50 protein-coding genes, 1 other RNA gene and 2 pseudogenes (1 of these 53 running past the window's edge) are annotated in these 57671 nt (G+C 71.6%); 41 read left to right on the top strand and 12 right to left on the bottom strand.

Annotation, left to right across the window (positions count from 1 at the left end; all coding sequences use genetic code 11):
• The 7 genes in view from FHG89_RS19230 to speB are tightly spaced (at most 37 nt apart) and all read left to right on the top strand, a layout consistent with a single transcriptional unit that may run on beyond the window.
• Positions 1–1045: the 3' portion of a polyamine ABC transporter substrate-binding protein gene (locus tag FHG89_RS19230; RefSeq protein WP_139585773.1), read on the top strand. It extends 140 nt beyond the left edge of the window; 1045 of the gene's 1185 nt are visible here — the last part of the coding sequence; the start codon falls outside the window, past its left edge; the stop codon is at positions 1043–1045.
• A 5-nt stretch (positions 1046–1050) separates the two neighbouring features.
• On the top strand, positions 1051–2202 hold the full coding sequence (locus FHG89_RS19225; RefSeq protein ID WP_139585772.1) for an ABC transporter ATP-binding protein: 1152 nt from the start codon (positions 1051–1053) through the stop codon (positions 2200–2202).
• Positions 2199–3107, top strand: coding sequence for an ABC transporter permease (locus FHG89_RS19220; protein WP_139585771.1), 909 nt, complete (start codon positions 2199–2201; stop codon positions 3105–3107). Before FHG89_RS19225 ends, FHG89_RS19220 begins: the two co-directional genes overlap by 4 nt.
• Positions 3104–3940: an ABC transporter permease gene (locus FHG89_RS19215; protein ID WP_244295624.1), complete on the top strand. Its 837-nt coding sequence runs from the start codon at positions 3104–3106 to the stop codon at positions 3938–3940. Before FHG89_RS19220 ends, FHG89_RS19215 begins: the two co-directional genes overlap by 4 nt.
• Before the next feature lie 37 nt (positions 3941–3977).
• On the top strand, positions 3978–5399 hold the full coding sequence (locus FHG89_RS19210; RefSeq protein WP_139585770.1) for an NAD(P)/FAD-dependent oxidoreductase: 1422 nt from the start codon (positions 3978–3980) through the stop codon (positions 5397–5399).
• Positions 5399–6601 carry a saccharopine dehydrogenase family protein gene (locus tag FHG89_RS19205; RefSeq protein ID WP_139585769.1) on the top strand — a complete coding sequence of 401 codons (1203 nt, stop codon included), beginning with the start codon at positions 5399–5401 and terminating at the stop codon, positions 6599–6601. The genes FHG89_RS19210 and FHG89_RS19205 overlap by 1 nt, the downstream gene beginning before the upstream one ends.
• Positions 6598–7611, top strand: a complete 1014-nt coding sequence (speB, locus tag FHG89_RS19200; protein WP_139585768.1) for an agmatinase — start codon at positions 6598–6600, stop codon at positions 7609–7611. Before FHG89_RS19205 ends, speB begins: the two co-directional genes overlap by 4 nt.
• A 176-nt stretch (positions 7612–7787) precedes the next feature.
• Here speB and FHG89_RS19195 read toward each other — a convergent pair whose 3' ends face one another.
• Genes FHG89_RS19195 through FHG89_RS19185 form a run of 3 tightly spaced genes read right to left on the bottom strand, consistent with a single transcriptional unit; the run spans position 7788 to position 10961 of the window.
• Positions 7788–8132, bottom strand: coding sequence for a DUF779 domain-containing protein (locus tag FHG89_RS19195; RefSeq protein ID WP_425280190.1), 345 nt, complete (start codon positions 8130–8132; stop codon positions 7788–7790).
• The gene (gene adh, locus FHG89_RS19190; protein WP_139585767.1) at positions 8132–9637 is read right to left on the bottom strand and encodes an aldehyde dehydrogenase; all 1506 of its coding nucleotides are present in this window, start codon (positions 9635–9637) and stop codon (positions 8132–8134) included. The genes FHG89_RS19195 and adh overlap by 1 nt, the downstream gene beginning before the upstream one ends.
• Before the next feature lie 46 nt (positions 9638–9683).
• Positions 9684–10961, bottom strand: coding sequence for a GAF domain-containing protein (locus FHG89_RS19185; RefSeq protein WP_139585766.1), 1278 nt, complete (start codon positions 10959–10961; stop codon positions 9684–9686).
• A gap of 174 nt (positions 10962–11135) precedes the next feature.
• Between FHG89_RS19185 and FHG89_RS19180 the strand changes: the two genes are divergently transcribed.
• A complete protein-coding gene (locus FHG89_RS19180; protein WP_139585765.1) occupies positions 11136–11813 on the top strand; it encodes an RlpA-like double-psi beta-barrel domain-containing protein in 678 nt (225 codons plus the stop codon).
• 48 nt (positions 11814–11861) lie between these two features.
• Here FHG89_RS19180 and gabT read toward each other — a convergent pair whose 3' ends face one another.
• Both gabT and FHG89_RS19170 read right to left on the bottom strand, forming a co-directional pair.
• The gene (gene gabT / locus FHG89_RS19175; protein WP_139585764.1) at positions 11862–13133 is read right to left on the bottom strand and encodes a 4-aminobutyrate--2-oxoglutarate transaminase; all 1272 of its coding nucleotides are present in this window, start codon (positions 13131–13133) and stop codon (positions 11862–11864) included.
• Between the two features lie 3 nt (positions 13134–13136).
• Positions 13137–14573, bottom strand: coding sequence for a gamma-aminobutyraldehyde dehydrogenase (locus FHG89_RS19170; protein ID WP_139585763.1), 1437 nt, complete (start codon positions 14571–14573; stop codon positions 13137–13139).
• A gap of 141 nt (positions 14574–14714) precedes the next feature.
• Here FHG89_RS19170 and FHG89_RS19165 point away from each other — a divergent pair, with 141 nt between their 5' ends.
• Positions 14715–16154 carry an aldehyde dehydrogenase family protein gene (locus FHG89_RS19165; RefSeq protein WP_139585762.1) on the top strand — a complete coding sequence of 480 codons (1440 nt, stop codon included), beginning with the start codon at positions 14715–14717 and terminating at the stop codon, positions 16152–16154.
• Here the strand turns inward: FHG89_RS19165 and FHG89_RS19160 are convergent.
• Positions 16151–17398 carry an SUKH-3 domain-containing protein gene (locus tag FHG89_RS19160; protein WP_139585761.1) on the bottom strand — a complete coding sequence of 416 codons (1248 nt, stop codon included), beginning with the start codon at positions 17396–17398 and terminating at the stop codon, positions 16151–16153. The genes FHG89_RS19165 and FHG89_RS19160 overlap by 4 nt on opposite strands.
• Before the next feature lie 78 nt (positions 17399–17476).
• On the opposite strand from FHG89_RS19160, the gene FHG89_RS19155 reads away from it, so the two are divergent.
• The 12 genes and pseudogenes from FHG89_RS19155 to ahcY all read left to right on the top strand — a co-directional run bounded on the left by FHG89_RS19155 (position 17477) and on the right by ahcY (position 31304).
• Complete coding sequence (locus FHG89_RS19155; protein WP_139585760.1) at positions 17477–17899, top strand: YbaB/EbfC family nucleoid-associated protein; 423 nt, start codon at positions 17477–17479, stop codon at positions 17897–17899.
• Positions 17896–18228, top strand: a complete 333-nt coding sequence (locus tag FHG89_RS19150) for a hypothetical protein (RefSeq protein ID WP_139585759.1) — start codon at positions 17896–17898, stop codon at positions 18226–18228. The genes FHG89_RS19155 and FHG89_RS19150 overlap by 4 nt, the downstream gene beginning before the upstream one ends.
• 16 nt (positions 18229–18244) lie before the next feature.
• Positions 18245–22186 carry a toxin glutamine deamidase domain-containing protein gene (locus FHG89_RS19145; RefSeq protein WP_139585758.1) on the top strand — a complete coding sequence of 1314 codons (3942 nt, stop codon included), beginning with the start codon at positions 18245–18247 and terminating at the stop codon, positions 22184–22186.
• Positions 22158–22445 (top strand): hypothetical protein, encoded by a 288-nt coding sequence (locus tag FHG89_RS19140; protein WP_139585757.1) that lies wholly within the window; start codon positions 22158–22160, stop codon positions 22443–22445. Before FHG89_RS19145 ends, FHG89_RS19140 begins: the two co-directional genes overlap by 29 nt.
• Positions 22446–22777: 332 nt before the next feature.
• Positions 22778–23176, top strand: a pseudogene (locus FHG89_RS19135) (endonuclease V); the annotation flags it as partial.
• 180 nt (positions 23177–23356) lie between these two features.
• Positions 23357–24403 carry a hypothetical protein gene (locus tag FHG89_RS19130; RefSeq protein ID WP_139585756.1) on the top strand — a complete coding sequence of 349 codons (1047 nt, stop codon included), beginning with the start codon at positions 23357–23359 and terminating at the stop codon, positions 24401–24403.
• 68 nt (positions 24404–24471) lie between these two features.
• Complete coding sequence (locus FHG89_RS19125; RefSeq protein WP_139585755.1) at positions 24472–25857, top strand: phosphomannomutase/phosphoglucomutase; 1386 nt, start codon at positions 24472–24474, stop codon at positions 25855–25857.
• Between the two features lie 61 nt (positions 25858–25918).
• Positions 25919–26104 carry a Trm112 family protein gene (locus FHG89_RS19120; protein ID WP_139585754.1) on the top strand — a complete coding sequence of 62 codons (186 nt, stop codon included), beginning with the start codon at positions 25919–25921 and terminating at the stop codon, positions 26102–26104.
• Complete coding sequence (locus tag FHG89_RS19115) at positions 26101–27297, top strand: SIS domain-containing protein (RefSeq protein ID WP_139585753.1); 1197 nt, start codon at positions 26101–26103, stop codon at positions 27295–27297. Before FHG89_RS19120 ends, FHG89_RS19115 begins: the two co-directional genes overlap by 4 nt.
• Before the next feature lie 67 nt (positions 27298–27364).
• A complete protein-coding gene (locus FHG89_RS19110) occupies positions 27365–28366 on the top strand; it encodes a cation diffusion facilitator family transporter (RefSeq protein WP_139585752.1) in 1002 nt (333 codons plus the stop codon).
• Positions 28367–28369: 3 nt separating this feature from the next.
• A complete protein-coding gene (manA, locus tag FHG89_RS19105) occupies positions 28370–29533 on the top strand; it encodes a mannose-6-phosphate isomerase, class I (RefSeq protein WP_139585751.1) in 1164 nt (387 codons plus the stop codon).
• 271 nt (positions 29534–29804) lie between these two features.
• Complete coding sequence (gene ahcY / locus FHG89_RS19100; protein WP_139585750.1) at positions 29805–31304, top strand: adenosylhomocysteinase; 1500 nt, start codon at positions 29805–29807, stop codon at positions 31302–31304.
• 58 nt (positions 31305–31362) lie between these two features.
• Here ahcY and FHG89_RS33030 read toward each other — a convergent pair whose 3' ends face one another.
• Complete coding sequence (locus FHG89_RS33030; RefSeq protein ID WP_167517466.1) at positions 31363–31512, bottom strand: hypothetical protein; 150 nt, start codon at positions 31510–31512, stop codon at positions 31363–31365.
• A 125-nt stretch (positions 31513–31637) separates the two neighbouring features.
• Between FHG89_RS33030 and efeU the strand changes: the two genes are divergently transcribed.
• The 8 genes from efeU (at position 31638) to hpf (ending at position 41000) form a co-directional block, all read left to right on the top strand.
• On the top strand, positions 31638–32537 hold the full coding sequence (efeU, locus tag FHG89_RS19095; RefSeq protein WP_244295622.1) for an iron uptake transporter permease EfeU: 900 nt from the start codon (positions 31638–31640) through the stop codon (positions 32535–32537).
• Positions 32538–32561: 24 nt separating this feature from the next.
• Positions 32562–33695 (top strand): iron uptake system protein EfeO, encoded by a 1134-nt coding sequence (gene efeO, locus FHG89_RS19085; protein WP_139585749.1) that lies wholly within the window; start codon positions 32562–32564, stop codon positions 33693–33695.
• A 25-nt stretch (positions 33696–33720) separates the two neighbouring features.
• Positions 33721–34998, top strand: coding sequence for an iron uptake transporter deferrochelatase/peroxidase subunit (gene efeB / locus FHG89_RS19080; protein ID WP_139585748.1), 1278 nt, complete (start codon positions 33721–33723; stop codon positions 34996–34998).
• A 143-nt stretch (positions 34999–35141) separates the two neighbouring features.
• Entirely contained in the window at positions 35142–35831 is a 690-nt protein-coding gene (gene mtrA / locus FHG89_RS19075) for an MtrAB system response regulator MtrA (RefSeq protein WP_007455837.1), read from the top strand.
• Between the two features lie 12 nt (positions 35832–35843).
• Complete coding sequence (gene mtrB / locus FHG89_RS19070; RefSeq protein ID WP_208761019.1) at positions 35844–37601, top strand: MtrAB system histidine kinase MtrB; 1758 nt, start codon at positions 35844–35846, stop codon at positions 37599–37601.
• Positions 37598–39406 (top strand): LpqB family beta-propeller domain-containing protein, encoded by a 1809-nt coding sequence (locus FHG89_RS19065; protein ID WP_139585746.1) that lies wholly within the window; start codon positions 37598–37600, stop codon positions 39404–39406. Before mtrB ends, FHG89_RS19065 begins: the two co-directional genes overlap by 4 nt.
• A 4-nt stretch (positions 39407–39410) precedes the next feature.
• A complete protein-coding gene (locus FHG89_RS19060; RefSeq protein ID WP_139585745.1) occupies positions 39411–40121 on the top strand; it encodes a ComF family protein in 711 nt (236 codons plus the stop codon).
• 243 nt (positions 40122–40364) lie between these two features.
• Positions 40365–41000, top strand: coding sequence for a ribosome hibernation-promoting factor, HPF/YfiA family (gene hpf / locus FHG89_RS19055; RefSeq protein WP_139585744.1), 636 nt, complete (start codon positions 40365–40367; stop codon positions 40998–41000).
• Here hpf and FHG89_RS19050 read toward each other — a convergent pair.
• Entirely contained in the window at positions 40981–42180 is a 1200-nt protein-coding gene (locus FHG89_RS19050; RefSeq protein ID WP_139585743.1) for a GNAT family N-acetyltransferase, read from the bottom strand. The genes hpf and FHG89_RS19050 overlap by 20 nt on opposite strands.
• Positions 42177–43328, bottom strand: coding sequence for a GNAT family N-acetyltransferase (locus FHG89_RS19045; protein WP_139585742.1), 1152 nt, complete (start codon positions 43326–43328; stop codon positions 42177–42179). Before FHG89_RS19045 ends, FHG89_RS19050 begins: the two co-directional genes overlap by 4 nt.
• A 168-nt stretch (positions 43329–43496) precedes the next feature.
• Here FHG89_RS19045 and secA point away from each other — a divergent pair, with 168 nt between their 5' ends.
• A complete protein-coding gene (gene secA / locus FHG89_RS19040) occupies positions 43497–46421 on the top strand; it encodes a preprotein translocase subunit SecA (protein WP_139585741.1) in 2925 nt (974 codons plus the stop codon).
• Positions 46422–46520: 99 nt separating this feature from the next.
• On the opposite strand, the gene FHG89_RS19035 is transcribed toward secA, so the two are convergent.
• Entirely contained in the window at positions 46521–47102 is a 582-nt protein-coding gene (locus FHG89_RS19035) for an Rv3235 family protein (protein WP_139585740.1), read from the bottom strand.
• Positions 47103–47213: 111 nt separating this feature from the next.
• Complete coding sequence (locus tag FHG89_RS19030; RefSeq protein WP_030490852.1) at positions 47214–47441, bottom strand: helix-turn-helix domain-containing protein; 228 nt, start codon at positions 47439–47441, stop codon at positions 47214–47216.
• Between the two features lie 214 nt (positions 47442–47655).
• On the opposite strand from FHG89_RS19030, the gene FHG89_RS19025 reads away from it, so the two are divergent.
• Entirely contained in the window at positions 47656–48165 is a 510-nt protein-coding gene (locus tag FHG89_RS19025) for a DUF6912 family protein (protein WP_139585739.1), read from the top strand.
• A gap of 11 nt (positions 48166–48176) precedes the next feature.
• Here the strand turns inward: FHG89_RS19025 and FHG89_RS19020 are convergent, their stop codons facing one another.
• Positions 48177–49211, bottom strand: a complete 1035-nt coding sequence (locus FHG89_RS19020) for a hypothetical protein (protein WP_139585738.1) — start codon at positions 49209–49211, stop codon at positions 48177–48179.
• A 351-nt stretch (positions 49212–49562) separates the two neighbouring features.
• On the opposite strand from FHG89_RS19020, the gene pruA reads away from it, so the two are divergent.
• The 10 genes and pseudogenes from pruA to FHG89_RS18970 all read left to right on the top strand — a co-directional run.
• On the top strand, positions 49563–51191 hold the full coding sequence (pruA, locus tag FHG89_RS19015; RefSeq protein WP_139585737.1) for an L-glutamate gamma-semialdehyde dehydrogenase: 1629 nt from the start codon (positions 49563–49565) through the stop codon (positions 51189–51191).
• 175 nt (positions 51192–51366) lie between these two features.
• Complete coding sequence (locus tag FHG89_RS19010; RefSeq protein ID WP_139585736.1) at positions 51367–51882, top strand: PadR family transcriptional regulator; 516 nt, start codon at positions 51367–51369, stop codon at positions 51880–51882.
• Between the two features lie 64 nt (positions 51883–51946).
• The gene (gene prfB / locus FHG89_RS19005) at positions 51947–53068 is read left to right on the top strand and encodes a peptide chain release factor 2 (protein WP_139585735.1); all 1122 of its coding nucleotides are present in this window, start codon (positions 51947–51949) and stop codon (positions 53066–53068) included.
• A gap of 118 nt (positions 53069–53186) precedes the next feature.
• Entirely contained in the window at positions 53187–53867 is a 681-nt protein-coding gene (gene ftsE, locus FHG89_RS19000; RefSeq protein ID WP_030331491.1) for a cell division ATP-binding protein FtsE, read from the top strand.
• 68 nt (positions 53868–53935) lie between these two features.
• Positions 53936–54811, top strand: coding sequence for a permease-like cell division protein FtsX (ftsX, locus tag FHG89_RS18995; protein WP_139585734.1), 876 nt, complete (start codon positions 53936–53938; stop codon positions 54809–54811).
• Positions 54812–55030: 219 nt separating this feature from the next.
• Positions 55031–55510 carry an SsrA-binding protein SmpB gene (gene smpB / locus FHG89_RS18990; protein ID WP_124775313.1) on the top strand — a complete coding sequence of 160 codons (480 nt, stop codon included), beginning with the start codon at positions 55031–55033 and terminating at the stop codon, positions 55508–55510.
• A 104-nt stretch (positions 55511–55614) separates the two neighbouring features.
• Positions 55615–55990: a transfer-messenger RNA gene (gene ssrA / locus FHG89_RS18985) on the top strand.
• Between the two features lie 70 nt (positions 55991–56060).
• A complete protein-coding gene (locus tag FHG89_RS18980; RefSeq protein WP_139585733.1) occupies positions 56061–56714 on the top strand; it encodes a hypothetical protein in 654 nt (217 codons plus the stop codon).
• 110 nt (positions 56715–56824) lie between these two features.
• On the top strand, positions 56825–57343 hold the full coding sequence (locus tag FHG89_RS18975) for a hypothetical protein (protein ID WP_139585732.1): 519 nt from the start codon (positions 56825–56827) through the stop codon (positions 57341–57343).
• A 45-nt stretch (positions 57344–57388) separates the two neighbouring features.
• Positions 57389–57671: pseudogene (locus tag FHG89_RS18970) on the top strand (hypothetical protein); the annotation flags it as partial.

Below are 57671 nucleotides of genomic sequence, written 5' to 3'. Positions count from 1 at the left end.
CGAAGACCTGTCCGGCACCGAGAAGAAGCTCGCCTTCTCCAACTGGCCGCAGTACATGGACGTCGACGAGAAGGACGAGTCCAAGCGGCCGAGCCTGGACGAGTTCATCACGAAGACCGGCATCCAGGTCACCTACACCGAGGACATCAACGACAACAACGAGTTCTTCGGCAAGGTGCAGAACCAGCTGGCCGCCTGCCAGAGCACCGACCGGGACATCGTCGTGCTGACCGACTGGATGGCCGCGCGGATGATCCGGCTCGGCTGGATCCAGAAGCTCGACCCGGCGAAGATCCCGAACGTGCAGGCCAACCTGCTCCCGTCGCTGCTCAACCGCTCCTTCGACCAGGAGAACCGGATCTCCATCCCGTGGCAGTCCGGCCTCGCCGGCCTGGCGTTCAACGGCAGCGTCACCAAGGAGCTGCGCACCGTCGACGAACTGCTCACCCGCCCCGACCTCAAGGGCAAGGTGACGGCGCTCAGCGAGATGCGCGACACGATGGGCCTGCTCCTCCAGTCCAACGGGCACGACCCCGCCAACTTCACCACCGCCCAGTACGACGACGCGCTCAACAAGCTCAAGAAGGCCGTCGACTCCGGGCAGATCCGCAAGTTCACCGGCAACGACTACGCACCCGACCTGGCCAAGGGCGACATCGCCGCGTGCATCGGCTGGTCCGGGGACGTCATCCAGCTCTCCAGTGAGAACGAGAAGGTGCAGTTCGTCGCCCCGGACTCGGGCGTGATGCTGTTCAGCGACAACATGATGGTCCCGAACAAGGCCACCCACAAGGGCAACGCCGAAGCGCTCATCAACTACTACTACGAGCCGGTGGCCGCGGCGAAGCTCGCCGCGTACGTCAACTACATCTGCCCGGTCAAGGGCGCCCAGGCCGAGATGGAGAAGATCGACCCGGAGCTGGCCGCCAACCCGCTGATCTTCCCCGACGACGCGCTGCTGGCGAAGTCCAAGGTCTTCATGGCCCTGGACGAAAAGCAGGAGAAGGAGTACGAGGGCAAGTTCCAGCAGGTCATCGGGGCGTGACGGGGATGGCGCGCGAGACACCCGCCGGCGATCTGCGCCTGGCCAACCTCACCAAGCGGTTCGGCATCTTCACCGCCGTCGATGACCTCAGCCTGACGATCCCGCAGGGCTCGTTCTTCGCGCTGCTCGGCGCGTCCGGCTGCGGCAAGACCACCACCCTGCGGATGATCGCCGGGCTGGAGGAGCCGACCAGTGGCCAGGTGCTGCTCGGCGACACCGACATCGCTCGGCTGCGGCCGTACAAGCGGCCGGTCAACACGGTCTTCCAGAGCTACGCGCTCTTTCCGCACCTCACCATCTTCGAGAACGTGGCCTTCGGGCTGCGCCGACGCGGCATCCGCTCGGTCGACGACGAGGTCACCCGGATGCTGTCGCTGGTGCAGCTCGACGGCTACGGCAACCGCCGGCCGGCGCAGCTCTCCGGCGGCCAGCAGCAACGCGTCGCCCTGGCCCGAGCGCTGATCAACCGACCGCAGGTGCTGCTGCTCGACGAGCCGCTGGGCGCGCTCGACCTGAAGCTGCGCCGGCAGATGCAGATCGAGCTGAAGCGCATCCAGACCGAGGTCGGCATCACCTTCGTGCACGTCACCCACGACCAGGAGGAGGCCATGACCATGGCCGACACCGTCGCGGTGATGAACGCCGGCCGGATCGAGCAGCAGGGCGCCCCGGCCGACCTCTACGAGTTCCCGGCCACCGCCTTCGTGGCGAACTTCCTCGGCCAGTCCAACCTGCTCGCTGGCGAGGCCGCCGGCACGAGCGGCGGCGAGGTGGCGGTGACGGCGCACGGCGCGCGCTTCTCGGTGCCCGCCGGCCGGTCGCGCGCCGACCGGGGCCCTGTCCACCTGGGGGTACGCCCGGAGAAGCTGCATCTGGTCGGCTCCGCCGACCAGGTCCCCCAAGGACACCAACTGGTCACCGGGTTGGTCACCGACGCCTCCTACGTGGGGGTCAGCACGCAGTACCTGCTGCGCACCGGCTGGGGCACCGAGCTGTCGGTCTTCGCGGCGAACAACGGCGCGGAGGCGCGGGTGCCGGTGGGCAGCGAGGCAGTGGCGTACTGGGATCCGCGCCACGCGTTCCTGCTGCCCCGCGACGCCGCCGACACCGACCGGACCACGCCGGTGCTCGACGAGCCGGTGGGCGCGTCGTCATGACCCTCCTGGCCCCCACCGGATCGGGGCACCCGCCACCCGCGCCACCGGCAGCCCGGTCCGGTCGGCGCCGACTCCTGCCGTACCTGTTGCTGCTGCCCGGTGCGGCCTGGCTGCTCATCTTCTTCGGTGTGCCGCTGCTGCAACTCGCCGCGGCGAGCCTCTACGACCCCAGCGGCTCGCTCTCCACCGGGTACGCGATGACGTGGGCGTTCGGCAACTACCCGGACGTCGTGCAGGCGTACTGGCCGCAGTTGCTGCGCTCGTTCGGCTACGCCGGGCTGGCCCTGGTGCTGGCGTTGCTGCTGGGCTACCCGCTCGCGTACGCCATCGCGCAGAAGGCCGGCCGGTGGAAGAACCTGCTGCTGGTGTGCGTGGTCGCGCCGATGTTCACCAGCTTCCTGGTCCGCACGCTGGCCTGGAAGACGATCCTGTCGGACAACGGCGCGCTCGTTGGCCTGCTGCGCGACGTGCACCTGCTCGCCCCGGACGGCCGGCTGCTGGCCACGCCGTTCGCGGTGGTGCTCGGCCTGACGTACAACTTCCTGCCGTTCCTGGTGCTGCCGCTGTACGCGAGCCTGGAGCGGCTGGACCCCCGGCTGCTGGAGGCGGCCACCGACCTGTACGCGAGCCCGGCGCAGGCGTTCCGGCGGGTGACGCTGCCGCTGTCCATGCCCGGTCTGGTCGCCGGCACGCTGCTGTTCTTCATCCCCGCCAGCGGCGACTACATCAACGCCGAACTCCTCGGCACCCCGAACGAATACATGATCGGCAACGTCATCGACTCGGCGTTCCTGGTCCGACTGGACTACCCGCAGGGCGCCGCGCTGTCGTTCCTGCTGATGGCGGCGATCCTCGCGGTGGTCTTCGGCTATCTGCGCAGGGCTGGCACGGAGGAGGTGCTGTGAGGATTTCCCGCTGGCTGGCGGACCGCTGGGTGATGATCGTGGCGCTGCTGGTGCTCGGCTACCTGGCGCTGCCGATCCTGGTGGTGGCGGGCCTGTCGTTCAACCGGCCGTCGAGCCGGCTGTCGTACGACTTCAACGAGTTCACGCTGGACAACTGGCGGCAGCCGTGTGCCACCTCGGACATGTGCGACGCGGTGGTCCGCAGCGTGCAGATCGGCTTCATCGCCACCGTGGTCGCCACGGTGCTCGGCACCCTGATGGCGTTCGCGCTGGTGCGGCACCGCTTCCGCGGCAGGTCCGGCATCAACGTGCTGATCTTCCTGCCGATGGCCACCCCCGAGCTGGTGATGGGCACGTCGCTGCTGGCCCTCTTCGTCTCCGCCGGGGTGCCGCAGGGCTTCTGGACGATCGTCATCGCGCACGTGATGTTCTGCGTGTCGTTCGTGGTGGTCACCGTCAAGGCGCGGCTCGCCGGGATGGACCGGCGGCTGGAGGAGGCCGCCATGGACCTCTACGCCAACGAGTGGCAGACCTTCCGGCGGATCACCCTGCCGCTGGTGCTGCCCGGCATCGTGGCCGCCGCGCTGCTGGCGTTCTCGCTGAGCTTCGACGACTTCATCATCACGAACTTCAACGCCGGCACCACCGTCACGTTCCCGATGTACGTCTGGGGCGCCGCCCAGCGGGGCATCCCCCCGCAGGTGAACGTCATCGGCACCGCGATGTTCGCCATCGCGCTGCTGCTGGTCGGGCTCAGCTCGCTGCGCGGTCGGCGTGCTCGCCGCGCCGCGCTGCTGGCCGGCCCGGTGCCGCAGGCGCGTCGCTCGTCATGACCACCCTGGATGCGGGCCGTCCGACCGGGCGGGCGTCATGACCCTCCCGCATATCGGCCGGGCGCTCGCCGACGCGACGCCCGTGCCGTACTGGCTGGACCGCCCGGAGCGCCCCGACCCGCTGCCGCCGCTGACCGGCGCGCAGACCGCCGACCTGCTGGTGATCGGCGGCGGGTACAGCGGGCTCTGGGCCGCCCTGGAGGCCAAGCGGGCCGAGCCGGACCGTGACGTGCTGCTCGTCGACGCCGGCACCTGCGGGTGGGCCGCCTCTGGGCGCAACGGCGGGTTCTGTGCCGCCTCGCTCACCCACGGCCTGGCCAACGGCGTCGACCGGTTCCCCGGTGAGATCGGCGAGCTGGAACGCCTCGGCCGGGAAAACCTGGACGCGATCGCCGCCACCGTCGCCGAGTTCGGCATCGACTGCGACTTCGAGCGCACCGGCGAGCTGGCCGTCGCCGTCGAGCCGTACCAGCTCGACGGGTTGGCCGCCGACGCGGAGCTGGCCCGCCGGTACGGCCACCGGGTGCGGCTACTCGACCGGGACGAGGTACGCGCCGAGGTGCACTCGCCGACGTACCTGGGTGGCCTGGTCGACGCCGACCGGGTCGCCATGGTGGACCCGGCGAAGCTGGCGTGGGGTCTGCGCCGCGCCTGCCTCGACCTCGGCGTACGCGTGCACGAGCACACCCGGGTCACCGGGCTGCGTGCCGACGGCCCGGCCCTGCACGCGGCGACCGTCGGCGGGCTGGACAACGCGCCCGGCTCGGTACGCGCCCGCCGGGTCGTGCTCGCCACCAACGCGTTTCCGCCACTGCTGCGCCGACTGCGGGCGTACGTGGTGCCCGTCTACGACCACGTGCTGATGACCGAGCCGCTCACCCCCGCCCAGCGGGACGCGATCGGCTGGCGCAACCGGCAGGGGCTCGCCGACACCGGCAACCTGTTCCACTACTACCGGATCACCGTCGACGGGCGGATCCTCTTCGGCGGCTACGACGCGGTCTACCACTACGGCAACCGGGTCGCCCCCGAACTGGAGCAGAACCCGGCCACCTTCACCACCCTCGCCCAGCACTTCTTCACCACGTTTCCGCAGCTCGCCGACGTGCGCTTCAGCCATCGCTGGGGCGGCGTCATCGACACCTGCACCCGGTTCTGCCCGTTCTTCGGCACCGCGTACGGCGGTCGGCTGGCGTACGCGGCCGGCTACACCGGCCTCGGCGTCGGGGCCACCCGCTTCGGTGCCCGCGTGCTGCTCGACCTGCTGGCCGGCGGGAACACCCCGTTGACCGGGCTCGACCTGGTTCGCCGTAAGCCACTGCCGTTCCCGCCGGAACCCGTCCGCGCGCTCGGCATCAATCTCACCCGCTGGTCACTGGCCCGCGCCGACGCGCGTGAGGGCCGGCGCGACCTCTGGCTCCGTACTCTCGATCGTTTCGGTTTGGGGTTTGATTCCTGATGCGTGTCCTCCTCGTCGGCGCCGGTGGCGTCGGCTCCGCCGCCGTAGCCATCGCCGCCCGACGGACCTTCTTCGAGACCATGGTGGTCGCCGACCACGACCCGGACCGCGCTGCCCGCGCGGTGGCCGGGCACGGCGACCGCTTCGTCGCCGCCCAGGTGGACGCCTCCTCGGCCGACGCGGTCGCCGCGCTCTGCCGGGAGCACCGGATCACCCACGTGCTCAACGCCGTCGACCCGCGCTTCGTCATGCCCATCTTCGACGGTGCCTTCGCCGCCGGAGCCCACTACCTCGACATGGCCATGTCGCTGTCCCACCCGCACCCGTCCCGCCCCTACGCCGAGACCGGGGTGAAGCTCGGCGACGACCAGTTCGCCGTCGCCGACCGGTGGGCGGCGGCCGGCCGGCTGGCGCTCTGCGGCATCGGCATCGAGCCGGGCCTGTCGGACGTCTTCGCCCGCTACGCCGCCGACGAGCTGTTCGACGAGATCGACGAGATCGGCGTCCGCGACGGCGCGAACCTCACCGTCGAGGGCTACGACTTCGCGCCGTCGTTCTCGATCTGGACCACCATCGAGGAGTGCCTGAACCCGCCGGTGATCTGGGAGGCCGACCGGGGCTGGTACACCACCGAGCCGTTCAGCGAGCCGGAGGTGTTCGACTTCCCGGAGGGGATCGGCCCGGTCGAGTGCGTCAACGTCGAGCACGAGGAGGTGCTGCTGATCCCGCGCTGGGTGAAGGCGAAGCGGGTCACCTTCAAGTACGGCCTGGGCGACGAGTTCATCGAGGTGCTGAAGGCCCTGCACAAGGTCGGCCTCGACTCGACCGCTCCGGTCTCCGTGCGGGGCGTCGAGGTGTCGCCGCGGGACGTGGTCGCCGCCTGCCTGCCCGACCCGGCCACCCTGGGCGAGCGGATGCGCGGCAAGACCTGCGCCGGCACCTGGGTCACCGGCACCGGCAGGGACGGGCGGCCGCGCGAGGTCTACCTCTACCACGTGGTCGACAACGAGTGGTCCATGCGGGAGTACGGCCACCAGGCCGTCGTCTGGCAGACCGCGGTGAACCCGGTGGTGGCCCTGGAACTGCTCGCCACCGGCGCGTGGTCGGGGACCGGGGTGATCGGCCCGGAGGCGCTGCCGCCCCGCCCCTTCCTCGACCTGCTCACCGGGTACGGCTCGCCATGGGGGATCCAGGAGCGATGAACCGCTACGGCCCGATGTACGGCCCCGACATCACCTTCCTCGGGGTGGACCGCTGCACCCTGGACGACCCCGCGTCGTACCCGGACGCCGACGTCGTCATCGTCGGTGCGCCCTTCGACGGCGGCACCTCGCACCGGCCCGGCACCCGCTTCGGCCCGTCCGCCATCCGGCAGGCCTGCTACCTGCCGCACGACGGCTCCCGCCCGTCCCTGGCGATGCGCGTCGACGGGCTGCGCGACCTGCGCGTCTACGACGCCGGCGACGTGGAGATGTTCTCCGGCGACATCGAGCGGTCGCTGGCGTCGCTGGAGGCCGCCGTGTACGCCGTCGCCGCCGCCGGCGCGATCCCGATCGTCCTCGGCGGGGACCACTCCATCGCCCTGCCCGACGCCACCGGGGTCGCCCGGCAGCACGGGCTCGGCCGGGTGTCGCTGGTGCACTTCGACGCGCACGCCGACACCGGACACATCGAGTTCGGCTCGCTGCACGGGCACGGCCAGCCGATGCGCCGGCTCATCGAGTCCGGCGCGGTACGCGGCGACCGGTTCCTCCAGATCGGCCTGCGCGGCTACTGGCCCGACCCGCCCACCCTGGCGTGGATGGCCGCCCAGCGGATGCGCTCCTACGAGATGACCGAGCTGGTGTCGCGCGGCCTGGACACCTGCCTGTCGGAGGCCTTCACGATCGCGACCGACGAGTGCGAGGGGGTGTTCCTCTCGGTCGACGTGGACGTCGTCGATCCCGGGATGGCCCCCGGCACCGGCACCCCCGAACCGGGCGGCCTGACCTCCCGGCAACTGCTCGACGCGGTCCGCCGGGTCTGCTACGAGCTGCCCGTCGTCGGGGTGGACGTGGTCGAGGTCGCGCCGCCGTACGACCACGCCGACATCACCGCGTACCTGGGCAACCGGGTGGTCCTGGAGGCGCTGTCGGCGATCGCCCGACGCCGCCGCGACGCCGCGGGCGGGCCACCGTGGAACCCCCACCAACCCCTCCTGGATGCCCGCTGACCAGCGCCTTCAGTGGCAACGGCCCCGCGTCGTGGCCTGCGGTCACACCGCGTCACCAGGCACGGGGCGGACTTGGTGGTGAGCGCTATACCTGTGAGTCATATTTGTGCCTCAGAGGTATAGCGCTCCCCAGTGCGGGTTGCCTCCGCTGCCCACACGCACCGGTCGCGGGTGACCTAGGCGGCGAGGCGGGAGCGGATGAGGAAGCGAAGACCGTCGGGGGCCTCCAGCGAGAACCCGCTGCCCCGCCCCGGCACCACGTCGACCGTCAACCTCGTGTGCTTCCACAACTCCCACTGGGCCGACGACATCCAGAACTCGACAGGCTCCGGCACACCGTCCACGGCCAGCGAGGCGAGCAGCACGTCGGAGGAGCCGGTGCGGAACTCGCCCGCCGGGTAGCACATCGGGGCACTGCCGTCGCAGCAGCCGCCGGACTGGTGGAACATCAGCGGCCCGTGCCGCCCCCGCAGCGACCGGATCAGATCGGCCGCCGCGGGGGTCACGGAGACCACGGACATCAGAAGAAGCCGAGCTTCTGGGTGGAGTAGCTGACCAGCAGGTTCTTCGTCTGCTGGTAGTGCTCCAGCATCATCTTGTGGTTCTCCCGACCGATGCCTGACTGCTTGTACCCGCCGAAGGCGGCGTGCGCCGGGTAGGCGTGGTAGCAGTTCGTCCAGACCCGCCCGGCCTGGATGGCCCGCCCCGCCCGGTACGCGACGTTCATGTCCCGGGTCCACACGCCCGCGCCCAACCCGTACAGGGTGTCGTTGGCGGTCTTGACGGCGTCGTCGAGGTCGGCGAAGGAGGTCACCGAGACCACCGGGCCGAAGATCTCCTCCTGGAAGACCCGCATCGAGTTGTCGCCCTCGAAGATCGTTGGCTCGACGTAGTACCCGCCCGACAGGTCGCCGCCCAGGTCCGCCCGTGACCCCCCGGTGAGCACCTTGGCGCCCTCCTGCCGGCCGATGTCCAGGTAGGACAGAATCTTCTCCAGCTGGTCGTTGGAGGCCTGCGCCCCGATCATCGTGTCGGTGTCCAGCGGGTGCCCGGCCACGATCGCCTTCGTGCGCTCCACCGCCGCGGCCAGGAAGTCGCTGTAGTGGCCCTGCTGGATCAGCGCCCGGGAGGGGCAGGTGCACACCTCGCCCTGGTTGAGCGCGAACATGGTGAAGCCTTCCAGGGCCTTGTCCAGGAAGTCGTCGGATGCGGCGCTGACGTCGTCGAAGAAGATGTTCGGGCTCTTGCCGCCCAGCTCCAGGGTGACGGGTTTGATGTTCTCGCTGGCGTACTGCATGATCAGCCGCCCGGTCGTGGTCTCACCGGTGAACGCCACCTTCGCCACCCGGGCCGAGGACGCCAGCGGCTTGCCGGCCTCCACGCCGAAGCCGTTGACGATGTTGAGCACGCCCGGCGGCAGCAGGTCCGCCACCAGCGACAGCCAGTAGTGGATGGACGCGGGGGTCTGCTCGGCCGGCTTGAGCACCACGGCGTTGCCGGCGGCCAGAGCGGGCGCCAGCTTCCAGGTGGCCATGAGAATCGGGAAGTTCCACGGGATGATCTGCCCGACGACACCGAGCGGCTCGTGGAAGTGGTACGCCACGGTGTCGTCGTCGATCTCGCCGAGGGAACCCTCCTGGGCCCGGATCGCACCGGCGAAGTACCGGAAGTGGTCGATGGCCAGCGGAATGTCCGCCGCCAGTGTCTCCCGGACCGGCTTGCCGTTCTCCCAGCTCTCGGCGATCGCGAGGGACTCCAGGTTGTCCTGCATGCGGTCGGCGATCCGGTTGAGGATCAGGGCCCGCTCGGCCACCGAGGTACGCCCCCAGGCGTCGGCGGCGCCGTGCGCGGCGTCCAGGGCCTTCTCGACGTCAGGGGCCGTGCCCCGGGCCACCTCGGTGAAGGTCTGACCGGTGACCGGGGTGGGGTTCTCGAAGTAGCCACCACCATGCGGCTTGACGTACTCGCCGCCGATGAAGTGGTCGTAACGGGACTGCCAGTGGGTGGGCGCGTCGTAGCGCGTCATGGTTACCTCCGCCGTCGTGGTGCGGGTGTCGGCGGGGACGGTAGTTTCAGCGACGTTGCAGCCACGTTGCGCGCGGGAGGTCGTACTCCCCGGCGAGCTGGTCGATGCGGGCCAGGGCGAGCGGCCGGCGCGGCGTGCCCACCGGCAACGCCCGCGCCAGGGCCTGCCAGGCGGCCAGGTCGTCGGCGCCGGCGGGGGTCGCGGTCCAGGCCGTGAGCAGCGCCGGGTCGGCGGTGGCCAGCACGGCCGCGCGGAGCTGGCCGTCGATCAGCCGGCGCAGTCGGGCCACTCCCGGCGCGTCCGACCCGGGCAGCAACGACCCGGGGTACGCGGCGAGCGCGCCCGCGACATCGCCCTGGTCGAGCCGTGCGGCAATGGTGGTGAAGTCGGCCCGGACGACGCCGCGCAGCCGGTACGGGCGTGAGTCGAGCAGCTCCGGCCCGAGCACCCGGCGCAACCGGGACAGCTCCGCGCGCAGGGTGACCGGATGCAGCCGCTCGTCGCCGTAGAGGTCGAGGCCGAGCTGTTCGCCGGTGCGGCCCTCGGGGTGGTGCAGCAGCAGCACCAGCAGCTCGCTGTGTCGGCGGCCGAGCCGGATGCGTCGCCCGTCGATGCGCAGTTCCGCCTCGTCGCGGCCGAGTGCGGTCACCACGGCGACGCCCGGCTCCACCGGCCGGTCCGTGGCGAGCTGCGCCTCGGCGGCCCGGGCGGTGGCCCGGACCAGCGCCAGGCTGTGCGGGTTGGCCAGGTGGTCGCCGCCGGTGATGTCGACCGCGCCGAGCAGCAGCCCGGTGGCCGGGTCGTGGATCGGCGCCGCCGCGCAGGTCCAGCGCTGCACCGGCCGGCTGAAATGCTCGGTGGCGAAGATCTGCACGCTGTGGTCGACGGCCAGCGCGGTGCCGGGGGCGTTGGTGCCGGCGTGGGTCTCGTCCCAGCGTGCGCCGGGCACGAAGTTCATCCGCTCGGCATGCCGGAGCACCCCCGGATGCCCCTCGACCCAGAGCAGCCGCCCGTACGCGTCGCACACGGCCATCAGGTGCGCGCTGTCCTGCGCGATGCCGCCGAGCAGGTCCCGAAAGAGCGGCAGCACGCGGGCCAGTGGATGCCCGGCCCGGTACGCGGCCAGCGCGTCGTCGCTCAGGTCGACAGGCGGGGTGGCCTCCGGGTCGAGTCGCGCCGAACGTTCCCACGAGCGGCGTACCACCTCGCGGACCCGGTGTGGCGCGGCGCCGGCGGTGAGGAACGCCTCGTGGGCGGCACCGACCTGCGCGATCCGCTCGGCCGGATCGACGCCGAACTCCAGGGCGAGCCACGGGTCAGCCATGGGGCGACCTCCTCGGGCCCTATCGTGACGCAGCTCACCCTCGATCGCCAACCACATCCGGTACGGACCCGTCGATCTGGCCGCCACGGCGATCGGTGCCCGTGTCGGCTGAACGGTAGGGCCCTTCCGTCCGTACCACGCGGTGAAGGAACACCGAGGACGGGAGTGACGGCGATGAGGGTGCAGCGCAAGCACGTGCTGGCGGCGACCGTGGCGGTGCTCGCCGCGGCGGGAGTGGCGGTGGGGACCGGGTTCGGGTTCGCCGACACCGCACCCGCGCAGCAGTCCGTCTGCTCGGGCTCGGTCACCTTCTCGGCGGAGGGCGGGGCGCCGGCGGCGACCAGCGACCGGTTCCCGGTGGGCACGCGGCTGCGGGTGACGAACCTGGACAACAACCGGGCGGCCACGGTGACGGTGACCGGCCCGTCGGGCAGTTGTGTGCTGCTCAACGCCGCCGCGATGGAGCTGGTGCGGGAGCCGGGCAAGAACGTGATCCGCCGCAACGTGGTGCAACGGCTCGACGGCGAGGCCGCGCCGCCCGCCGCGCCGCCGGCCGCCGGCACGGTCCGACCCGGCGCAGCGTCTCCCGGAGCGCCCGGCCCGGCGCCCCGCTCGGCCTGCTCGGGGGCGATCACCTTCTTCGCCGAGAATGCCGCGCCGGCGGCGACCAGCGGGCAGTTCCCGGTGGGCACCCGGCTGCGGGTGACCAACCTGGACAACAACAAGGCCACCACGGTCACGGTGACCGGCCCGTCGGGCAGCTGCCTGCTGCTCAACAGCGCCGCCATGGAGCAGATCCGCGAGCCGGGCAAGAATCTGGTCCGCCGCAACACCGTCGAGGTGCTTCGCTGACCCTGCCGTGCGGAAGGGCCCCTTCTCGGGAAGGGGCCCTTCCCTCGGTCAGCCGAACGCGGCGTCGAGGATGTCGGCGCCCCGGGTGAGCTGCTCGTCGGAGATCACCAGCGGGGGCAGGAAGCGCAGCACGTTGCCGTACGTGCCGCAGGTCAGGGTGAGCAGGCCGGCGGCGTGACAGGCGGCCGAGACGGCCGCCGTGGCGACCGGGTCGGGGACGAGGGTGCCGGGTCGTACCAGCTCCACGGCGAGCATCGCGCCCCGGCCGCGTACCTCGGCGATGCGGGGATCGCGCTCGGCGGCGGCCCGGAGCCGGGGTGCCAGGACGGACTCGATGCGTCGGGCGGCGGCGGCCAGGTCCAGTTCGTGCATGGTCTCGATGGTGGCCAGCGCGGCGGCGCAGGCGATCGGGTTGCCGCCGTACGTGCCGCCGAGCCCGCCGACGTGCACCGCGTCCATCAGCTCGGCCCGACCGGTCACCGCCGCGAGGGGCAGGCCACCCGCGATGCCCTTGGCCAGGGCGACCAGGTCCGGTTCGACGCTCTCGTGCTGGCAGGCGAACCAGTCGCCGGTACGGCAGAAGCCGGTCTGGATCTCGTCGGCGACGAACACCACCCCGGCCGCTGTCGCCCAGGCTCGCAGCGCCGGCAGGAAACCGGGCGCCGGCACCACGAAGCCGCCCTCGCCCTGGATCGGCTCGATCAGCAGCGCGGCGACGTTCTCCGCCCCGACCTGCTTCTCGACCATCTCGATGGCCCGCGCTGCCGCTTCGGCGCCGGAGAGCCCGCCGTCGCGCAGCGGGTAGGACATCGGCACCCGGTAGATCTCCCCGGCGAACGGCCCGAACCGGTGCTTGTACGGCATGTTCTTCGCGGTCAACGCCATGGTCAGGTTGGTCCGCCCGTGGTACGCGTGGTCGAACACCACGACCGCCGGCCGTCCGGTGGCGTGCCGGGCGATCTTCACGGCGTTCTCCACCGCCTCCGCCCCGGAGTTGAACAGCGCCGAGCGCTTCTCGAACCCGCCCGGCGTCACCGCGTTGAGCTGCTCGCACACCGCCACGTACGACTCGTACGGGGCGACCATGAAGCAGGTGTGGGTGAACCGCTCGACCTGAGCCCGGACCGCCTCGACCACCTTCGGGGCGGAGTTGCCGACGCTGCTCACCGCGATGCCGGCGGCGAAGTCGATCCACTCGCGGCCGTCGACGTCGGTGATCGTCCCGCCGGACGCGGTGTCCACGTAGGACGAGATGACGCTGCCGACACCTCGGGCGACGGCACCGCCGCGCCGCTTGTGCAGTTCCTCTGACGAAGCCATGGGTCAGCCCTCGATGTTGTGCATGACGTGCTTGATCCGGGTGTAGTCCTCCAGGCTGTAGACCGACAGGTCCTTGCCGTGCCCGGAGTGCTTGAAGCCGCCGTGCGGCATCTCCGAGACGAACGGGATGTGCGTGTTCACCCAGACGCAGCCGAAGTCCAGCCGCCGGGTCATCCGCATCGCCCGGCCGTGGTCGCGCGTCCACACCGACGCGGACAGGCCGTAGTCGACGCCGTTGGCCCAGCGCACCGCCTCGTCCTCGTCGGAGAAGCGCTGCACGGTGATGACGGGGCCGAACACCTCGTCCTGGATGATCTCGTCGGCCTGGCGCAGCCCGGACACCACCGTCGGCGCGTAGAAGTAGCCGCGCTCGCCCTGCCGGGAGCCGCCGGCCTGGATCGCCGCGTGGTCCGGCAGCCGGTCCACGAAGCCGCTGACCCGGGCCAGCTGGTTGGCATTGTTCAACGGGCCGTAGAGCACGTCCGCGTCGTCAGGCGCGCCGGTCTTCGTGTTGCGGGCCTGCTCGGCGAGCGCCGCCACGAAGTCGTCGTGGATGCCCGGCCCGGCGAGCACCCGGGTGGCCGCCGTGCAGTCCTGCCCCGCGTTGAAGTAGCCGCCCACCGCGATGGCCTCGGCGGCCGCCGCCACGTCCGCGTCGTCGAAGAGCACCACCGGGGCCTTGCCGCCCAGCTCCAGGTGGGTCCGCTTCAGATCGGGCGCCGCCGCGGCGGCGACCTCCATGCCGGCGCGGGTCGAGCCGGTGATCGACACCAGCTGCGGCGTCGGGTGCGAGACGAGGGTACGACCGGTGTCCCGGTCGCCGCAGACCACGTTGAACACACCCGGCGGGAAGAACTCGGCGGCGATCTCGGCGAGCAGCAGCGTCGACACAGGCGTGGTGTCCGACGGCTTGAGCACCACCGTGTTGCCGGCCGCCAGTGCCGGGGCGATCTTCCAGACCGCCATCATCAGCGGGTAGTTCCACGGGGTGACCTGGGCGCAGACGCCGATCGGCTCCCGCCGCACGTACGAGGTGTGCCCGGCCAGGTACTCCCCGGCGGACCGCCCCTCCAGCAGCCGGGCCGCGCCGGCGAAGAACCGGAACTGGTCCACCGCGGGCGGCAGCTCCTCCTCGGCGGTGAGCTGGCGCGGCTTGCCGGTGTTGCGGACCTCGGCGTCGACCAGCTCGGCCGCGCGGGCCTCCACGGCGTCGGCGAGCTTGAGCATCGCCCGCTGCCGCTCGGCGGGGGTGACATCCCGCCAACTCTCGAACGCGGTGGCGGCGGCACTCATCGCCGCGTCCACGTCGGCGGCGCCGGACACCGGGGCCTGGGCGAACACCTCGCCCGTGCAGGGGTCGATCAGGTCGGCGTACCCGCCGTCGGCCGGTTCGACGTAGGAGCCGTTGACGAAGTTGCGCAGCTGCTGCTGATCACTCATGACGGGATCTCTCCGAGGGGCCGGGGTGCGGTTCTGCGGCGGTTATCGCAATCTCCCTGCCATCTTGGCCACTGAATTCGCGGCAGACAAGGGTTGCGGCGACTGTTTCCGTCGACTGCTGACTCGTCTACGCTGCTCGTCGTGGAGCCCACCGCGTTCTTCGTCGCCTCCCGCCCCGCCTCCGGTGAGGGCGAGCTGACCGTCCACCACCCGTACGACGGTCGCCCGGTGGGGCGTACCACATTTGCCACGCCCGACCAGGTCGAGGCCGCCGTCGCCGCGGCGGCCGGTGTGGCCGCGCAGGCCGCGGCCCTGCCCGCGCACGCCCGCGCGGCGGCCCTGGACCACGTGTCCCGGCGGCTCGCCGAACGCGCCGACGAGGTCGCGGCTCTGATCACCGCCGAGAACGGCAAACCGGTCAAGTGGGCCCGGGCCGAGGTGGGACGGGCGGTGTCCACCTTCCGGTGGGCCGCCGAGGAGGCCCGGCGGTTCTCCGGCGAGCTGCAACGCCTCGACACCGACCCGGCGGCCACCGGGCGGATCGCCCTGGTCCGGCAGGTGCCGAAGGGGCCGGTGCTGGGCATCGCGCCGTTCAACTTCCCGCTCAACCTCGTCGCCCACAAGGTCGCCCCGGCCATCGCCGTCGGCGCGCCGATCATCGTCAAGCCGGCCCCGGCGACGCCACTGTCCGCGCTGCTGCTCGGCGAACTGCTCGCCGAGACGGACCTGCCCGCCGGCATGTTCTCGGTGCTGCCGCTGCCCAACGACCGCGCCGCCGAACTGGTCACCGACCCCCGGCTGCCCGTGGTGTCGTTCACCGGGTCCGGGCCGGTCGGCGCGGCCATCCGCCAGCAGGTGCCCCAGAAGCACGTCACGCTGGAGTTGGGCGGCAACGCGGCGGCCGTGCTCTGTGCGGACTGGACCTCCGACGAGGATCTGGACTTCGCCGCGCAACGGATCGCCACCTTCGCCAACTACCAGGCCGGCCAGTCGTGCATCGCCGTCCAACGGGTGTACGTGCACCACACGCTGCACGCCGAGTTCCTGCCCCGGATGGTCACGGCGGTCCGCTCGCTGCGCACCGGCGACCCCACCGACGAGTCGACAGACGTCGGCCCGATGGTGTCCGAGGACGCCGCCCGCCGGGTCGAGGCATGGGTGAACGAGGCCGTCGCGGCCGGCGCCACCGTCGAGGTGGGCGGCGCGCGGGACGGCGCCACGTACCCCCCGACCGTGCTCACCGGCGTTCCCACCGACGCCAGGGTCGTCGCCGAGGAGGTGTTCGGGCCGGTGCTCGTGGTCGCCCCGGTCGCCGACGACCGGGCCGCGTTCACCGCCGTCAACGACTCGGCGTACGGCCTGCAGGCCGGCGTGTTCACCCGACGCCTCGACGTGGCCTTCGCCGCCGCGCGGTCGTTGGAGGTGGGCGGCGTGATCGTCGGCGACGTGCCGTCGTACCGGGCCGACCAGATGCCGTACGGCGGAGTGAAGGGCAGCGGCGTCGGCCGGGAAGGGCTGCGCAGCGCGATGGACGACTACACCGAACCGCGCGTCATGGTGCTGACCGGGCTCACCCTCTAGGCCTCGTCGGCGCGCCAGGTGCCGTCGTCGCGGACCCGGGCGGGGGCGCGGCCGAGCAGCAGGGTGGTAAACGCGGCGTCGATCGTGTCGCCGAGGAACCACTCACCGGCCTGGTCGAGGGCGAAGACCCGGCCGCGCTCGTCGACGGCGATGATGCTGTCCTGTCCCTCGGTGCCGATCGGGAAGAGTCGTACGCCGAGGACGGCGCCGAAGTCGGCGAGCGTGTCGGCGGTGTGCGCGATCATGTGCGGGCGGATGTCGAAGCGGGAGATCCACACCTGCTCGCCGGGGCCGCGCCGCGCGCCCACCAGGCTGGGGAACGCGGTGAGCGCCGCGACGGCGGCCGGGAAGACCGCGTGCCGGTGGGTGCGCCCCGCCACGGCCGTGACGTCCCGTACGGCGGCGGCGGCCATGAGCTGGTCACCGATGTGCGGTCGCCAGCCGGCCGCCACCAGCGAGTTGGCCACCTCGGGCGGGAAGCGGCCCGGGTCCGGATCGGGTTCCGCCGGCGGTAGCCAGGTCTCCGTGTACGCCCGGGTCGACTCCGGCAGGACGTTGGCGCTCACCAGGAAGTTGACGCACGAGTCGCAGGGCCGCTCGGCCGGGCCGCTTGCCGGGTCACCCGGCTCCCGGACCCGGAAGATCTCGAACCGCGCCCCCTCCAGCAGGGCCGCCGCCTCGGCCCGGCCCATCGGCGCGATGCCCTCGGCCGCCCGCAGGTGGTCGTACTCGTGCAGCACGTCGGACACCACGATCAACTCGGCGTGACCCTCGCCGCCGCGGACCAGCTCCCCCGGGGGCAGCTGATCCAGGTAGGTGCGCACGAGCGGGTGATGGTTCAGTGGGACGACACCCTTCGTGCCCTGGGCTGTCCAGATGCGACCGTCGATGGTCAGGTGCGCGGTGGTGTTCGGGGTGGCGATCCGATGGATCTCCCGCACCAGCAGGCTCGACTGGTCGACGGTGCGCGCGGCGGTCGGCCCTTCCGGCTGACTGCGCCGGTACATGTCCGCCACCACGTCGCTGGGCACCCGGGGCCAGGTGGTGACCTTCCCGGTCTGCTTGTCGACGACTGTCGTCGGCAGGTCGCCCGGGACCGTCCGCGCCTCGGTGGACACGACGGACGTGATGAGGTAGCCGAGATCGAACTCGTCGACCACCGGCGTGCACTCGTGGCCGAGGCGCTGCGAATCGCGGCGGGCCCAGGTGGCCGCGAGCTGCTCGGCCTGTTGACGGTCGATCACACACCGAAACTACCGGACTACGTGGATCGATGGCAGCCGGTATGGTTCGCCCTACCGACGGTGACGGGAGGAACGGCGGTGAGCGAACGCGTGGACCGCGACGCCAATCGCGAGCTACGGGCCCGATTCGACGACGTGTACGGGCAGTATCAGCAGCTCAGGTCCAACCTGGACGAACTGCGCGCCCGGCTCGCCGCGGTACGGGTGACCCGGCGGTCGGCCGACGGGCAGGTGACAGTGACCGTCGGCGCCCGGGGGGAGCTGGTCGCGATCGAGCTGGACCCGGCCGTCTACCAGGACCGGGACGCCGAGGCGCTGAGCCGCAGGATCACCGAGACCGTCCGGGCCGCCACCACCGCCGCCGGCGACGCCACCCGGGATCTGGTGGCCGAACACGTACCGGCCGGCTCCGGCCCGGTCGAGTTCCTGCGTACCGGAGATTTCGGTGCGCTGCTCGGGCGCGCCGAGGCCGTCCTCGGGCGGCGCGAGGGGCCGGCATGACCGACGGGCAGCTCTGGCTCGATCCGTCCCGCGCCCGCCGGGGCGGTGCCGACCTGACCCTCGCCGGCGAGGCGGTGACCGCCCGCCGGGCGGCCGACGGCGGCGAGATCGAAGCCGCGAGCGGCAACCGGCCGTGGGGCCGCGACGACATCGGCGCCGCGTTCGAGAGCAGCTACCGGGGGTTCGAGCAGACCGTGCTGCGGGCCTGGGCGGGCATCGGTCACCGGCTCACCGAGCTGGGCACCGACGTGGTCCGCGCCGTCGACGCGAGCGTGCAGACCGACGGCAGCAGCGCCGCCCGGCTCGACCGGGCCGCCGACCGGCGCTGACAGCGGGGCGATCCGGATGAGCGTGCTGCCCAGCCCCATTCCGCACCCGCTCGACTACGCGCCCTGGGACGTGCCCGGCTGGATCTACGAGGCACTGGACTGGGTCGTCGGCGTGCAGTGGCCCGAGGGCGACGAGCGGGCCGTCTGGGACGTCGCCGACCGGTGGTACGCCGTCGCCGCCGTCCTCGCCGGGCCGCACAGCGACGCCGCCACCGCCGCCGACGAGGTGCGCGCCGGATACGGCGGCGTCGGCGCGGTCGACGCCGCGTTCGAGGCGGCCTGGCGGGGGATCGCCGAGGGCGCCGACGCGCCACTGCCGGTGCTGCTCGCGGTCACCACCGACCTGGGCCGGCTCGTCGAGGAGTGCGGCTGCGACATCGAGGGCGCCAAACTCGAAGTCTGGATCGAGCTGGGCATCCTCGTCATCGAGCTGCTGACGGTGGCGGTGGCGGCCGTGCTCACCGCCGGCGCCGCCTCCCCGGCCGCCGGAGCGGCGATCACCGCCACCCGCCTGCTGATCCAGCAGATCTTCAAGCGGCTGATGGGGCAACTGGCCAGCAAGTCCCTCAGACACGGGCTGAAGGAGGCCGGGGAACGGGCAGCCAAGGAGGTCGCCCGGGGTGGCGTACGCGGGCTGGCCCGGCGCGCCACCCGCGAGGGGCTGGAGGAGGCGGCGGAGGAGGCCGGAGTCACCCTGGCCACCCAGGCGTACCAGAACTCCACCGGCCGGGCGCACGGCCTGGACCTCACCGACCTGGGCGCGTCGGCCGTCGGTGGCCTCGCCGGCGGGGCGGTCGCGCCGCTGGCCGGCCTGGGTCGGCACGCGACCGGTCGCGCCGCGCGGGTCGGTGAGCACCTGGGCCGGGAGATGACAGGTGAGGTGCTCGCCGAGACCGCCGCCGGCCTGGCCACCGGGCAGGGCCTGACCTCGGTGGAGGACGTGGCCCGCGCCGCCGCCTCCGGGGCCACCGGCTCGGCCACCGCCCAGACCGACCACGCGTTGCACGCCAAACTCGCCGCGCAGGCCAACGCCCTGGCGGGAGCCGCACTCGCCGGCCCTTCCCTGGGTCCCCCTCCCGCCGTCGAGGCATCCTCTGTGGACGCGCCTGCAACCGGCGCTGCCTCCACGTCGTCGGGCTCGTCCGCTCCGGCCTCCTCGGAGTCGGCCTCGGTCGGGTCGGTGTCCTCGGGGCCGGTGTCTTCGGGGTCGGTGTCGTCGGGATCGGTGTCATCCGCTGTCGGCGGGCCGGTGGTCGGGTCGCCTGTGGTTCCGGCGCAGGGGGCGGTCGGCCATGCGGATGTGGCCGTCGCGTCACCGCCCGAGGTGGGAGCGGCCGTGTCGTACGGCCTGAGCCAGCCCACCGTGTCGGACCTGGCCGGGGCACCTGTGTCGCCGACGATCGGCGACGATCCGAGCCGTCCGGTGCTCCCGACCGAGACCGCCGCGCCATCGTCGGACGGGCACGTCCCGGTCACCACGGATGCGGCCGGCTCGAGACACCCGATCGCCACCGACCCCACCCTCTCCTCGGTCGCCGCGCCCACGACCGGCACGTTCGACCAGGCCGGCACACCAGCCACCGGGGTCGCGCCCAGCCCACCCAACGGCAGCACCGGAACGGCCCCGAGCGTCACCGGCCCGTCCACGTGGTCCCCGTCGGCGACGAGCACCCCTGCCCCGACAGTCGCCGCCGGGGTGGCGCCGCCGGCAGCGCACCTACCGACGTGGCAGGCGTTCGGGCCGGGACGCGTACCCCCGCATCCGGCGCGCGGCCGAGCACCGGTCCCGGGAAACCTGACGGCGCCGTCGCAGTCCGACATCGAGGCCAGCGACTGGTACGCGGCCCGGTGGGCGGCCGAGGCGGAAGCCGCCGAGCGACAGCGCTACCGGGGCTACTACGAGTCGCGGCGCAACGAGTTCGAGCACAGCCGCCGGCAGGCCGAGGCCAGCCGACTGCACGCCCTGGCCGCCGAACACGACCGCCGGGCCGTCGAGTACGGCACCTACGCCCGGCAACTCCACCGGACCGGCCACCAGCGGTGGGCCGACGGCTGGCAGCGGGCCGCGAACGACGAGACGCGCGCGTACACCCAATGCCGTGACCTGGCCGACGCGGTGCTGGCCGGCGCCCGGGCGCCGGAGGTCGTCGACATCGGCGACGCGGCCTTCCGGCAGGCCAACACGGACGTGGGCGCGCTCGCCCTCGGCGCGGTGGAGGTCCGCGGCCCGTCCCGGCTCACCGGCGACGACGTGCCCCCGCCGATCGACGACTCCCGGCCGTACGGGCAGCCTGGCGGACTACGCCCGCCGCTGGCCCTGCACCAGGTCGACGTCGAACGGCAGATGCCCCGCGACCCGGACGGCAGCGTCACCCGCACCGCCGACCCCCGCCGCGGCGCCTGGTTCCGGCTCCTCAACGACGGCGGGCCGATGGCCGACGCCACCCGGGGCATCAACTGCCTGGACTGCACCCTGTCGATGTTCGAGACGTGGGTGCACGGGCGGCCCCGCGTGTCTGCGCCGCGCACCTTCGACGGGTACCTCGACGGCGACACCCGCCGCCCCATCCGAGGCGAAGCCGGCGGACCCGGCCGGGTGGAAGACGTCACCGGCGGCAGGTTCCAGCGGCTCCTCACCCCGCCACCGGGCCAACGGCTGCGCCCGGCGCACGCACGACAGGCCGCCGACCGCAGCTACCGCAACCTGCACGACCAGATGCTGCTGGGTGGGCACGGCAGCTACGCGTTCCTGATCACCGAGTGGGCCGGCGGCGGCTCGCACGCCTGGGTGGCGCTCAACCAGAACGGAACGATCCTCTACGTCGACCCGCAGACCGGCAACATCCGCGACCGGCCGCTCTACCCGGACGTGGTCGGCATCGACGCGCTGGTGCTCGGAGGAGACGGCCGGCCCATGCCACTCGGCGGACTGCCCCGAGGCCGGTTCAGCGAACGGCCCGACCTGCCGAACCACCCGTCAGCGCGGGACGACGGCGGTCACGGCGACCCGTACATCAACCGGATGTACCTGCTCCTGGACGGGCCGGGCTCGGCGCAACCCCCGGTCACGCCGGGCGGCGACGCGGCCGAGGCTGACGGCCCGAGGCCGCCGGCTGTCGACCTGGCGCGGCTCACGACGACGGAGTGGGCGGCGCTGACGGACCTGCGTGACCGCGCGGTCGCCGTCGCCGACCACGTCGAGGACGCGCTGGCTCAGGTCGGACGGAACGTGACGGAGATGGTTGGCCTCAGCGAGCCGGTGCAACTGCGGGACCGGGAGTTTCGCGTCAAAGGGCTGGAGTCGCTGGCGCGGAAGTATCGCGACGAGGCGCGTGGTCTAGCGGTCGGCGTCGAGGAGTTCGCGGGGACGGTCAACGACGTTCTGAGGTTCTTGTTCGAGATGCCGTCCGGGGAGAACTATCGGCGAGCCGTCCAACTGGTGTTGGCGGGCCTGGTGGAAGCCGGCTTCTCCGTCCCACCGTCGTCGCTCAAGAACTTCTGGCGAGCCGGCAACAGATTCTATGGATTCAACTGCACCCTCCGATCGCCCGATGGGTTCCTTCTCGAGGTGCAGTTTCACACCCGCGAGTCGCGGGAGGCATGGGTGCAGACTCACAGCGACTACGAGATCCTGCGTCGGGCCTCGGCCAGGCCCGAGGAGCAGGTGCAGGCATTTCTGCGGATGCTCGCCACGAACCGTGAGCAGCGGATGTCGGACCGCCTCCCGCCCGGCCTGGACAGTTTCGTCCCGGCTAAGGACGCCAGCTTCGCAAAGTGGTTGAGCAGCAACGGAGAGGCCTGGCGGAGGTATCGGTCATGGCTTGACCACCAGGGGACAACCTTCTCGGAGGTGGTGCAGGATCTAGGTCTCAGGTCCAACGACTTTCCGGTGACGGAGGGTGTCGCCAGCAGGTTGGAGAAGGAATTTGTTGATCTACTACGTGATCTACCGGAATGATGAGCGAATCGGGGGGCCGGCCGGACTGTTCGTGACTGATGGCGGCCTGGGCAACGCGATCCTGTGGGATCACCGTAGTCGAGAATGGGCTTTCGATCCCGGCCTGGTTATGCGATTCGTCAATGACCATCGCAACGTTGACCGCTTCGACACTGTCGATCGCGCAACGGCGGAGAGTGTGGCCGAGGTCGTCACGGGTGGCGCGAGCTTGCCCGGCGAGGAGGCGATCCGCAGCATGTTCCCCTCAGGGTGCCGATGACGGTGCGCGGCCGTCGTCCGGTCAACGATAAGTTGCGGGCGGCAGCCGAGGGGCGTCACCTGACGCCGAAGGGGCGGGCTCTCATCCGGGGGGTTCGGCAACGGACCTGCTTGATCGTCGAGGAGCAGCTACGCGCCGCAGGTGATCCAGGTGCCCGGCACGAGTTGACGGCGCCGACATGACCCGCGGATCCGGCTCGGACGCCGGCAGTGGTGCCGAGCCGAATACCTCCGGCAGTGCACCCACGCGGGTCTTTGGCTGGTCGGACATGTTCGTTCATTCGGACGACGACCCGCGCTCGGGGGCACCTTCGCGGACGAGCGGAGCGTCCTCTGCTCGCCGCGCTGGACCGGCTGACCACCCGACCAGACCTGCTGGTCTGTGACGGGCACGGGTTGGCTCATCCGCGCCGGTTCGGGCTCGCCTGTCATCTCGGGGTGGTGACCGGGCTGCCGGCGATCGGGGTGGGTAAGACACCGCTGGTCGGCGAGTGGGATCCGCCGCCGGTGCGGCGGGGTGCCTGGTCGCCGCTGCGGGACGGGGGTGAGGTTGTCGGTCGCGTGCTGCGGACCCAGGACGCCGTGAAGCCGGTCTTCGTCAGCGTCGGGCACCGGATGAGCCTGGACAACGCCACCGCTCGGGTGCTCGCGCTGGCCCCGCGCTACCGGCTGCCGGAGACCACCCGGACGGCCGACCGGCTCTGCCGTGACGCGCTCGCCGAGGCGGGGTGATCCGCTCGGATTGATCGAAGCCGCTTTCGTCGACGTCAAGTGGATCAAGAGTGGCCGGGCGGACCGGGCCGTAAACCGTAACGCCGCACACATGCGGGCCGCTCTATGACCAGGGGTGGGGGTGGGCCGGTAGTAGCCTGACCCGCGGACCCCACCCGGGGGGGAAACGGTGAGGTGATCATGACGGTGCGTCGGCGCGCGGCGCGGCTCGCGACGGTCTGCGGTGTCCTGGGCGGCCTGGTGCTGCTCAGTGCGTCGCCGGCGTCGGCCGACGACGACTCGGTCCGGGTCGGCGCCGCCAGCAGTTTCTCCGCCGGTGGTTCGGCGCAGGGGGTGAACGTCGCGGTGCGCAAGCGCTCCGACGGGTGCGTGCTGCTGCGTACCGCCCTGGGCCTGAGCCTGGAGGGTCTCCAGCCGGATCAGGTGTCGGTGCAGGTGAACGCCGGCGGGCGTTGGTTCCCGGTGGCGGTGTCCGGGGGTGACGGCAGCGCGGTGACCGGGCAGACGTCGCCGGCGAAGCCGACCCTGTGCAAGGGCAAGGGCATCACCGTGCGGTACCGGGTGGCGTTCGCCGAGGGCACGCCGGGCGGACGGCTCGTGGTGACCGGCGTGGGGGTCAGCGCGGCCGGCCAGGAGCTGGGTCGGGGTACCGACACGGCGAGGCTGAACGGCGCCCGGGTCACCCCGTCGCCGACGCCGTCGAAGAATCCCACCCCGACTCCGAGCCCGACCGAGGTCGCGACGGCAGGCGAGGTGGTGAACCCGGCCGCGCTCGCTCCGACGGCCGCCGCGCCGTCCACGACGCCGGCCGCCGCCGAGTCCGGCGACGGTTCACCTGTGATGTTCTTCGGTATCGCGATGGTCGCCGTCGGACTGCTGCTCATCGTGCTGCTGGTTCGCCGTTCACGGCAGGACCGGTCGCCGACCGACCCGCCGCCCGGGCCGCTGCCGGGCAACCCCGGCGGCACCACCTACCGCTCCGGCGGTGGGTCACCGACCGCGCCCGGTCACCCCGGCTCGGTGTACGGCCAGCAGCCGTCCGGCGGCTACGGCACGGTGCCCCCTCCCCGGCCCGCCCCGGGTGTGTACGGGGCCCGACCGGCGGGGAACGCGCCGACACCCGAGGCGACACAGCCGATGCCAGGCGCTCCGGGCACCCCGCCGCCGCCCGACGATCCGCCCGACGGTGGCGAGCGCACCGCGATCATGCCCCGGCTCCCCGGCTGAGCGGGGCCGGACCTCTACCCTCCGATACGCTCAGGTTCGGTGGAAACTGCGGCCAAGGAGCGGAACCAGTGTCTGATCTGTCCCAGATCGTGAAGGCGTACGACGTCCGAGGGACGGTGCCGGACCAGTGGGACGAGCGGACCGCCGAGGCGCTTGGAGTCGCGTTCACCCAGCTCCTCAACACCACCGACGAGCCGGGCGACGCGGTAGTCGTCGGGTACGACATGCGGGCCAGTTCGCCCGGGTTGGCCGAGGCGTTCGCGGCCGGCGTCCGCGCGGAGGGCCGCTCGGTGATCGAGATCGGGCTCGCCTCCACCGATCTGCTCTACTTCGCCTCCGGTTCGCTCGACCTGCCGGGGGCCATGTTCACGGCCAGCCACAACCCCGCGCAGTACAACGGCATCAAGATGTGCCGCTCTGGTGCCCGGCCGATCGGTCAGGACAGCGGGCTCGCGGAGATCCGCGATCGCGCACAGGCCCTCCTGGATTCGGGCGCGGCCCGTCCGGGCGGCGAGCCGACCCGACCGGTCGAACGCCGTGACCTGCTTCCCGACTACGCCGCGTACCTGCGCAAGCTGGTCGACCTGTCCGGCATCCGGCCGTTGAAGGTGGTGGTCGACGCGGGCAACGGGATGGGCGGCTTCACGGTTCCCACAGTGCTCGGCGACGCGGCCCTGTCGGCCCTGCCGTTGGAGATCGTGCCGCTGTACTTCGAGTTGGACGGCAGCTTCCCCAACCACGAGGCCAACCCGTTGGATCCGGCGAACCTGGTCGACCTCCAGCGCGCGGTGGTCGAGCACGGCGCCGAGATCGGGCTGGCCTTCGACGGTGACGCCGACCGTTGCTTCGTGGTGGACGAGCGCGGCGAGCCGGTCTCGCCGTCGGCGATCACCGCCCTGGTGGCCGCTCGCGAGTTGGCGAAGCACCCGGGCTCCACGGTGATCCACGGCCTCATCACGTCCAGCGCCGTCCCGGAGATCATCCGTGAACACGGCGGGGAGCCCGTCGTCGCCCGCGTCGGGCACTCCTTCATCAAGGCCGAGATGGCGCGGACCAACGCCGTCTTCGGTGGCGAGCACTCGGCGCACTACTACTTCCGGGACTTCTGGTTCGCCGACACCGGAATGCTCGCCGCGATGCACACCCTGGCCGCGCTGGGTGAGCAGTCGCTGCCGCTGTCCGTGCTGGCCGGGGAGTACGAGCGCTACGTCGCCTCCGGCGAGATCAACTCGACGGTGGCCGACCAGGCGGGCGCGGTCGCCGACGTGCGGGCCGCGTACCCCGAGGCGGAGGTCGACGAGATGGACGGGCTCACGCTGCGTTTCCCCGACGGCGCGTGGTTCAACCTGCGCGCCTCCAATACGGAGCCGTTGCTGCGGCTCAACGTCGAGGCGCCCACCCGGGAGCGGATGGTCTCGCTCCGGGACGACGTGCTCAACCGCGTTCGCCGATAAGATCGCCTGCGCCGGTCGGCACCGCCGCCGGTGAAGCCGCACACGTGGAAGGAGCCGTGCCATGGCCCTGGATCCGCAGTTGCTCGAGATTCTCGCCTGTCCGGACACGCACCACGCCCCGCTCACCTACGACGCCGAGGCGCAGACGCTGACCTGCACGCAGTGCGGCCGGATCTTCGAGGTCCGCGACGACGTGCCGGTGCTGCTGCTCGACGAGGCGCGCGGTGGCCCAGGGCAGGCATCATGATCGACGGTACGGCCGGGGTCAGTGGTCGGCGCGACGCCGACGAGGCCCTGCTCGACAACCCGGCCGCGCTGGCCGAGCACGATCCGGGTGACATGCTCCGGCACACCGCCTCGGCGGGCGCGCAGGTGCGGGAGAGCGCGGCGCTGGCCGCCGAGGCGAATCTGGCGGTGCTCGCCGACGACGGGCGGCCCCGGGCCGTGGTGATCGCGGGCATCGGCACCGCCGGGCGTACCGGTGACGTGCTGGCCACTGTCGCCGGGCCACGCTGCCCGGTCCCGATCATCGGGCACCGCAGCGCGGGCGTCCCCGGCTGGGTGGGCGCGGCCGACGTGGTGATCGCGGTGAGCGCGTCGGGTCGGAGCCCGGAGGCGCTCGGCGCCGCCGAGGCGGCGCACCGACGTGGTGCCCGACTCGTCGCGGTGGGCGCACCGGATTCGCAGTTGCAGTCGGTTGCCGAGCGGGCCCGTGCGCCGTTCATCCCGGTGCCCCGACGTGCGCCGGCGCGGGCCAGCCTCTGGGCGCTCACCGTGCCGGTGCTGCTCGCCGCCCGTTCGCTCGGGCTGGTGAAGGTCAACGAGGCCGATCTGGCGGAGACCGCGTCCCGGCTCGACGCGGACGCGGACCGCTGCCGGTCCGCTGCGGAATCGTTCGTCAACCCGGCGAAGTCGCTGGCGCTGGGCCTGGCCGGGTCGATCCCGATCGTCTGGGGCTCGTCCCCGCTGGCGACGGTGGCGGCCCGCCGGTTCGGTGACACCCTGTCGGCCAACGCCCGCTACCCGGTGGTCACCGGTGCGCTCGGCGAGGCCGGTCGGGGTCGCGTCGGCCTGCTCGACGGCGTCTTCGGTGGTCTGGCCGAGGGCGAGCGGGACATCTTCGCCGACCCGGCGGAGGACGACGGCGAGGGGACCCGCCTGCGGCTGGTGCTGCTGCGCGACGGCGGGCTCAACGCCGAGGACGACACCGACGAGCCACTGGCGGTGGAGGAGCGCCGCGCGGACGCGGTGCAGACCCTCGCCGAGCGGCGCGGGGTGCGGTGTGACGTGGTGACCGCCGAGGGCGGCTCCGCGCTGGAACGGCTGGCCTCGCTGATCGCGGTGCCGGATTTCGCGTCGATCTACCTGGCTCTGGCCCACGGGCTGGACCCGATGGCCGTACCGGCCATCACCGAGATGAAGGAGCTGTCGAACCAGTGAACGGACGTAGGGGGCGGCGCGTCACGCGCGGACCGGTTGGCTTCGTTCGGCGAAGCGGAGCGGCGGCGTGAGCGCCAACGGTGGAAACAAGGCGATCGTCGCCGCCCTGCTGGCCAACGTCGGCATCGCCGTCACCAAGTTCGTCGCGTTCCTGCTCACCGGGTCGTCGTCGATGCTTGCCGAGTCGATCCACTCGGTCGCCGACTCGGGCAACCAGGGACTGCTGCTGCTCGGCGGCAAGCGGGCGAAGCGGGCGGCCACCCCGGAACATCCGTTCGGGTACGGCCGGGAGCGCTACATCTACGCGTTCATCGTGTCGATCGTGCTGTTCAGCCTCGGTGGCCTGTTCGCCCTGTACGAGGCGTACCACAAGTGGTCGGATCCGCACGGCATCAGCGAGTGGCAGTGGGTGCCGATCACGGTGCTGGTGGCGGCGATCCTGATGGAGTCGTTCTCCTTCCGGACCGCCATCAAGGAGTCCAACCACGTCCGGGGCAACCAGTCCTGGGTGCGGTTCATCCGGCGTGCCAAGGCACCGGAGCTGCCTGTCGTTCTGCTGGAGGACTTCGGCGCGCTTGTCGGTCTGGTCTTCGCGCTGTTCGGCGTCGCCATGACGTTGATCACCGGCAACGGCAAGTGGGACGCCGCCGGCACCGCGATGATCGGTGTCCTGCTGGTGGTGATCGCCGTCGTGCTGGCGATCGAGACGAAGAGCCTGCTGCTCGGTGAGGGTGCCGAACAGCAGGACCTGGACGCCATCGAGCGGTCCATCACCGACGGCCCCGAGGTGGAGCGGATCATCCACATGAAGACGCTCTACCTGGGCCCGGAGGAGCTGATGGTCGCCGCGAAGATCGGCGTACCGGCCTGCGAGAGCGCGGAGCAACTGGCGCGCGGCATCAACGCCGTGGAGTCGCGGATCCGCGCAGCCGTACCGGTCGCCCGGGTGATCTACCTGGAGCCGGACATCTGGAGCGTCGCCGCCGCTCAGGCCGGGACGGGCGCCGCCGCCGACACCGCTGTGCCGCAGCCGCAGGAGGGCGAGGCGGCCGGGCGGCCCGGGGGCTGACGGGTGGAACTGCTGTACGGACCGATCCGGGACTACGCCTGGGGTTCGCGCTCGGCTCTCGCGCTGTTGCAGGGCCGGCCGGTGCCCAGCACCGGTCCGGAGGCGGAGCTGTGGCTGGGCGCCCACCCGGGCGCCCCGGCCATGGTGGAGCGCGCCGGGCTCCAGGTCAGCCTGTGTGACCTGGTGCGGGACGAGCCGGGGCAGTGGCTCGGCCAGGGGGTGTCCGACCGCTTCGGCAGCAGGCTGCCGTTCCTGCTCAAGGTCCTCGCCGCGGACGCCCCGCTGAGCCTGCAGGCCCACCCGGACGCCGAGCAGGCCCGGGCCGGGTACGAGGCGGAGGCCGGGCGTCCGGCGGCGGAACGCAACTACTCCGACCCGCACCACAAGCCGGAGTTGCTGGTGGCGCTCACCCCGTTCGAGGCGCTGTGCGGGTTCCGGCCGCCGGTGGAGTCGGCCGAGGCGCTCGCGTCGTTCGGCGTACCGGTGCTGGCGCCGGTGGTGGAGGCGTTGCGGGCCGGGTCGGCGGGGTTGCGGACGGCGGTGCGGACGCTGCTCGCCTGGCCGGCCGGTGAGCGCGACGGGTTGTTGTCCGCCGTGGTGGCGGCGCCGACCGACGGCCCGGACGCGGAGCTGGCCCGGCGGTTGGCGGTGGCGTACCCGGGGGATCCCGGTGTGCTTGTCGCGTTGCTGCTGCACCACGTGCGGCTGGTGCCGGGGGAGGCGATCTGGATGCCCGCCGGCAACCTGCACGCCTACCTGAGCGGTTGCGGCGTGGAGATCATGGCGGCCAGCGACAACGTGCTGCGTGGTGGGCTGACGCCGAAGCGGGTGGACGTCGACGAGTTGTTGCGGGTGCTGCGTTTCGAGGTGCTCGACGAGCCGGTCCGGGCGGCGCAGCCGGTGGGCCCGGGGGTGGACTGGTGGCCGGTGCCGGTGGACGACTTCGCGCTGCACCGGGTGCGGGTCGGTACGGCGGTGCCGTCGGTCACGTTGTCACTGCCCGGCCCCCGGGTGGTGCTCTGCGGGTCCGGTGCGGTCACGGTGGACGACGGGGCGGGCGCGGTGACGCTGGTGTCCGGTCAGGCGGCGATCGGCGATGCCGCTGGTGCGCCGCTGCGGATCGGTGGCGCTGGTGAGGCGTACGTGGCGACGTCCGGGTTGTGCTGACGCGCTCGCCGCAACGACGCAAGTCCGACTTTCCCGGAATGGCTTGACGTCACCCTACCTCGGTGTGACTCTAAGAGTACGCAGCGTTATCGCGACGACGGTCCGACAACGTGCGGGGGAACCAAACCGGGGGGATGCGCGGGGCGGGCGGGAGTGGACGGGAAACTGTCCACGACCGACCGCCCCGTGCGCTGTCCACGTCCCCCTGATGCCCGTCGCCGACGCGCGTAAGGTGGAGGGTCGGCGCAGACATCGTTCGACAGGAGCTTTCATGACCAGCACCCTCCCGGCGGCCGCCAGCGGTACGCCGTCCGAGGCCCGGCCGAGCACGCTCGCCGAGGGCGACTTCAAGGTGGCGGATCTGTCGCTCGCCGAGTTCGGGCGCAAGGAGATCCAGCTCGCCGAGCACGAGATGCCCGGCCTGATGGCGATCCGGCGGGAGTTCGCCGAGGCGCAGCCGCTCGCCGGCGCGCGGATCACCGGCTCGCTGCACATGACCATCCAGACCGCCGTCCTGATCGAGACGCTGGTCGCCCTCGGCGCGCAGGTGCGCTGGGCGTCCTGCAACATCTTCTCCACGCAGGACCACGCGGCCGCGGCGATCGTCGTCGGCCCGGACGGCACCCCCGAGGCCCCCGCCGGCGTCCCGGTGTACGCCTGGAAGGGCGAGACGCTGCCGGAGTACTGGTGGTGCACCGAGCAGGTGCTCGCCTGGCCCGACGGGCAGGGCCCCAACATGATCCTCGACGACGGCGGTGACGCCACCCTGCTGGTGCACAGGGGTGCCGAGTTCGAGAAGGCCGGGGTCGTGCCGCCCGTCGAGTCCGCCGACTCGGAGGAGTACGCGGTCATCCTCGACCTGCTGCACCGCTCGCTCGCCGAGGACGGCCAGCGCTGGACGCGGATCGCCGCCGGCATCAAGGGCGTGACCGAGGAGACCACGACGGGCGTGCACCGGCTCTACGAGATGCACCGCGCCGGCACCCTGCTCTTCCCGGCCATCAACGTCAACGACTCGGTGACCAAGAGCAAGTTCGACAACAAGTACGGCTGCCGGCACTCGCTCATCGACGGCATCAACCGGGCCACCGACGTGCTGATCGGCGGCAAGATGGCCGTGGTCATGGGCTACGGCGACGTGGGCAAGGGCTGCGCCGAGTCGCTGCGCGGCCAGGGCGCCCGGGTCGTGGTGACCGAGGTGGACCCGATCTGCGCGTTGCAGGCCGCGATGGACGGCTACCAGGTCGCCACCCTGGACGACGTGGTCGAGCAGGCCGACATCTTCATCACCGCCACCGGCTGCTTCGACGTCATCACCAACGAGCACATGGCCCGGATGAAGCACCAGGCCATCGTGGGCAACATCGGCCACTTCGACAACGAGATCGACATGGCCGGTCTGGCCAAGCGTTCCGACGTCGAGCGGGTCAACATCAAGCCGCAGGTCGACCTGTGGCGCTTCGCCGACGGTCACGCGATCATCGTGCTCTCTGAGGGCCGTCTGCTTAACCTGGGCAACGCGACCGGGCACCCGAGCTTCGTGATGTCGAACTCGTTCGCCAACCAGACGATCGCCCAGATCGAGCTCTTCACCAAGACCGAGGACTACCCGATCGGCGTCTACGTGCTGCCCAAGCACCTGGACGAGAAGGTGGCCCGGCTGCACCTGGGCGCGCTCGGCGCGAAGCTGAGCACGCTCACCAAGGAGCAGGCCGCGTACCTGGGTGTCTCGCCGGAGGGACCGTTCAAGCCGGACCACTACCGCTACTGATCGTTCTTTTCCGGACCGGGTCGGCTGTTCGCAGCCGGCCCGGTTCTCTGTCTCCGCCTCAGGGACGGCGGCGGGCGGGGCGGACCCAGCTCCAGACGCACCAGGCGAGCCAGCCGAGCGACACGACTGTGGCCAGTGCCCGCAGCCGCAACGCGCTGAGCAGCAGCACCACCGCCAGCACCGTCAGCCACGGCAGGAATCCCCTCACGCCGGGATCCTCCCACAGCCGGGATGAGTGAGCTTGTCATGAACGACTTGACGAGTGGCCTGAGCAGGAGGAAGGTATGGCTGCCCTAAGTTAGCTGAGGCAATCCTGATGGACACGGAGCGGGGATGTTCGCGACCTACCTGATCGGCCTGCGGGAAGGCCTGGAGGCGACCCTGGTGGTCAGCATCCTGGTGGCCTTCCTGGTGAAGGCGCAGCGCCGGGACCGGTTGCCCCAGGTCTGGGCGGGCGTCGGCCTGGCCGTGGTGCTCTCGGTGCTCTTCGGCTGGCTGATCGAGTACACGTCGACCTCGCTGCTGGCCCGCTCCGAGGACCGGGAACTGTTCGAGGCGATCACCTCCGTCGCCGCCGTGGTCTTCGTCACGTGGATGATCTTCTGGATGCGCCGCGCCGCCCGGACGATCGCCGGCGAGCTGCGCGGTAAGCTCACCGAGGCGCTGGCCGTCGGGTCCCTCGCGGTCGCCGGCATGGCCTTCCTCGCGGTGATCCGGGAGGGCCTGGAGACCGCGCTGATCTTCTACTCCGCCGCCCAGGGCGCGGCCGGCGACAGCGGGCCGCTGCTCGCGCTGATCGGTGGCATCCTCACCGCCGTGGTGCTCGGCGTGCTGCTCTACGCCAGCGCCCTGCGGATCAACCTCAGCACGTTCTTCACCTGGACCGGAGCGCTGCTGATCCTGGTCGCCGCCGGCATCCTCAAGTACGGCGTGCACGACTTCCAGGAGGCCGCTGTCCTGCCCGGCCTGAACGACCTGGCCTTCGACATCACCGGCACGCTCGACCCGAGCACCTGGTACGCCGCGCTGCTGGCCGGCATGTTCAACGTGACGCCCGCGCCCACCGTGCTGGAGACGATCGCCTGGATCGGGTACGCGGTGCCGGTCCTGGCGCTCTTCCTGCGCCCGAACCGGCCTGCGCCGGCACCCACCGCGGCCACCGGCACCGAGCGCGGAGCCGACACCGACACCGGCACCGAGGCCGAGGCGGCGACCACGCCGCAGCGTGCCTGACCCTTACGAGGAGAGACAGCTCAGATGCGTACCACCCGCTTTTTCGCGCTGGCCGCCGCCGGTGTGCTGGCCACGACCGGTGTCGCCGCCTGCTCCGACTCATCGAAGGATGACGCGGCGGGGGCCGGCGGCCCGATCGTGGTCAAGGCCAGCGACACCGCGTGCGAGGTCGGTACGACCGATCTGGGCGCCGGCACCGCCACCTTCAAGATCACCAACTCGGGCGCGAAGGTGACCGAGTTCTACGTGTACGCCTCCGGCGACCGGGTGATGGGTGAGGTGGAGAACATCGCCCCCGGCCTGAGCCGCGAGCTGCGCGTCGAGCTGCCGGCCGGGACGTACGAGACGGCCTGCAAGCCCGGGATGAGCGGCAAGGGCATCCGGGGTGCGCTCAAGGTCAGCGGGTCGGCGCAGCCGCTCACCGCCGACGCCGCCCTGGCCGGCGCCACCGAGAACTACCAGCGCTACGTCAAGAGCCAGACCGCCGCGCTGCTGGACAAGACCGAGGAGTTCGTCGCCTCGGTGAAGGCCGGCGACGTGGCGAAGGCCAAGACGCTCTACCCGGTCGCCCGCACCTACTGGGAGCGGATCGAGCCGGTGGCCGAGATCTTCGGCGACCTCGACCCCAAGATCGACGGCCGCGAGGAGGTCATCGAGGAGGGGATGGAGTTCACCGGCTTCCACCGAATCGAGAAGGACCTCTGGCAGTCCGGCGACATCAGCAAGGACGGCCCGATCGCCGACCGGCTGCTGGTCGACGTCAAGGAGATCGTGGCCAAGGCCAACGCCGAGAAGCTCTCCCCGCTCCAGCTCGCCAACGGCGCGAAGGAACTGCTCGACGAGGTGGCCAGCGGCAAGATCACCGGCGAGGAGGACCGCTACTCGCACACCGACCTGTGGGACTTCGCCGCCAACCTGGAGGGTTCCAAGGCGGCCGTGTCGGCCCTGCGGCCGGCGCTGGAGCAGCGCTCACCGGAGCTGGTGACGCAGTTGGACACGGAGTTCGCAAACGTCGAGGCACTGCTCGGCAAGCACCGCGACGGCGACGGCTGGAAGCTGCACACCGCGCTGAGCAAGGCCGAGCTCAAGGAACTGTCCGACGGCATCAACGCGCTCGCCGAGCCGATCAGCAAGGTCGCCGCGGCCGTCGCCAAGTGACCGGACGTCAGGGGGAGTCGAAGCGATGAGCGGGAGCAGGGTGACCCGGCGGCGGGCGATCACGCTCGCCGGTGCCGGGGTGGCCGGTGTCGCCGGAGTGGCAGTCGGCGCGGGAGCCCTGGTCGGCGGCTCCCGTGGCCCGGCCGCCGCCAGCGACCACCCGGCCGGGGCGGTGCCCTTCCACGGTGAGCACCAGGCCGGGATCGTCACCCCGGCGCAGGACCGGCTGCACTTCGTCGCGTTCGACGTGATCACCAAGGACCGGGCGCGGCTGGTCGGGATGCTTGAGGAGTGGACGGCCGCCGCCGCCCGGATGACCGCCGGCCGGGACGCCGGGGTGCTGGGCGCGGTAGGCGGGATGCCGGAGGCCCCACCGGACGACACCGGCGAGGCGCTAGGCCTGCCCCCGTCCCAGCTCACCCTCACGATCGGTTTCGGGCCGACGCTGTTCCGCGACGCCGACGGCCGGGACCGTTTCGGCATCGCCGACCGGCGTCCGGCCGCCCTCGCGGAGCTGCCGAAGTTCCCCGGTGACGCGTTGCAGCCGCAGATCTCCGGCGGCGACCTCTGCGTACAGGCGTGTGCCAACGACCCGCAGGTCGCGGTGCACGCCATCCGCAACCTGGCCCGGATCGGCATGGGCGTGGTGAGCGTCCGCTGGTCGCAGCTCGGCTTCGGCCGTACCTCGTCGACCTCCCGGGACCAGGCCACCGCGCGCAACCTCTTCGGATTCAAGGACGGCACGGCCAACCTCAAGGCGGAGGACACCAGCCTGCTGCGTGACCAGCTGTGGGTGCAGCCGGGCGACGGGCCGGACTGGATGACCGGCGGCGCGTACCTGGTCACCCGCAAGATCCGGATGCTGGTGGAGACCTGGGACCGGACGTCGCTGGCCGAGCAGGAGGAAATCGTCGGCCGGGCCAAGGGCAGTGGCGCTCCGCTGGGCCGGACCGACGAGTTCGACGAACCGGACTTCGCGGCACGCGGTGACGACGGCAAACCGGTGATCGCCGAGCACGCCCACGTCACGCTGGCCCATCCGAGCCGCAACAACGGCGCCCAGCTGCTGCGCCGGGGCTACAACTTCGTGGACGGCTCGGACGGCCTCGGCCGGCTCGACGCGGGCCTGTTCTTCATCGCCTACCAGCGTGATCCGCGCCGGCAGTTCGTGCCGATCCAGACCCAGCTGGCCCGCCACGACGTGATGAACGAGTACCTGCGGCACGTCTCCAGCGGCCTTTTCGCCTGCCCGCCCGGCGTCCGCGACGGCGGGGACCACTGGGGGCGTGCGCTCTTCGGCTGACCGCCGTCCGGATCACGACAGCGCGACCGGCCCGACGCTGCGGTGGCGCTGGGCGGCGCCGACGGGGGATCATGGTTGCAGCCCGGCCGGGATCCACCCGACGCCGGTCCCACCGAACTGAACGGGGATGCAATATTAATCCCATGAGAGCCCGGGTACTGGTGGTCGACGACGACCCCGCACTCGCCGAGATGCTCGGCATCGTGCTGCGTAGTGAGGGATTCCTGCCCTCGTTCGTGGCCGATGGTGAGCGGGCGTTGGCTGCCTTCCGCGACAGCCGGCCCGATATCGTGCTGCTCGACCTGATGTTGCCCGGGATGAGCGGTATCGACGTGGCCAGGTCCATCCGGGCCGAGTCCGGCGTGCCGATCGTCATGCTGACGGCCAAGAGCGACACCGTGGACGTGGTGCTCGGGCTGGAGTCCGGCGCCGACGACTACGTGGTCAAGCCGTTCAAGCCCAAGGAGCTGGTCGCCCGGATGCGGGCCCGACTGCGCCGGGGCGAGGACGTGGCGCCGGAGATGTTGACCATCGGGCCGCCCGGCAACCAGATCACCATCGACGTGCCCGCGCACACGGTCAGCCGTAACGACGAGGAGGTGAAGCTGACTCCGCTGGAGTTCGACCTGCTGGTCGCGCTCGCCCGAAAGCCGCGTCAGGTCTTCACCCGCGAGGTGCTGCTGGAGCAGGTGTGGGGTTACCGGCACGCGGCCGACACCCGCCTGGTGAACGTGCACGTCCAGCGGCTCCGGGCCAAGATCGAGCCGGACCCGGAGCGGCCGGAAATCATCCTCACCGTGCGGGGCGTGGGCTACAAGGCGGGGACCGGATAGCCTGGTCACACTGTGTCGACCTCACCGCCCCCACACCCCCCGACAGTGGCTGCTCGCCGGCGCATCGCCGGCGGGGAGGTCTGGCGTGTGGTGAGTGGCCGCGCCGCGCGGGTGGTGGCCGGGGTGCACCAGACCTGGCGCCGATCGCTCCAGGTGCGGGTGGTGACCATCACGCTTGTCGCCTCCAGCCTGCTCGTCGGCGGCTTCGCGTTCCTGATCGCCGACAAGATCACCACGATTCTGCTGGACAACGCCCGTACCGACGTGCGGCTGCGGGTGAACAGCGGCGCCAGTTACGCGGCCAAGCAGGTCTCCCTGTACGGCCAGCCGCAGGAGGCGCAGCTCCAGGAGACCATCGACGGCACGGTCAACTACCTGGCCGGCGGTGACCCCCAGCAGACCAGTGGCGTGGTGGTGGCGATCACCGCCGACGACTACCCCAACGACATCCAGACCCGCGCCGCGCCGTCGGTGAACGTCCAGCCGCTGATCAGCCCGGAGCTGCGGGCCGCCGTCGCCGAGGGCAAGGTGGCCAGCCAGATCCGTACCGGCCGGCTCACCGGGCAGAGCACCAAGTACCTGGTGTACGGCTCTCCGGTGCCCACCCGCTTCGGCCAGATCGAGCTGTACTACCTGGTGCCGCTGACCCGGCAGGACTCCACCGCCGCCGACGCCCGGGCCACAGTGGTGGCCACCGGAGTGGCGCTGGTGATCCTGCTCGGGCTGCTCGCTGCCCTGGTCACCCGCCTGGTGGTCAACCCGGTCCGGGTGGCCGCGCGTACCGCCCAGCGGCTCTCCGCCGGCCTTCTGGACCAGCGGATGGTGGTCAACGGCGAGGACGACCTGGCCCTGCTCGCCGCCTCGTTCAACCAGATGGCCACCAACCTGCAACGGCAGATCCTGCGCCTGGAGGAGATGTCCCGGTTGCAGCGCCGATTCACCTCAGACGTCTCGCACGAGCTGCGTACGCCGTTGACCACGGTCCGGATGGCCGCCGACCTGATCTTCGCCGAGCGCGACGAGTTCGATCCGGCGGTGGCCCGCAGCGCCGAGCTGCTCCAGGCCGAACTGGACCGCTTCGAGGAGTTGCTCACCGACCTGCTGGAGATCAGCCGGTTCGACGCCGGGTTCGCCATGCTGGACGCCGAGCCGACCGACCTGGTGCCGGTGGTGCACCGGGTGGTCGAGCGGCTGGCCGGCCTGGCCGAGCGGGTGGGCGTACCCATCGAACTCGACCTGCCGGGCACGCCGGTGATCGCCGAGGTCGACCCGCGCCGGGTCGAGCGTGTGCTGCGCAACCTGGTCGGCAACGCCGTCGAGCACGGCGAGGCCCGCCCGGTGCTGATCACCCTCGGCATCGACGAGACCGCCGTGGCGATCACCGTGCGGGACCACGGGGTGGGGCTCAAGGCCGGCGAGGAGAAGTTGGTGTTCAACAGGTTCTGGCGGGCTGATCCGTCCCGGGCACGGCAGACCGGGGGCACCGGTCTGGGTCTGTCGATCAGCCTGGAGGACGCCCGACTGCACGGCGGCTGGCTGGAGGCGTGGGGCGCGCCGGGGCAGGGCGCGCAGTTCCGCCTCACCCTGCCGGCCCGGGCCGGTGACCGACTGACCACCTCGCCGCTGCGGCTGGTGCCGGCCGACGCCGCCCTGCCGTTCGGTGGCCCCCGCGACGGTGGTCCGCTGGCCATCGGGCCCGGCACCGGTGGGGCGTTGGCGATCGGTCCAGCTCCGACCGGGGACGGGCAGCGGGCGGAGGTGGGCTCATGAGGCGCCCGGTCGTGCTCGGGACACTCGGTGTGGTGCTCCTGCTGGGCGGCGCCTGCGGCATCCCGGCCTCGTCGGACGTGCGGGTGGACGGTAAGGGCGGGGCCGCGACGGGGGCCGGTTCGGGGAACGGCCGGCCGAGCGAGCCGCCGTCGCGTACGGCAAGCGGCAGCTCCAACGAGTCGTTCGTCCGCAACTTCCTGTCCGCGGCCGCCGGTGAGCCGGACCGGGCCTACGAGCGGGTCAAGGCGTTCATCGCGCCGGAGGACCGGGCCCGTCTCCAGGACAAGAAGGGCAGCGAGGTCGCGATGACCGTGGTCCGGTTGCGGGAGGCGGTCTACACCCTCAACAGCGACTCGACCACCACCGTGAAGATCACCGTGCAGCAGATCGGTGTGCTGCGGGCCAACGGCACGCTGGCCCCGCCGGTGGCGACCGAGACGGAGTACGAGTTCAGGTTGCGCAGCGGCGCGTTGGGCGGCGCCGTCAACGACGAACGTGCCGGCCTGTACGTGGTCGACCCGCCGAACGCGCTGCTGCTCAGCGACGTCGCCCTCCAGCAGTACTACCAGGGCGAGTCGATCTACTTCTGGAGTTCCGACCGCACCCGCCTGGTGCCCGACCAGCGTTACCTGCCGGTGGCGGTGCCGCAGGAGCGGCGGGTCAACGAGGTCGTGAAGTGGTTGGTGGCCGGGCCGTCCGACTGGCTGCGCCCCGGCGTCGTGGGGCTGCCCGACCGCACCGAGCTGATCAACAACGCCACCGGCGCGAACGACCGGTGGGAGGTCAACCTGGACATGTCCGGCGACGACCAGAACGGCATCGACCAGCTGCTCACGCAGCTCGCCTGGTCGCTGGGCGATCTCGGGGGCGAGTTGGAGCTGAAGATCCGCAACAACTCGCAGCCGGTACTGGATCTGAACGCACGCCGCGCGGCGCAACGGCTCTACCCGATCACCGAGAGCCCGCAGCGGTTCTGCGTGTACGAGGGCGGGATCCGTCCGCTGGACTTCGTCGGCGAGCTCAGCGGGGCGGTGCCGCTGGCACCCGACATCAACCGCAACATCGTCTCCGCGGGCCTGGCCCGGGCCGACAACCGGGTGCTCGCCGCGATGGTGGTGAGCAGCGGCAAGAGTCGCCAGCGCCTCGCGGTGGGCAGTGGGCCCGCTCCGATCACCACGCTCAACCGCGGCACCTCCGAGTACGCCTCGATCAGCCGACCGGTCTGGCTGCGGATGGCCGACTCCCGGCCCGGCCGGGGACTGGTGGTGGCCGACGGGCAGCTCTACCGCTTCGACGAGGGGGCCCGGATGTATCAGGTGCCGCTCAACCTGCCCGCGCCGGTCACCGCGGTGGCCGCGGCGCTGGACGGCCAGCGGGTCGCCCTGGTCGCCGGTGGTCAGCTCTACGTGGCGGCGGTCAACCTCGACGGCGGCGGGGTCTCCATCGGCCCACCCCGACAGTTGGTGACCTCGCTGACCGGCCTCACGTCGGTGGACTGGGGCCGGGAGGACCAGCTCGTGGTGGCCGGGTCCGCCGGCCAGCCGGCGATCTACGAGATCAGCGTCGACGGCGCCGTGGAGACGCCGCTCCGTACCGACGTCGGCGCCAAGGTCAACCACCTGACGGCGTACCCGACGAACCGCAGCGTGCCCCTGCCCAGCGGGGCGTACATGTACGAGGCGAACGGGGTGGCGTACCGCAGCAGCCCGTTGGAGCGGATCGAGCCCGACCGGGTACGCGACATCGCCCCACCGCCGGCCGGCGGCCGTCCGAGCAACCCGTCCGCCCCGTTCTTCCTCTACTGACACGATGCGCGGGCTCTGGGCGGACCTCACCGACCTGGTGCTTCCCGCCGACTGCGCGGGTTGTCGGGAACGCCGGCCCGGCCTGCGGCACGGGGTCTGCCCCTCCTGCGTGACGGCGTTGGACGCGCTGCGTCCCGGGCCGGTACGTCCCACCCCCGCCCCGGCCGGCCTCCCACCGTGTGTCGCCCTCGGCCCGTACGCCGGCCCGCTGCGGGAGGCCCTGCTGGCGTACAAGGACCATGGCCGGCACGGGTTGGCCCGCCCGCTCGGCGGTCTGCTGGCGGAGGTCGTCGCGGCGGCCGTCGGCGACGGGAGCCGACCGGTGGCGCTGGTGCCGGTGCCGGACACGGCGACGGCGGCCCGGGCCCGGTACGGCGATCACCTCAACCGGTTGGCGCGGCACTGCGCGGCACGCCTGCGTCGGAGCGGCTGGTCAGTCCGGGTGCACCGGCCACTGCGTGCGCTGCCCCGACCCGATTCGGTGACGCTGGACAGCGCGGGCCGGGCCGCGGCGGCGCAGGCGGCGTTCCGACCCCGCTCGGCCGCGCCGGTCGGTGCCGGTGCGGCGGGTGTCGCGCCGGTCGTGGTGCTCCTCGACGACATCGTGACCACCGGGGTGACGTTGGCCGCGGCGGCCCGCGTGCTGGGTGCGACCGGGTCGGCACCGAGTGTCGCGGCGGTGCTCGCGGCGACCCAGAAAAGACTCCGTTCGTAACCGATCGTGTTTCCGTTTCACCCGTTGGTGTATGAGCTGCGAAAAATCTCGGGCGGTCTCGGCAACATGGGGTGACTGCCGGGCAAACAGGCGTTAGCGTTTTCCTGTCGGGGGTAGGAGGTCCATTCCACCCGCCCCCGGCGGTGAGAGGAGGCGTAGCCGCACTGTCCGGTCGACGCCAGCGGGTCTCCCACGGCGCGCGACCGGGTTACGGATCGAAGACGTCCGAACAAGGGAGGTCACGTGGACATCGTGGTCAAGGGCCGCAACGTCGAAGTGCCGGACCATTACCGGGTGCACGTAGCCGAGAAACTCGCAAAGATCGAACGCTACGACCACAAACTTATTCGTGTCGATGTCGAGCTGTTTCACGAGCGCAATCCGCGCCAGGCCGACCACTGCCAGCGGGTGGAGATCACCTGCATTTCCCGGGGCCCGGTGATTCGGGCCGAGGCCTGCACGAACGACTTCTACAGCGCTCTCGACGCCGCCATCGCGAAGCTCGACACCCGGCTGCGCCGCGCGGCCGACCGTCGCCGCGTACACCGGGGTCGGCACGCGCCGATCTCCGTCGCCGCCGCCACCGCCGGCCTACCGGTCGCGGATCTGGTGGCCGCCCCGCTCAGCGCGCCGGGAGACGGCGCTCGCGCCGGCACGGCCGTCGCGGAGCGGGTCGAGGAGGAGGACGACCGGCAGCCGTGGCACATCGCCCGGGAGAAGGTGCATCCGGCGGAGCCGATGACGATCGACGACGCGTTGTTCGAGATGGAACTGGTCGGCCACGACTTCTACCTGTTCCAGGACAAGGAGACCGGCCGTCCCAGCGTCGTCTACCGGCGCCATGCCTACGACTACGGGATCATCTCCCTCGCCACCTGACCGGCCGCGAGCCACGTCGATCACGGGGTTGTGGTGGGGCAGCCCACCGCAACCCCGTGATCCGCTCTCCGCGCAGGTCGGCGGGGAGCAGCGCGAACGTCAGGTCGTCCAGACGCCGGCCGTCCAGGCCCGGCAGGCGGCCGCGCTGTAGGCCCTCACTGTGGAAACCGGCCCGCTCCAGCACGCGGTGCGAGGCGCTGTTGTCCGGCACCGTGCCCGCGACCAGCCGAGCGACACCGGCCGAGCCGAAGGCCCACGCCGCGAGCAGCCGGACAGCCCTCGTCGCGTACCCCCGGCCCCGCCAGTCGGGCAGCAGCGCGTAACCGATCGAGGCCTCGCCGCTGGCCGCGTCAGTGAACGACAACCCGCAGCTGCCCGCCGGCTCGCCGGTGACCGCGTCGACGATCAGCAGCCGGGCGATGTCGCCGGTCAGCCACCCGCTCTCGGCGAGCAGGCAGCGCCGCTCGATCGCCTCGGGCGTCGGTGGCACCGGCGGCGCCTGGTTCGCGACGACCTCTTCTCGACTGTGCAGCCGGTACATCAGCTCCGCGTCGTCGGGCGCCAGCCGGCGCAGCGCCACCACCTGATCGGTGAGCACCCCGCCGGGCAGGTCGGGTAGCAGCCGGGCGGTCGGGCCGGGTGGGTCGTCGGCGAGACGTACCCAGGCCAGCAGGTCGTGGCGGCCCCCGTCGCGGCCGGTCCCGGCCGACCGGCGCGACCCCTCGTGACCGAAGCCGGCGGCCAGCGCGACCCGCTGGCTCGGGCCGTTCGCCGGGTCGGTGAGCAGTTCCAGTCGGGCGGTTCCGGTGGCGAAGGCATGTTCGCTCAGCGCGCGGGTCGCCGCGGTGGCCACCCCGCGTCCCCGCGCCGCCGGCCGCACCCAGTAACCGATCTCGGCCTGACCCCGTTCGGGCACCGCGTTGCTGAGACCCACCGCGCCGAGCACCCGGTCGGTGGCCGGGTCGGCGATGGCGTACGCGGCGCCACCGCCGGTCCAGGCCGCCGGGGCGCCGACGTCGATCCACCAGCGGGCGTCGACCTCGGTGTACGGGGACGGCAGGTTCGACACGAACCGCTGGCTGACCGGATCGGCGCAGCCGTCGACGACGTCGGCGGTGTCCTCGGTGCGGAACAGCCGCAGCCGCACCCCGTGCGCCTCGACCACCTGCGGCGGCGTCACACCAGGTCCTCGGCGAGCAGCGCGGCGACCCAGACGTCGGCCCGTCCGCCCCGGTGCGGTATGCCACCCCGGGCGATCCCCTCGAACGAGAAGCCCGCCTTCTCCGCCGCCCGACGGGAGGCGTTGTTGCCCACGTGCGCCTTCCACTCGACCCGCGCCAGACCCAGCGCGGTGAACCCCCAGGCGCTCAGCGCGAGCAACGCGGCAGGCATGAAGCCGCGGCCACGGGCGTCGGGCGCCGTCATGAACCCCACGTCGGCCAGCAACGGGTCGACCGGGGAGAGCCGAAGGTCGATCGAGCCGGCGTACCTGTCGTCCGGGTCGGCGATCGCGAAGCACGCCGCGTCGCCCCGGGCCCACAGCTCCCGGCAGTGTTCCTGGTACCACCGCGCGTCGGCGTGGCCGTACGGGTCCGGCACCGTGGTCCAGCGGATGGTCTCCGGGTCTCGGCAGGTCCGCACCAAGGCGTCGAGGTCCTGCTCCTCCTTCGGGCGGAGCCGCAGCTCACCGGCGTCGGCGGTGGCGAACAGCGTGGGCTGGGGGCGGCCGAAGACGGCGGCCCGCCGAGCGGCCAGGGTGCCCGGCCCGGCCGGCCCGGTCGCCCCCGGTTCGGGCACCTCGCCGGGCAGCAGCGAGCCGACCCAGCCGTCCTGGAGGCCGTCCGGCGCCGGTCGGCCGAGCCGCAGTCGGCCGTCGATCCGGAACCCGGCCCGGAGCGCGACCAGGCGGGAGGCGTGGTTGCCCACCTCGGCCTGCCAGAGCAGCCGGCGCAGCCCGAGCGTCCCGAAGGACCAGCGGGCCACCGCCCGGGTCGCCCGGACGGCCACGCCCCGGCTGCGCGCCCACGGGGCCGTCCAGTAGCCGATCTCGCCGGTGCCGTCGCCGTCGACGGAGACCAGGCCGCACGAGCCGAGCAGCTCGCCGGACCCGGGGTCGCAGACCGCGAAGGGAGCACCGGTGCCCTCCGCCCAGGCATGTCCGCTCAGCTCGGTGACGAAGCCGTGTGCGTGTTCCGGAAGGTATGGGCGCGGTACGGTGGTCCAGCGCTGGATGTCCGGGTCCTGGCAGGCGCGGTGCACGGCGTCGGCGTCGGCTTCCCGCCAGGGTCGCAGCAGTACGCCATCCTCGATGATCTCCACGGGCTCCACTCGTGCATCGTGCCGGAACGTTCGCCGACGGCGTAACCGGATAACGTCAGGCGCGCGGCCCGGACGCGAGTTATGTCGGGTTCGGCGGGACGGAGCACCGCCACCAGTGACCATCGCGCCGATGGAGCGCCTACGATGGTTCGAGACTGTCTAGGGGAGCGTTGATCCGTGTCGATTCTGGAAAAGGTCCTTAACGCGGGCGAGGGCCGCATGGTGCGGCGGCTCAAGGCCATCGCCAATGCCGTCAGCTCGATCGAGGACGACTACGTCAACCTCACCGACGAGGAGCTGCGCGGCATGACCGAGCAGTTCCGGGAGCGGCTCGCCGACGGTGAGACCCTCGACGACCTGCTGCCGGAGGCGTTCGCGGTGGCCCGCGAGGCGGCCGCCCGGGTGCTCGGCCAGCGGCCGTACGACGTCCAGGTGATGGGCGGCGCGGCTCTGCACTTCGGCAACATCGCCGAGATGAAGACCGGTGAGGGTAAGACGCTGACCTCGGTCATGGCCGTCTACCTCAACGCGCTCTCCGGCGACGGCGTGCACGTGGTCACGGTCAACGACTACCTCGCCCAGCGCGACGCGGCCTGGATGGGTCGCGTGCACGAGTTCCTCGGGCTGACCGTCGGCGTGGTGCTGCCCAACCGGCCGGCCAGCGAGCACAAGGCCGCCTACGAGTGCGACATCACGTACGGCACCAACAACGAGTTCGGCTTCGACTACCTGCGCGACAACATGGCCTGGTCGAAGGACGAGCTGGTCCAGCGCGGCCACAACTTCGCGGTCGTCGACGAGGTCGACTCGATCCTCATCGACGAGGCGCGCACCCCGCTGATCATCTCCGGCCCGGCCGAGCACTCGGCCCGCTGGTACGGCGAGTTCGCCGGCGTCGTGGCCAGGCTCCAGCCCGGCACCGACGGTGAGGGCGACTACGAGGTCGACCACTCCAAGCGCACCATCGCGGTGACCGAGCGCGGCGTGGCCAAGGTCGAGGACCGGCTCGGCATCGACAACCTGTACGAGTCGGTGAACACTCCGCTGGTCGGCTACCTCAACAACGCCATCAAGGCCAAGGAGCTGTACAAGCGCGACAAGGACTACATCGTCAGCGACGGTGAGGTCCTGATCGTCGACGAGTTCACCGGTCGCATCCTGCACGGCCGCCGCTACAACGAGGGCATGCACCAGGCGATCGAGGCCAAGGAGGGGGTGGAGATCAAGCAGGAGAACCAGACCCTGGCCACCATCACCCTCCAGAACTACTTCCGCCTCTACAACAAGCTGTCCGGGATGACCGGTACGGCGCAGACCGAGGCGAGCGAGTTCAACAAGGTCTACAAGGTCGGTGTCGTGAGCATCCCGACCCACCGCCCGATGGTCCGGGAGGACCGGCCGGACGTGATCTACAAGACCGAGAAGGCCAAGTTCAACGCGGTCATAGAGGACATCGCCGAGCGGCACCAGATGGGCCAGCCGGTGCTTGTCGGCACCGTCTCGGTGGAAAACTCGGAGATCCTCTCCCAGCTGCTGCGCCGGCGGGGCATCCCGCACAACGTGCTGAACGCCAAGTTCCACGCCCGGGAAGCCGAGATCGTCGCCCAGGCCGGGCGCAAGGGCGCCGTCACGGTGGCCACCAACATGGCCGGCCGTGGCACGGACATCCTGCTCGGCGGCAACCCCGAGTTCCTCGCCGCGAACGAGCTGCGCCAGCGTGGCCTCGACCCGCTGGAGAACGAGGAGGAGTACGCCAAGGCGATGGAGGAGGTCCTGCCCACCTGGAAGCAGGCCTGCGACGCCGAGGCGGAGGAGGTCGCCGCCGCCGGTGGCCTGTACGTGCTGGGCACCGAGCGGCACGAGTCCCGGCGGATCGACAACCAGCTGCGCGGTCGCGCCGGCCGGCAGGGTGACCCGGGCGAGTCCCGCTTCTACCTGTCCCTGCAGGACGAGCTGATGCGGCGCTTCCGGGCCGGCGCGGTCGAGGCGGTGATGGAGCGCTTCAACATCCCGGAGGACGTGCCCATCGAGTCGAAGATGGTCACCCGGCAGATCAAGAGCGCCCAGGCCCAGATCGAGGGCCAGAACGCCGAGATCCGTAAGAACGTGCTCAAGTACGACGAGGTGCTCAACAAGCAGCGCCAGGTCGTCTACGCCGAGCGGCTCCGGGTGCTCAACGGTGAGGACCTCTCCGACCAGGTCCGCAACATGATCGACGACACCGTCGAGGCGTACGTGCGGGGCGCCACCTCGGAGGGCTACGGCGAGGACTGGGACCTCGAGCAGCTCTGGTCCAGCCTCAAGCAGCTCTACCCGGTCGGCGTGACGATCGAGGAGCTGGAGGAGGAGGCCGGCGGTTCCCGGGCCGGCATGGACGCCGACTTCCTGGTCGCCCGCCTCAAGGAGGACGCGCACGCCGCGTACGACCGGCGCGAGGAGCAGCTCGGCACCGAGGGGGTGCGCCAGCTCGAGCGGATGGTGCTGCTCCAGGTGATCGACCGCAAGTGGCGTGAGCACCTCTACGAGATGGACTACCTCCAGGAGGGCATCAACCTCCGGGCGTACGCCCAGCGGGACCCCGTGGTGGAGTACCAGCGCGAGGGCTTCGACATGTTCGCCACCATGATGGACGGCATCAAGGAGGAGACGGTCGGCTTCCTCTACAACGTGGACGTCCAGGTGACCGAGCCGGAGCCCGCGGAGTCGGAGGAGGTCACGCTTTTGGACAAGCCGGTGGAGATCCAGGCCAAGGGTCTCAACCGCGCTCCGCAGCGGCAGGGCCTGCAATATTCGGCCCCCACCATCGACGGCGAGGCCAGCCCGGGTGCGGTGGCGGTCGAGCAGGCCGAGCAGCAGGCGCCCGCGCTCGGTGTGGGTCGCCCGGCACCGAGCGTCCCGGCGTCGCCGGGGCAGAGCGCGCCGTCCGCCCCGCAGCGGCCGGCTTCCGGGCTGCGGGGCCCGACGCTTCCGACGGCCGGCTCGCGCCGTCCGGCGCCGAGCCAGGCGGACGCCTCCAACGGCCCGTCGCGCAACGCGCCGTGCCCGTGCGGTTCGGGCCGCAAGTACAAGCGCTGCCACGGCGCCCCCAACGGCGGCAACTGACCGAAGCAGTTCGACGACGGGTCCCGGCCGATCTGGCCGGGGCCCGTCGGCTTTTCCAGGCTCACCCGACCCCGGCCGGTGAGACGCGCCGGTGGGGGGTCAGAGGACGTGCAGGGCGGTGCAGAGCCAGCGGCCCCGGCGGTGTTCCAGGCGCAGCGCCATCGCCCAGCTCCGGCCGCCGTCGCCGGTGAGCACGGCGGCGGCCTCCACCGCGGCGTCCCCGAGCTTGCAGACCCGCAGGCGGAGCAGTCGGGCCAGCGGTCGCACGGCGCGGCGGCGGGTCGCCCCGGTCCGTCCGGAGGCCCGGGACAGCTCGATCAGCAGCTCTCCGGAGCGGGCCGGGTCGAGCAGTGGCCGCACCTGCGCCGGCGAGCGGTAGCCGTTTACCACCTCCAGGCAGGTGCTGACGAAGCGGTGCGCCGCCCGGGTCGCCTCGGAGGCGGTGGTGGACGGCAGTGGCGTACCCGGATGGCCGGCCGGCCTGCTGGGCACCGGGCGGAGGGTGCGGCGACGCTCCGGTGGCCGGGCCTGGTCCTGGCGGGAGGCGGCGAACAGGTCGAGGGCGAGCTGGCCGTGGGTCGGCGCCGGCCAGTACGGCCCTTCCGTCTCGTCCGCGTACGGGGGGTCGATGGGTGGGGCGGGGCGCAGCCGTACGGGTGGTCGGGACGGACGCTCACTCATCGCAGCCCTCTCGATCTTGCGTTTGCCTTCGTTTGCCTTCGACTCATCGATTCTGAGCGATCGGGCCACCCCGGTCAATGGCATCGTCGAGGGCTGGACGGCCGGCGGGGGCTACTCCGGGTCGCGGTCGACGAGGGGATTGCTCTGCACCCAGTCGGCGGTCTCGTCATACTTGCGGGCGATGTACTCCTCCAGTCGGGCGCGCTCCACCCGCCACTGGCCGCGCCCGCCGATCTTGATCGCCGGCAGCTCTCCGCTGCGCACCATGTGGTAGACCTGCGAGTCCGACACGTTGAGCTCGGCGGCGACGTCGGACAGCAGCAGGAACCTGGGCTCCACGGACACTCCCGGGGTTGGTGTCGTTTGGTTCAGTTTGCCATCGACAGCGCGGACGGCCCAGCCGGGACGGCCCGGTCGCGGGACCGGCGACGGCGGACACACCGGCGAGGAACTTCCACCGACCGGAGGTGCGGTGTATGACGGTCACGGCGTGCGGCATGATCTGCGCCCGTGCCGGCGGCCGCCGGTGGAGGACCGAGCGGGGAGACAACCGGTGAACCACGAGCTTGTCCGGGTGTACGTACCGGCGACCGTACCGATGCTGGCCCGACTGCGCGAGCAGGGCCTGAGCGCCGACCAGGCGCACGCCGTGACCCCGGCGCTGCGCGAGTGGTACGCCGAGGGCGACGAGGAGGAGTTGGAGTACGTGGCGTTCACCCGGGCCGCCCAGGAGTCGCTGCACCTGCTCCGGGCCGACCCGAGCGCGCCCCGCCGCCGGGTCGTCGTCTCGGCCGACCTGCCGCCGGCCGCGCTCGGGCGGGGCGACGGCGAGCTGGGATCCAGCACGGTGACGCTGGCCGACGTCGTGCCTGTCGCTGCCGTGGCGGCGATCCACGTGGACGGCGCGGATGCCGCCGAGGAGGTCGCCGCGGCGGCCGACGTGGTGGCCGAGGCCGCCGCTGGCGACCCGGACGCCCAGTTCACCGTCGACGGCGCCGAGGACCACGAGCTGGAGTGGTACGACGTGACGGAGCTCGACCTGTTGCTGCGCGCCGCCGGCTGAGCGGCCGGGGGTCAGCGGGCCGGGTCCGCCTCGACGGCGTCGGCCGGGTCGCCCGCGTCGGCGGGGGAGTCGACCGGCTCGTCGTCGTCGCTGTGCGCCGGCCCGAGAGTGCGTCCGAACGCGATGAGCGCGGTCAGCGCGCCCACGAAGAGCACCCAGATGCCGTTGTCCACCCGCGAGGTGCCCAGTGAGGTCTGCGCCACCGCGTCCGCCTCGCTGAGCGCGCTGGCCAGGTCCAGCAGGGACCGGCCGCCGATTCGGATGATCACCTCGGCGAGCAGCAGGAGCAGCCCGGGTCCGGCGCCGGCGAGCAGGTACGCCGGCCAGCGCAGCGCGGGCGTCGCCGGATCGTGTCGGACGGCCCGACGCCGCGCCCAGCTCAGGTAGCCGAAGGCGAGCAGCCCGGCGAGCAGGCCGGCGACGAGCGATTCGGTACGCGACACCCACTTCGCGGCGTTGACAAGCGACTCCTGGGTGTCCCCGGCGCCGAAGAGGTCGAACAGCGGGTCGCGGGCCTGGCTGAACGCCACCACGAAGAGCAGGGTGCCCAGCGCCGCGGTCACCACGGCGCCGACCGTCGGGGCCGAGCGCGCGCCGGCGATCGCACCACCGATGATCGCGGCGGCGGCCGTGGTGCCGGCGATCACGTTCGTGGTCGACGTGTCGAAGTAGGTGACGTTGACGGCCAGCGCGGCGGCCAGCCCGACCACCATTCCGGCGCCGATCGCCCCGACGAAGCGCAGGGTGATCCCGTCGCCGTAGCGGCGGGCCAGCAGGTTGCCGCCGGCCAGCGCCACGGCTGCCCCGGCCACCAGCGCGGCCGAGATCACGCCGGGCAGGGCGAACGCGGAGAGGCTGATCGCGGTGACCCCGGCCGCGGCCGAGGTGGTGGCCTCCCGGGTGGACCAGAGCATGGCGGCCAGCCAGCCCAGCGCCAGCAGCGCGAGCACCGCCGCGCCGGGGGCGAGCGTCGGCCGGCCGTCGGTGGCGTCGACCGCCGGCTCGTCCGACTCGACGGCCGGGACGCGGCCGGGCTGCTTGGTCATCGTCTCCCCTTCGAGGCGGCAGGTCACCGACCATTCAGGGTACGCGGGCCCGCTGGGTCACCCGTCGCCCCCGACGGGTGCCACCCCGCCCGGCTCTGCCGACGGCGCGGGTCGATCGGCCGCCCGGTGGCTGCCGGGTCGTCGGATCGAGCCCGATCGGTAAGGGGAGAAGGGGTGGGGTGGTCCTTGGCGTACGGAGGTGGCCGAGGTGGGGCGCGCGGCCTCGCATGGGAGAATCGGGGGAGGTCCCGCCGCTGCTCGGCCCTGTCGTGCGGCGCCCGGTGTCCGGCCGTCCGGTCGGTCCCCGCGGGTCCGGTTTCGCCACTGCTGTCGAGATCGCCAGGAGCCTTGATGGACGCCGTGTTCTCCGTACCCGAGCCGCGCAACGAGCCGGTTCGCAACTACGAGCCGGGCAGCGGAGATCGGGAGCGGCTCCAGCGGCGGCTGACCGAGCTCGCCGCGGAGCGCATCGACCTGCCGATGACCATCGGTGGCGAGCAGCGGATGGCCGCCGGTGACCCGATCAACGTGGTGCAGCCGCACAAGCACGCGCACGTGCTGGGCGTGACCGCGCACGCCACCCACGACGACGCGCACGCCGCCATCAAGGCGGCCAAGGCCGCCGCCCCGATGTGGCGGGCGCTGCCGTTCGAGGAGCGCGCCGCGATCTTCCTGCGCGCCGCCGAACTGCTCGCCGGCCCCTGGCGGGACACGCTCAACGCCGCCACCATGCTCGGCCAGTCGAAGACCGCGATCCAGGCGGAGATCGACTCGGCCTGCGAGTTCATCGACTTCCTCCGGTTCAACGTGCACTTCGCCCGTCGCCTGCTCGAGGAGCAGCCGGCGTCGTCGCCAGGCGTCTGGAACCGCTTCGACCACCGCCCGCTGGAGGGCTTCGTCTACGCGGTCACCCCGTTCAACTTCACCGCGATCGCCGGCAACCTGCCGTCGGCGCCGGCCCTGCTGGGCAACACGGTGATCTGGAAGCCGGGCCCGACCCAGCAGTTCGCCGCGCACTTCACCATGCGGCTGTTCGAGGCCGCCGGCCTCCCGCCCGGCGTGATCAACATGGTGACCGGCCGGGGCGAGGAGGTCTCCGACGTCGTGCTCGCCGACCCGGACCTGGCCGGCATCCACTTCACCGGCTCCACCAAGGTCTTCCAGCAGTTGTGGCGGACCGTCGGCGACAACATCGCCCGCTACCGGGGCTACCCGCGGCTGGTCGGCGAGACCGGTGGCAAGGACTTCGTGGTCGCGCACACAAGCGCCGACGTGGACGCGCTGCACACCGCGCTGATCCGCGGCGCGTACGAGTACCAGGGCCAGAAGTGCTCGGCGGCGTCGCGGGCGTACGTGCCGCGCTCGCTCTGGGAGGGCGGGCTGCGCGACCGGCTGGCCGCCACCGCGGACTCGCTGACCTACGGCGACGTCACCGACTTCAGCAACTTCGGCGGCGCGGTGATCGACGACAAGGCGTTCGCCCGGCACACCGCCGCGCTGGAGCTGATCGCCGGCGACGACACCTGCCGGATCCTCGCCGGCGGCACCGCCGACGACTCGGTCGGCTACTTCGTCAGGCCGACCCTCTTCGAGTGCGGCGACGCCGCGCACGAGACCTTCACCACCGAGTACTTCGGTCCGATCCTCGGCGTGCACGTGTTCGACGACGCCCGCTTCGACGACGTGGTCGCGCAGGCCGAGTCGATCGCCCCGTACGCGCTTACCGGCTCGGTGTTCGCCACCGACCGGCAGGTGATCGACTCGGTCGGCGAGCGCATGCGGTACGCGGCCGGCAACTTCTACATCAACGACAAGCCGACCGGCGCGGTGGTCGGGCAGCAGCCCTTCGGCGGCGCCCGGGCCAGCGGCACCAACGACAAGGCGGGCTCCTGGCTGAACCTGGTCCGCTGGGTGTCGCCGCGCACGATCAAGGAGACGTTCGTGCCGCCGACCGACCACACGTACCCCCACATGGGCTGACCGGCGACGACCCGCCGGCGGCGCGCTCGGCGCCGCCGGCGGTCGGCCCGCCGACCCAACCCATCGATAGTCCTCAACGGACAGTCTGTCGCCGACAGTGCACTTAGGAAGTCCTGTCGGGTGGCAAACTGCCAAATCCTGGACGCCGCGTGCGCAAAGTGGCAGCGTAGTGGGCATGGCGGAATCCGGAGTCAACCCTACGGCGGCGGCCCTGCTCGGCCTCCTCCACGAGGGCCCGATGACAGGCGGCCAGTTGATGGCCGCCGCTGAGCGCCGTCTGGCGCCGTACTGGTCGATGACCCGCAGTCAGGTCTACCGCGAGTTGCCGGTGCTGGCCGAGCGGGGTTTCGTGCGGCTCGGTAAGCCGGGGCCGCGGATGAGCCAGCCGTACGCACTCACCGCCAGCGGGAAACGGACATTTTCCCGTTGGCTGGCGGAGAACCCGGGGCGGGACACCATCCGCAACCCGATAGCGCTGCGGATGGCCTTCGGCAACCTGCACTCCGCCAGCCAGCTGAAGAGCCTGTACGCCTCCGCGAACGAATACCACACCGAGGCCCTCGCCCAGGTCCGGGAGCAGGTCAAGAACGCCAAACGGGACGGCGACACCTACGACGCCAGCGCCCTGGAGTTCGCCGTCGCCTACCACCGGGCCGCCCTGTCGTGGTTGAAGTCCGCCCCCGTCGGGTGATCTCCGGCGGGTCCGCCGACAGGGAACGAGCTGCTCCTTCCGTGACGCAGTACGCTTGTCTGTCGTGACCGCTGCCGATTACGCCGAACAGCTCAAGGAACTCGACGCGACCCTGCGAAACATCGAGGCCGTCCTCAACCTCGACCGTCTCCACGAGGACAAGGCCCGCCTTGAGCAGGAGGCTTCCGCCCCCGACCTGTGGGACGACCAGGCCAAGGCTCAGCAGGTGACCTCGCAGCTGTCGTACGTCAACGGCGAGATCAGCAAGCTGGGCAGCCTGCGCGCCCAGCTCGACGACGCCCAGGTGCTGCTGGAGCTGGCCGAGGCCGAATCCGACCCGGGGGTGCTCACCGAGGTCGAGGCGGAGATCACCGGGCTGACCAAGGCCATCCAGGAGATGGAGGTCCGCACCCTGCTCTCTGGCGAGTACGACTCCCGGGAGGCGCTTGTCGCCATCCGGGCCGGCGCGGGCGGCGTGGACGCGGCGGACTTCGCCGAGATGCTGCTGCGGATGTACCTGCGCTGGGCGGAGCGCCACGGCTACCCGACCGAGGTCTACGAGACCTCGTACGCCGAGGAGGCGGGCCTGAAGTCGGCCACCTTCGCGGTCAAGGTGCCCTACGCGTACGGCACGCTCAGCGTCGAGTCGGGGACGCACCGACTGGTCCGGATCAGCCCGTTCGACAACCAGGGCCGCCGGCAGACCAGCTTCGCGGGCGTCGAGGTCCTGCCGGTCACCGAGCAGACCGACCACATCGACATCCCGGAGAACGAGGTACGCGTCGACGTGTACCGCTCCTCCGGCCCCGGTGGGCAGAGCGTCAACACCACCGACTCGGCGGTCCGGCTCACCCACATCCCGACCGGCATCGTGGTGACCTGCCAGAACGAGAAGTCCCAGCTGCAGAACAAGGCCTCCGCGCTGCGGGTGCTCCAGGCCCGGCTCCTGGAGCGCAAGCGCCAGGAGGAGGAAGAGAAGATGGCCGGCCTCAAGAGCGGCGGCACCAGCTCGTGGGGCGACCAGATGCGCTCCTACGTCCTGCACCCGTATCAGATGGTGAAGGATCTCCGAACCGAGCAGGAGACCGGCAATCCGAGCGGGGTCTTCGACGGCGACCTCGACGATTTCATCGAGGCCGGCATCCGTTGGCGCAAGCAGCGTCAACTCGCCGACGACGGTGCGTGACGGCTCGCGGGCGGAGCGCGTCGTCGATCTCCAGGTAGAAGCCTGATTCGACGACGCGCGCCGGATCTGTGGGGCGTGGGGCTTGGCTCAGTTGTTACACCGCGTAGACTCACCACCCGTGATTCAGCTTGAGCAAGTGACGAAGACGTACCCGAAGGCGTCCCGGCCTTCGCTCGACAACGTGTCCGTCTCGATCGAGAAGGGCGAGTTCGTCTTCTTCATCGGTCCATCCGGCTCCGGCAAGTCCACAATCATCAAGATGCTGCTGCACGAGGTCGCCCCCAACAAGGGTCGCGTCGTCGTCAACGGCAAGGACGTCACGTCGATGCGGTCCTGGAAGCGACCCCACTTCCGCCGCTCGATCGGCTGTGTCTTCCAGGACTTCCGGCTTCTGCCGAACCGCACCGCCTACGAGAACGTGGCGTTCGCTCTCGAGGTGATCGGCAAGACCAAGGCGGTTGCCCGCCGGGTCGTGCCGGAGGTGCTGGAGCTGGTCGGGCTCGGTGGCAAGGAGCACCGCTACCCGCACGAGCTCTCCGGTGGTGAGCAGCAGCGGGTCGCCGTCGCCCGGGCGTTCGTGAACCGCCCGCTGATCCTGCTGGCGGACGAGCCGACCGGAAACCTGGACCCGGACACCTCGATCGAGATCATGCGTCTGCTGGACAGGATCAACCGCACCGGCACGACCGTCGTGATGGTCACCCACGACTCCAACATCGTGAACCAGATGCGCCGCCGCGTCGTCGAGATCGAGAGCGGTCGCATCGTGCGTGACCAGGCCCGCGGCGTCTACGGGTGAGCCGGCGCTCCACCCCTTTCGCAGCCTGACGACGAACACCTCATGCCGGAGACCCGGAGGAAATCCCGATGCGCGTGAAATACGTCCTGTCCGAGGTACTGGTCGGACTGTGGCGCAACGTGACCATGTCCATCGCGATGATCATCACGATGGCGGTCTCGCTGACCATGCTCGGCGCCAGCGGTCTCATGTACCGCCAGGTCGACGACATGAAGGACCTCTACTACAAGAACATCGAAGTCTCGATCTTCTTGAACCAGGAGGTGAGCGAGCAGGAGCGCACCGAGCTGCAAACCAAGCTCGACGGCGACCCCCTGGTGAAGGATGTCCTCTACGTCAACAAGGATGAGGCGTACAAGCGCTTCAAGGAGATGTACCAGGACGCGCCGGACCTGGTGAACGCCGTCAAGCCGGACCAGCTGCCCGAGTCGTTCCGGCTCAAGCTGAACAACCCGGAGCAGTACAAGAACATCTACGACCAGTACAAGGACACGGCGGGTGTCGACGAGATCGTCGACCAGAGCCGCCTGCTGGACAAGATCTTCAACATCCTCACCTCGATCCAGAACATCGCGCTGGCCGCCGCCATCGTGATGGCGATCGCCGCCCTGCTGCTGGTCGCGAACACCATCCAGGTGGCCGCGTACAGCAAGCGGCGCGAGGTGGCGGTCATGAAGCTGGTCGGCGCGTCCAACTGGTTCATCCAGGCGCCGTTCGTGCTGGAGGCCGTCGTGGCCGGCCTGATCGGCTCACTGCTGGGCCTTGTCGCTCTCGTCGCGGCGAAGTATCTGCTCTTCGACGGGTCGCTCAGCGCGTTGCAGGGCCTGCTGTCGCCGATCAGCTGGGGTGACATCCTGTTCATCTTCCCGCTGATGGCCGGCGTCGGTGGCCTGGTCAGCGCCGCCACCGCCTGGATCACCCTGCGGTTCTACCTGCGGGTCTAGGCACCGTACGGGTCGTCCCGTCGTCAACCGGGGACCCTCCCGCGGCCGGAAATAAACGGCGCGGGAGGGTCCTTGTCAATGAGGCTTATTCGGGCGGTCCTCACGATGGCACGACCTGCCCGACGGTCAGAGCCCGAATAAGCCTCATTCAGGTAGCATGATCGGTTGTCCGGCCGGGGTGACCCCGGCCGCGACGTCAGACGGGAGGGGGTGGCACCGATGCCACGGGAAAAGGGGCGCAAGGTGGTCGCCTCCAACAAGAAGGCGCGCCACGACTACGCGATCCTCGACACGTACGAGGCGGGTATGGCGCTGACCGGCACCGAGGTCAAGTCGCTGCGGGCCGGGCGGGCGTCGCTTGTCGACGCGTTCGCGCAGGAACGCGACGGCGAGTTGTACCTGCACGCCATGCACATCCCGGAGTACACCCAGGGCACCTGGACCAACCACGAGCCCCGGCGTACGCGCAAGCTGCTGCTCAACCGGGGTGAGATCGACAAGCTCGTCGGCAAGACCCGCGAGGGTGGTCTGACGATCGTCCCGCTCCAGGTCTACTTCTCCGACGGCTGGGCCAAGGTGGAGATCGCCCTGGCCAAGGGCAAGAAGTCGTACGACAAGCGCCAGGACCTCGCCAAGCGCGACGCGGACCGGGAGATCGCCCGGGTGTCCGGTCGACGCGGTAAAGGAATGGACGACTGATTCATCCCGTTTGTCCAGGTCGGCACGCCGGCCCGGGGCTCGGGATGAAAGCCGTTGCGGCAGGCGTTAGTCTTGTCAGTGCCGCCACATCGGCGGCCTGTCGAGGGGGTGACTGGTTTCGACTTCGTACGCAGCGACAGGGGAAGCGAGCCGAGGAAGCCGACGTCGTCTCGAGAATCGGTCGTCGGAAACCAATAAGCGCCAAGAACAATCGCGCTGACTTCGCTCTCGCCGCCTGAGGCGAGTAGCTAAGTCTGTCGGCCTGGGAACGCCTTCGTCCCAGTAGCCGGCATCAGCTAGAAGGCTGGCCAATCGGACCCGGTCGCGGGGTCCGTGCGGCGAGATCAATCAGCGACTGGGCCCGTCACACCAACTTGCTCGCGTGAGCGGTGGGGCCGAGTAGAGGCACAGCGAGCTGCGCTCGGAGAAGCCCTGACAAACCGGCGAAGGACCCGGGTTCGATTCCCGGCACCTCCACCACCTCGAGCGAAGCGCTCCGGCCCCACGGCCGGGGCGCTTCGTCGTGTCCGGGGGGCACTACGCTGCCGCTGTGACGAACCAGGAGATGCGTCTGTCGGTCGGCGCGTCACCCGGCCAGCGCACGGTCGCGGTGGTGGTCGGCGTCCTCGTCGCGGCAGTCGGTGCGGCGTTCGTGCTGGTACCCCTGATCGCCGGCGGGCTGCTGCGCCGGCTGACCGGGCCGGGCGACGCGTTCTCCTCCTACGAGGAGGCTCGGGACCTGCCGCCCGGGATGCTGCCCCCGGGGCTGCGGGACTCCGGCGGCGGCGCGGACGGGCCCAGCCCGGTCGTCGGGCTGTGCGGCCTGCCGTTCGTCCTGCTCGGCGTCTACCTCGTCCTGCGGGTGCTCCGCGCCGCCGCGTGGCTGGACGGCAGCCGGGTGCGGGTGCGGGGTGCGTTCCGTACGCGCGCCGTCGACCTCGCCACGGCCCGGATCGACACCGGCGCCGCGTCGTACCGCGAGGTGGGAGACCCCGACCGGATGCGGAGCATCATCGCCACCGACCCGTCGAGCGAACAGCGGGTAACCGTCCCGCTGCGCGGCATGGGGCTGGCCACCCTGCCCCCGGCCGAGCTGCGGGCGCTCGCCGACGCGATCACGACGGGCCGGCCGGCCGATGGGCGGGACGGCGACGCCCGTGCCGTCGCCGACCAGCTGCGCCGCCTGGCGGTCCGGGACCAGTGAGCACCGCGGGACTGGTGGGGCCGACGGGGCAGATGAGGCGTCCGCCGGCCCTGGACAGGGCGCGGCCCGCGGTTCACCATCGGCGTATGGGATAGATCGCGGGAGGTGCCATGGCCACCGGACCGGTCCAGCAGCCGTCACTCGTCACCAGGCCGTCCGCCGCGCACAGGCATCCACCCGGGCTTTCCGCCCCGGATACGTACCCCGAAGGTCTTCCCGGTGAGCCCCGGCCCGCCGGGCTCGCCGGCGACGTGCACGCCCTCGCCCGGGCTGTCGCCGTCGCGCCGACCGAGCCGCGCTGGCGCGAGGACCTGCTGCTCCGTCTGCGTCCGGTCGGACACCGCTTCGCCGAGCACGTCCGGGTCACCGAAGGCCCGTCGGGTCTCTACCGCGAGCTGCTCACCCACTCGCCCCGTCTGCACCACGGGGTGCGGCTGTTGACCCGCGACCACGCCGCGATCGTCGCCGCCCTCCAGGCTGTGCAGCGGCTGGCGGAGCACTCCGACGTCAGCCTCGACGAGGTGCGGCACCGGGCCGGGTACCTGCTGCGGGCGCTGGCCCGGCATCGACGGCGCGGCGCCGACCTGCTCTGGCAGGCGTACCTGACGGATCTCGGTGGCGAAACCTGACCGCCGAGCCGGGAACCGGGGCGTCGACGGACGCGTCGTACCGGCATGCGTCGACCTGCCCTGCTGCTCGTACTCCCGCTGCTGATCACGGTGGGCTGCGCCCCGACGGGCGCCGGCCCGGCGGCCGGGTCCAGCGACCCGCCGCAGCGGTCGGCGGCGTTCGACAAGCGGGCCGCCGAGGTCGCCGAGGCGTGGCGACCCGACGCGACGTGGCACAGCGGGTACGTGCCGTTGCAGGGCCCGACCGTGCTCGTCGGCGATCCGCGCTTCACACCCGACACCGAGGCGGCGTTCCGCGCCGGCTGGTACCGCGACCAGGTCCCGATCC

This window comes from Micromonospora orduensis (assembly GCF_006228125.1).
Lineage (GTDB): Bacteria > Actinomycetota > Actinomycetes > Mycobacteriales > Micromonosporaceae > Micromonospora > Micromonospora orduensis.
This window is presented reverse-complemented; position numbering and strand designations above follow the sequence as displayed.

What these genes read in the sequence shown, in the direction of transcription:
- FHG89_RS19225 (WP_139585772.1), top strand. Translation starts at nt 1,051, where the DNA reads ATGGCGCGCGAGACACCCGCCGGCGATCTGCGCCTGGCCAACCTCACC.
- FHG89_RS19220 (WP_139585771.1), top strand. Translation starts at nt 2,199, where the DNA reads ATGACCCTCCTGGCCCCCACCGGATCGGGGCACCCGCCACCCGCGCCA.
- FHG89_RS19210 (WP_139585770.1), top strand. Translation starts at nt 3,978, where the DNA reads ATGACCCTCCCGCATATCGGCCGGGCGCTCGCCGACGCGACGCCCGTG.
- FHG89_RS19205 (WP_139585769.1), top strand. Translation starts at nt 5,399, where the DNA reads ATGCGTGTCCTCCTCGTCGGCGCCGGTGGCGTCGGCTCCGCCGCCGTA.
- speB (WP_139585768.1), top strand. Translation starts at nt 6,598, where the DNA reads ATGAACCGCTACGGCCCGATGTACGGCCCCGACATCACCTTCCTCGGG.
- FHG89_RS19195 (WP_425280190.1), bottom strand. Translation starts at nt 8,132, where the DNA reads ATGTCCGTGGTCTCCGTGACCCCCGCGGCGGCCGATCTGATCCGGTCG.
- adh (WP_139585767.1), bottom strand. Translation starts at nt 9,637, where the DNA reads ATGACGCGCTACGACGCGCCCACCCACTGGCAGTCCCGTTACGACCAC.
- FHG89_RS19185 (WP_139585766.1), bottom strand. Translation starts at nt 10,961, where the DNA reads ATGGCTGACCCGTGGCTCGCCCTGGAGTTCGGCGTCGATCCGGCCGAG.
- FHG89_RS19180 (WP_139585765.1), top strand. Translation starts at nt 11,136, where the DNA reads ATGAGGGTGCAGCGCAAGCACGTGCTGGCGGCGACCGTGGCGGTGCTC.
- gabT (WP_139585764.1), bottom strand. Translation starts at nt 13,133, where the DNA reads ATGGCTTCGTCAGAGGAACTGCACAAGCGGCGCGGCGGTGCCGTCGCC.
- FHG89_RS19170 (WP_139585763.1), bottom strand. Translation starts at nt 14,573, where the DNA reads ATGAGTGATCAGCAGCAGCTGCGCAACTTCGTCAACGGCTCCTACGTC.
- FHG89_RS19150 (WP_139585759.1), top strand. Translation starts at nt 17,896, where the DNA reads ATGACCGACGGGCAGCTCTGGCTCGATCCGTCCCGCGCCCGCCGGGGC.
- FHG89_RS19145 (WP_139585758.1), top strand. Translation starts at nt 18,245, where the DNA reads ATGAGCGTGCTGCCCAGCCCCATTCCGCACCCGCTCGACTACGCGCCC.
- FHG89_RS19130 (WP_139585756.1), top strand. Translation starts at nt 23,357, where the DNA reads ATGACGGTGCGTCGGCGCGCGGCGCGGCTCGCGACGGTCTGCGGTGTC.
- FHG89_RS19120 (WP_139585754.1), top strand. Translation starts at nt 25,919, where the DNA reads ATGGCCCTGGATCCGCAGTTGCTCGAGATTCTCGCCTGTCCGGACACG.
- FHG89_RS19115 (WP_139585753.1), top strand. Translation starts at nt 26,101, where the DNA reads ATGATCGACGGTACGGCCGGGGTCAGTGGTCGGCGCGACGCCGACGAG.
- ahcY (WP_139585750.1), top strand. Translation starts at nt 29,805, where the DNA reads ATGACCAGCACCCTCCCGGCGGCCGCCAGCGGTACGCCGTCCGAGGCC.
- efeU (WP_244295622.1), top strand. Translation starts at nt 31,638, where the DNA reads ATGTTCGCGACCTACCTGATCGGCCTGCGGGAAGGCCTGGAGGCGACC.
- efeO (WP_139585749.1), top strand. Translation starts at nt 32,562, where the DNA reads ATGCGTACCACCCGCTTTTTCGCGCTGGCCGCCGCCGGTGTGCTGGCC.
- efeB (WP_139585748.1), top strand. Translation starts at nt 33,721, where the DNA reads ATGAGCGGGAGCAGGGTGACCCGGCGGCGGGCGATCACGCTCGCCGGT.
- mtrA (WP_007455837.1), top strand. Translation starts at nt 35,142, where the DNA reads ATGAGAGCCCGGGTACTGGTGGTCGACGACGACCCCGCACTCGCCGAG.
- FHG89_RS19065 (WP_139585746.1), top strand. Translation starts at nt 37,598, where the DNA reads ATGAGGCGCCCGGTCGTGCTCGGGACACTCGGTGTGGTGCTCCTGCTG.
- FHG89_RS19060 (WP_139585745.1), top strand. Translation starts at nt 39,411, where the DNA reads ATGCGCGGGCTCTGGGCGGACCTCACCGACCTGGTGCTTCCCGCCGAC.
- FHG89_RS19035 (WP_139585740.1), bottom strand. Translation starts at nt 47,102, where the DNA reads ATGAGTGAGCGTCCGTCCCGACCACCCGTACGGCTGCGCCCCGCCCCA.
- FHG89_RS19020 (WP_139585738.1), bottom strand. Translation starts at nt 49,211, where the DNA reads ATGACCAAGCAGCCCGGCCGCGTCCCGGCCGTCGAGTCGGACGAGCCG.
- pruA (WP_139585737.1), top strand. Translation starts at nt 49,563, where the DNA reads ATGGACGCCGTGTTCTCCGTACCCGAGCCGCGCAACGAGCCGGTTCGC.
- FHG89_RS19010 (WP_139585736.1), top strand. Translation starts at nt 51,367, where the DNA reads ATGGCGGAATCCGGAGTCAACCCTACGGCGGCGGCCCTGCTCGGCCTC.
- ftsX (WP_139585734.1), top strand. Translation starts at nt 53,936, where the DNA reads ATGCGCGTGAAATACGTCCTGTCCGAGGTACTGGTCGGACTGTGGCGC.
- smpB (WP_124775313.1), top strand. Translation starts at nt 55,031, where the DNA reads ATGCCACGGGAAAAGGGGCGCAAGGTGGTCGCCTCCAACAAGAAGGCG.
- FHG89_RS18975 (WP_139585732.1), top strand. Translation starts at nt 56,825, where the DNA reads ATGGCCACCGGACCGGTCCAGCAGCCGTCACTCGTCACCAGGCCGTCC.